Source organism: Agarivorans sp. (assembly GCF_050295395.1).
In the GTDB taxonomy this organism is placed as follows: domain Bacteria; phylum Pseudomonadota; class Gammaproteobacteria; order Enterobacterales; family Celerinatantimonadaceae; genus Agarivorans.
The window spans coordinates 1-57,671 of sequence record NZ_JBNKPP010000283.1 but is presented as its reverse complement, the minus strand read 5'-3'; the positions used below and the strand labels follow the sequence as shown (position 1 = coordinate 57,671).

General features: G+C 44.7%; 53 protein-coding genes (1 of these 53 running past the window's edge). 13 read left to right on the top strand and 40 right to left on the bottom strand.

Features of this window, described 5'->3' with window-relative positions; all coding sequences use genetic code 11:
- Positions 1–130, top strand: partial view of a GGDEF domain-containing protein gene (locus ACQY6Q_RS17000; RefSeq protein WP_427983290.1) — the final stretch only. Its footprint begins 1,166 nt before the window's first position; 130 of the gene's 1,296 nt are visible here — the last part of the coding sequence; the start codon falls outside the window, past its left edge; the stop codon is at positions 128–130.
- Here the strand turns inward: ACQY6Q_RS17000 and ung are convergent.
- Both ung and ppk2 read right to left on the bottom strand, forming a co-directional pair.
- The gene (ung, locus tag ACQY6Q_RS16995) at positions 127–786 is read right to left on the bottom strand and encodes a uracil-DNA glycosylase (protein WP_427983289.1); all 660 of its coding nucleotides are present in this window, start codon (positions 784–786) and stop codon (positions 127–129) included. The two genes, ACQY6Q_RS17000 and ung, sit on opposite strands and share 4 nt — an antisense overlap.
- Positions 787–841: 55 nt before the next feature.
- Complete coding sequence (gene ppk2 / locus ACQY6Q_RS16990; protein WP_427983288.1) at positions 842–1,621, bottom strand: polyphosphate kinase 2; 780 nt, start codon at positions 1,619–1,621, stop codon at positions 842–844.
- A gap of 251 nt (positions 1,622–1,872) precedes the next feature.
- Between ppk2 and gmk the strand changes: the two genes are divergently transcribed.
- The 4 genes from gmk (at position 1,873) to trmH (ending at position 5,799) form a co-directional block, all read left to right on the top strand.
- The gene (gene gmk / locus ACQY6Q_RS16985) at positions 1,873–2,499 is read left to right on the top strand and encodes a guanylate kinase (protein ID WP_427983286.1); all 627 of its coding nucleotides are present in this window, start codon (positions 1,873–1,875) and stop codon (positions 2,497–2,499) included.
- A gap of 73 nt (positions 2,500–2,572) precedes the next feature.
- Positions 2,573–2,848 (top strand): DNA-directed RNA polymerase subunit omega, encoded by a 276-nt coding sequence (rpoZ, locus tag ACQY6Q_RS16980; RefSeq protein ID WP_016400213.1) that lies wholly within the window; start codon positions 2,573–2,575, stop codon positions 2,846–2,848.
- Between the two features lie 110 nt (positions 2,849–2,958).
- Entirely contained in the window at positions 2,959–5,070 is a 2,112-nt protein-coding gene (gene spoT / locus ACQY6Q_RS16975; RefSeq protein ID WP_427983285.1) for a bifunctional GTP diphosphokinase/guanosine-3',5'-bis pyrophosphate 3'-pyrophosphohydrolase, read from the top strand.
- Between the two features lie 15 nt (positions 5,071–5,085).
- Positions 5,086–5,799 carry a tRNA (guanosine(18)-2'-O)-methyltransferase TrmH gene (trmH, locus tag ACQY6Q_RS16970; RefSeq protein WP_427983284.1) on the top strand — a complete coding sequence of 238 codons (714 nt, stop codon included), beginning with the start codon at positions 5,086–5,088 and terminating at the stop codon, positions 5,797–5,799.
- Between the two features lie 51 nt (positions 5,800–5,850).
- Here the strand turns inward: trmH and ACQY6Q_RS16965 are convergent, their stop codons facing one another.
- Both ACQY6Q_RS16965 and ACQY6Q_RS16960 read right to left on the bottom strand, forming a co-directional pair.
- On the bottom strand, positions 5,851–6,102 hold the full coding sequence (locus tag ACQY6Q_RS16965; RefSeq protein ID WP_427983283.1) for a hypothetical protein: 252 nt from the start codon (positions 6,100–6,102) through the stop codon (positions 5,851–5,853).
- Positions 6,103–6,136: 34 nt separating this feature from the next.
- Positions 6,137–6,568, bottom strand: a complete 432-nt coding sequence (locus ACQY6Q_RS16960; RefSeq protein ID WP_055733441.1) for an HIT domain-containing protein — start codon at positions 6,566–6,568, stop codon at positions 6,137–6,139.
- A gap of 168 nt (positions 6,569–6,736) precedes the next feature.
- Here ACQY6Q_RS16960 and ACQY6Q_RS16955 point away from each other — a divergent pair, with 168 nt between their 5' ends.
- Both ACQY6Q_RS16955 and ACQY6Q_RS16950 read left to right on the top strand, forming a co-directional pair.
- The gene (locus ACQY6Q_RS16955; protein ID WP_427983282.1) at positions 6,737–7,636 is read left to right on the top strand and encodes an acyltransferase; all 900 of its coding nucleotides are present in this window, start codon (positions 6,737–6,739) and stop codon (positions 7,634–7,636) included.
- Positions 7,637–7,714: 78 nt separating this feature from the next.
- A complete protein-coding gene (locus tag ACQY6Q_RS16950; RefSeq protein ID WP_427983281.1) occupies positions 7,715–8,569 on the top strand; it encodes a substrate-binding periplasmic protein in 855 nt (284 codons plus the stop codon).
- A 44-nt stretch (positions 8,570–8,613) separates the two neighbouring features.
- Here the strand turns inward: ACQY6Q_RS16950 and ACQY6Q_RS16945 are convergent, their stop codons facing one another.
- The 8 genes from ACQY6Q_RS16945 to ACQY6Q_RS16910 form a co-directional block, all read right to left on the bottom strand.
- Positions 8,614–9,219, bottom strand: coding sequence for a thiol:disulfide interchange protein DsbA/DsbL (locus ACQY6Q_RS16945; RefSeq protein ID WP_427983279.1), 606 nt, complete (start codon positions 9,217–9,219; stop codon positions 8,614–8,616).
- A 100-nt stretch (positions 9,220–9,319) separates the two neighbouring features.
- Positions 9,320–10,975: an AMP-binding protein gene (locus ACQY6Q_RS16940; RefSeq protein WP_427983278.1), complete on the bottom strand. Its 1,656-nt coding sequence runs from the start codon at positions 10,973–10,975 to the stop codon at positions 9,320–9,322.
- Positions 10,976–11,088: 113 nt separating this feature from the next.
- Positions 11,089–11,559, bottom strand: coding sequence for a CYTH domain-containing protein (locus ACQY6Q_RS16935; RefSeq protein WP_427983276.1), 471 nt, complete (start codon positions 11,557–11,559; stop codon positions 11,089–11,091).
- Position 11,560: 1 nt separating this feature from the next.
- On the bottom strand, positions 11,561–12,532 hold the full coding sequence (locus ACQY6Q_RS16930; RefSeq protein WP_427983275.1) for a serine/threonine protein kinase: 972 nt from the start codon (positions 12,530–12,532) through the stop codon (positions 11,561–11,563).
- A 100-nt stretch (positions 12,533–12,632) separates the two neighbouring features.
- On the bottom strand, positions 12,633–13,019 hold the full coding sequence (locus ACQY6Q_RS16925; RefSeq protein WP_427983304.1) for an MAPEG family protein: 387 nt from the start codon (positions 13,017–13,019) through the stop codon (positions 12,633–12,635).
- Positions 13,020–13,037: 18 nt separating this feature from the next.
- Positions 13,038–14,447, bottom strand: coding sequence for a cytochrome c oxidase accessory protein CcoG (gene ccoG / locus ACQY6Q_RS16920; protein ID WP_427983273.1), 1,410 nt, complete (start codon positions 14,445–14,447; stop codon positions 13,038–13,040).
- A gap of 75 nt (positions 14,448–14,522) precedes the next feature.
- Positions 14,523–14,792 (bottom strand): YihD family protein, encoded by a 270-nt coding sequence (locus tag ACQY6Q_RS16915; RefSeq protein WP_427983303.1) that lies wholly within the window; start codon positions 14,790–14,792, stop codon positions 14,523–14,525.
- 8 nt (positions 14,793–14,800) lie between these two features.
- Positions 14,801–15,946 carry a diguanylate cyclase gene (locus tag ACQY6Q_RS16910; protein ID WP_427983272.1) on the bottom strand — a complete coding sequence of 382 codons (1,146 nt, stop codon included), beginning with the start codon at positions 15,944–15,946 and terminating at the stop codon, positions 14,801–14,803.
- 292 nt (positions 15,947–16,238) lie between these two features.
- On the opposite strand from ACQY6Q_RS16910, the gene pgi reads away from it, so the two are divergent.
- Both pgi and ACQY6Q_RS16900 read left to right on the top strand, forming a co-directional pair.
- A complete protein-coding gene (gene pgi, locus ACQY6Q_RS16905; protein WP_427983270.1) occupies positions 16,239–17,891 on the top strand; it encodes a glucose-6-phosphate isomerase in 1,653 nt (550 codons plus the stop codon).
- A 228-nt stretch (positions 17,892–18,119) separates the two neighbouring features.
- Positions 18,120–18,935, top strand: coding sequence for a PEP-CTERM sorting domain-containing protein (locus ACQY6Q_RS16900; protein ID WP_427983268.1), 816 nt, complete (start codon positions 18,120–18,122; stop codon positions 18,933–18,935).
- A gap of 30 nt (positions 18,936–18,965) precedes the next feature.
- Here the strand turns inward: ACQY6Q_RS16900 and ACQY6Q_RS16895 are convergent, their stop codons facing one another.
- Entirely contained in the window at positions 18,966–19,583 is a 618-nt protein-coding gene (locus ACQY6Q_RS16895) for a sugar O-acetyltransferase (protein ID WP_427983267.1), read from the bottom strand.
- A gap of 187 nt (positions 19,584–19,770) precedes the next feature.
- Between ACQY6Q_RS16895 and ACQY6Q_RS16890 the strand changes: the two genes are divergently transcribed.
- A complete protein-coding gene (locus ACQY6Q_RS16890; RefSeq protein WP_427983266.1) occupies positions 19,771–22,119 on the top strand; it encodes a DNA polymerase II in 2,349 nt (782 codons plus the stop codon).
- 331 nt (positions 22,120–22,450) lie between these two features.
- Here ACQY6Q_RS16890 and glgX read toward each other — a convergent pair whose 3' ends face one another.
- The 3 genes from glgX to ACQY6Q_RS16875 form a co-directional block, all read right to left on the bottom strand.
- Entirely contained in the window at positions 22,451–24,529 is a 2,079-nt protein-coding gene (gene glgX / locus ACQY6Q_RS16885; protein ID WP_427983264.1) for a glycogen debranching protein GlgX, read from the bottom strand.
- A gap of 118 nt (positions 24,530–24,647) precedes the next feature.
- Positions 24,648–24,830, bottom strand: coding sequence for a hypothetical protein (locus ACQY6Q_RS16880; protein ID WP_427983263.1), 183 nt, complete (start codon positions 24,828–24,830; stop codon positions 24,648–24,650).
- 78 nt (positions 24,831–24,908) lie between these two features.
- Complete coding sequence (locus ACQY6Q_RS16875) at positions 24,909–26,030, bottom strand: 1-acyl-sn-glycerol-3-phosphate acyltransferase (protein WP_427983261.1); 1,122 nt, start codon at positions 26,028–26,030, stop codon at positions 24,909–24,911.
- Between the two features lie 169 nt (positions 26,031–26,199).
- Between ACQY6Q_RS16875 and ACQY6Q_RS16870 the strand changes: the two genes are divergently transcribed.
- On the top strand, positions 26,200–27,558 hold the full coding sequence (locus ACQY6Q_RS16870) for an MATE family efflux transporter (RefSeq protein ID WP_427983260.1): 1,359 nt from the start codon (positions 26,200–26,202) through the stop codon (positions 27,556–27,558).
- 1,898 nt (positions 27,559–29,456) lie between these two features.
- Here the strand turns inward: ACQY6Q_RS16870 and ACQY6Q_RS16865 are convergent.
- Together ACQY6Q_RS16865 and nadE are read right to left on the bottom strand one after the other, a co-directional pair.
- Positions 29,457–30,077 carry a trimeric intracellular cation channel family protein gene (locus ACQY6Q_RS16865; protein ID WP_427983258.1) on the bottom strand — a complete coding sequence of 207 codons (621 nt, stop codon included), beginning with the start codon at positions 30,075–30,077 and terminating at the stop codon, positions 29,457–29,459.
- A 118-nt stretch (positions 30,078–30,195) separates the two neighbouring features.
- A complete protein-coding gene (gene nadE / locus ACQY6Q_RS16860) occupies positions 30,196–31,026 on the bottom strand; it encodes an ammonia-dependent NAD(+) synthetase (protein ID WP_427983257.1) in 831 nt (276 codons plus the stop codon).
- Between the two features lie 146 nt (positions 31,027–31,172).
- On the opposite strand from nadE, the gene pyk reads away from it, so the two are divergent.
- Entirely contained in the window at positions 31,173–32,609 is a 1,437-nt protein-coding gene (gene pyk / locus ACQY6Q_RS16855) for a pyruvate kinase (protein ID WP_427983255.1), read from the top strand.
- 32 nt (positions 32,610–32,641) lie between these two features.
- Here the strand turns inward: pyk and ACQY6Q_RS16850 are convergent, their stop codons facing one another.
- Together ACQY6Q_RS16850 and ACQY6Q_RS16845 are read right to left on the bottom strand one after the other, a co-directional pair.
- Entirely contained in the window at positions 32,642–33,322 is a 681-nt protein-coding gene (locus ACQY6Q_RS16850; RefSeq protein ID WP_427983252.1) for a DUF2786 domain-containing protein, read from the bottom strand.
- A 133-nt stretch (positions 33,323–33,455) separates the two neighbouring features.
- Positions 33,456–35,150 carry a mechanosensitive ion channel family protein gene (locus ACQY6Q_RS16845; RefSeq protein WP_427983250.1) on the bottom strand — a complete coding sequence of 565 codons (1,695 nt, stop codon included), beginning with the start codon at positions 35,148–35,150 and terminating at the stop codon, positions 33,456–33,458.
- A 179-nt stretch (positions 35,151–35,329) separates the two neighbouring features.
- On the opposite strand from ACQY6Q_RS16845, the gene ACQY6Q_RS16840 reads away from it, so the two are divergent.
- Positions 35,330–36,157 (top strand): hypothetical protein, encoded by an 828-nt coding sequence (locus tag ACQY6Q_RS16840; RefSeq protein WP_427983248.1) that lies wholly within the window; start codon positions 35,330–35,332, stop codon positions 36,155–36,157.
- A 45-nt stretch (positions 36,158–36,202) separates the two neighbouring features.
- On the opposite strand, the gene trpB is transcribed toward ACQY6Q_RS16840, so the two are convergent.
- The 20 genes from trpB to ACQY6Q_RS16740 all read right to left on the bottom strand — a co-directional run bounded on the left by trpB (position 36,203) and on the right by ACQY6Q_RS16740 (position 57,648).
- Positions 36,203–37,426 carry a tryptophan synthase subunit beta gene (trpB, locus tag ACQY6Q_RS16835; RefSeq protein ID WP_427983246.1) on the bottom strand — a complete coding sequence of 408 codons (1,224 nt, stop codon included), beginning with the start codon at positions 37,424–37,426 and terminating at the stop codon, positions 36,203–36,205.
- A gap of 127 nt (positions 37,427–37,553) precedes the next feature.
- A complete protein-coding gene (gene glmU, locus ACQY6Q_RS16830; protein WP_427983244.1) occupies positions 37,554–38,915 on the bottom strand; it encodes a bifunctional UDP-N-acetylglucosamine diphosphorylase/glucosamine-1-phosphate N-acetyltransferase GlmU in 1,362 nt (453 codons plus the stop codon).
- 90 nt (positions 38,916–39,005) lie between these two features.
- Positions 39,006–40,445, bottom strand: coding sequence for an ATPase RavA stimulator ViaA (gene viaA / locus ACQY6Q_RS16825; protein ID WP_427983243.1), 1,440 nt, complete (start codon positions 40,443–40,445; stop codon positions 39,006–39,008).
- Positions 40,446–40,453: 8 nt separating this feature from the next.
- Entirely contained in the window at positions 40,454–42,103 is a 1,650-nt protein-coding gene (locus ACQY6Q_RS16820; protein WP_427983242.1) for an ATPase RavA domain-containing protein, read from the bottom strand.
- A gap of 187 nt (positions 42,104–42,290) precedes the next feature.
- Positions 42,291–42,716, bottom strand: coding sequence for a F0F1 ATP synthase subunit epsilon (locus tag ACQY6Q_RS16815; protein ID WP_427983241.1), 426 nt, complete (start codon positions 42,714–42,716; stop codon positions 42,291–42,293).
- Positions 42,717–42,747: 31 nt separating this feature from the next.
- Positions 42,748–44,124, bottom strand: coding sequence for a F0F1 ATP synthase subunit beta (gene atpD, locus ACQY6Q_RS16810; protein ID WP_427983239.1), 1,377 nt, complete (start codon positions 44,122–44,124; stop codon positions 42,748–42,750).
- Positions 44,125–44,160: 36 nt separating this feature from the next.
- Positions 44,161–45,024: a F0F1 ATP synthase subunit gamma gene (gene atpG / locus ACQY6Q_RS16805; RefSeq protein WP_427983238.1), complete on the bottom strand. Its 864-nt coding sequence runs from the start codon at positions 45,022–45,024 to the stop codon at positions 44,161–44,163.
- A gap of 28 nt (positions 45,025–45,052) precedes the next feature.
- Positions 45,053–46,594, bottom strand: coding sequence for a F0F1 ATP synthase subunit alpha (gene atpA, locus ACQY6Q_RS16800; protein WP_427983236.1), 1,542 nt, complete (start codon positions 46,592–46,594; stop codon positions 45,053–45,055).
- A gap of 14 nt (positions 46,595–46,608) precedes the next feature.
- A complete protein-coding gene (gene atpH / locus ACQY6Q_RS16795; RefSeq protein WP_427983234.1) occupies positions 46,609–47,139 on the bottom strand; it encodes a F0F1 ATP synthase subunit delta in 531 nt (176 codons plus the stop codon).
- A gap of 18 nt (positions 47,140–47,157) precedes the next feature.
- On the bottom strand, positions 47,158–47,631 hold the full coding sequence (gene atpF, locus ACQY6Q_RS16790; RefSeq protein ID WP_427983233.1) for a F0F1 ATP synthase subunit B: 474 nt from the start codon (positions 47,629–47,631) through the stop codon (positions 47,158–47,160).
- 36 nt (positions 47,632–47,667) lie between these two features.
- Positions 47,668–47,922 carry a F0F1 ATP synthase subunit C gene (gene atpE / locus ACQY6Q_RS16785; RefSeq protein WP_137673530.1) on the bottom strand — a complete coding sequence of 85 codons (255 nt, stop codon included), beginning with the start codon at positions 47,920–47,922 and terminating at the stop codon, positions 47,668–47,670.
- A 54-nt stretch (positions 47,923–47,976) separates the two neighbouring features.
- On the bottom strand, positions 47,977–48,789 hold the full coding sequence (atpB, locus tag ACQY6Q_RS16780; RefSeq protein WP_427983230.1) for a F0F1 ATP synthase subunit A: 813 nt from the start codon (positions 48,787–48,789) through the stop codon (positions 47,977–47,979).
- Positions 48,779–49,183 carry an ATP synthase subunit I gene (locus ACQY6Q_RS16775; RefSeq protein ID WP_055733477.1) on the bottom strand — a complete coding sequence of 135 codons (405 nt, stop codon included), beginning with the start codon at positions 49,181–49,183 and terminating at the stop codon, positions 48,779–48,781. The genes atpB and ACQY6Q_RS16775 overlap by 11 nt, the downstream gene beginning before the upstream one ends.
- A gap of 261 nt (positions 49,184–49,444) precedes the next feature.
- A complete protein-coding gene (locus ACQY6Q_RS16770) occupies positions 49,445–50,365 on the bottom strand; it encodes a ParB/RepB/Spo0J family partition protein (protein WP_427983227.1) in 921 nt (306 codons plus the stop codon).
- Positions 50,366–50,382: 17 nt separating this feature from the next.
- Entirely contained in the window at positions 50,383–51,174 is a 792-nt protein-coding gene (locus ACQY6Q_RS16765; RefSeq protein WP_427983225.1) for a ParA family protein, read from the bottom strand.
- 11 nt (positions 51,175–51,185) lie between these two features.
- Positions 51,186–51,812 (bottom strand): 16S rRNA (guanine(527)-N(7))-methyltransferase RsmG, encoded by a 627-nt coding sequence (gene rsmG / locus ACQY6Q_RS16760; protein WP_427983223.1) that lies wholly within the window; start codon positions 51,810–51,812, stop codon positions 51,186–51,188.
- Positions 51,813–51,821: 9 nt separating this feature from the next.
- A complete protein-coding gene (gene mnmG, locus ACQY6Q_RS16755) occupies positions 51,822–53,711 on the bottom strand; it encodes a tRNA uridine-5-carboxymethylaminomethyl(34) synthesis enzyme MnmG (RefSeq protein WP_427983221.1) in 1,890 nt (629 codons plus the stop codon).
- A 373-nt stretch (positions 53,712–54,084) separates the two neighbouring features.
- Entirely contained in the window at positions 54,085–54,522 is a 438-nt protein-coding gene (mioC, locus tag ACQY6Q_RS16750; RefSeq protein ID WP_427983219.1) for an FMN-binding protein MioC, read from the bottom strand.
- A 733-nt stretch (positions 54,523–55,255) separates the two neighbouring features.
- Complete coding sequence (locus ACQY6Q_RS16745) at positions 55,256–56,260, bottom strand: cytochrome d ubiquinol oxidase subunit II (protein ID WP_427983218.1); 1,005 nt, start codon at positions 56,258–56,260, stop codon at positions 55,256–55,258.
- A 2-nt stretch (positions 56,261–56,262) separates the two neighbouring features.
- A complete protein-coding gene (locus ACQY6Q_RS16740) occupies positions 56,263–57,648 on the bottom strand; it encodes a cytochrome ubiquinol oxidase subunit I (RefSeq protein WP_427983215.1) in 1,386 nt (461 codons plus the stop codon).
- Positions 57,649–57,671: the final 23 nt, after the last annotated feature.

Here is a 57,671-nt window from a genome sequence, read left to right as displayed (position 1 = left end):
ACTCAGTATGAGCATTGGTCTCACTTCAATAGCCAAGGGTGAAGACTTTACTACTGCACTTAATCGAGCCGATTTAGCGCTTTATCAGGCGAAGAATGCTGGTAGAAACCGCAGCCAATTGCAAAATTAGAGCTGCCAATTTATGGCTGATTTCCCTTGCGCTTGCAATAACTGGTTGGTTTTTGAAAAATGGCGGCAACCGAAAAAGCCCCGATGGGCCGACAAAGGCGAGGGGTGTACCGAACTCAGCAGATGATGTTTTTTCGATTCCACCAACTGCCCTTTCTTTTGTGCATGCGCGCCCCACAATAAAAAGACCACGCCTTCGCAGTGCTGGCTAATCGCTCTAATCACCGCATCAGTAAAGTTTTCCCAGCCCCACTTAGCATGCGAGTGCGCCTTGGCTTGCTCTACGGTGAGCACGCTGTTTAACAGTAATACCCCCTGCTCGGCCCAAGCGCTTAAATCACCATGGTCGGGAATAATAAAACCGTCGATATCGCTGGCAAGTTCCTTATAAATATTACGCAAGGATGGCGGGATTTTAATGCCCTTAGCAACACTGAAACTTAAACCATGTGCCTGGCCTTCACCGTGATAGGGATCTTGACCCAGAATCACCACCTTCACTTGCGCTAAAGGGCAAGCTTCAAAGGCAGCAAACACTTGCGGTTGTGGAGGAAAAATATGCTTGCCGGCAGCTCGCTCTGCCGCGATTCGCCCTTGTAATTGCTGGTAATAAGGCTGTTGCTGCTCGACTTCAAACAAAGCTTGCCAATGATTCACATGCGATTCCTGTTAATAATAAAAGATAACTATTATAACCAAGCACTTGAGTCAGCTAATAGCGTTCTGGCACGAAACTCTGTTCTTGCATCGGTACCCGCACATATGCTTGTTTATCAATCGGCGGCAACACCACTTCTGCTTGAGTGAGTTCTTGGTAGTCAATCAGTGACAGTAAATGGCTGATACAGTTTAACCGGGCACGCTTCTTATCATCTGAATTCACCACCCACCATGGCGAGTGCTTGGTATCGGTATGGGCGAACATTTCATCTTTGGCTTGAGAATAGGCCGCCCAACGAGAGCGCGACTCTAAATCCATAGGGCTAAATTTCCAGCGCTTCAGTGGATTATTAATCCGTTCTAAAAAACGCTGCTCTTGCTCTTCATCCGATACCGAAAACCAGTATTTTATTAATATAGTACCCGAGCGGATCAGCATCCGCTCAAATTCTGGGCAAGCTCGTAAAAAATCCTGATGTTGTTCTTCAGTGCAAAACCCCATCACCTTTTCAACACCGGCGCGGTTATACCAAGAGCGGTCAAAAAGCACGATTTCACCGGCGGCAGGCAAGTGAGCCACATAACGTTGAAAATACCATTGAGTTTTCTCGCGCTCATTCGGCGCTGGCAGTGCAGCAATACGGCATACTCGAGGATTCAGTTTTTCCGCAATTCGTTTAATCACTCCACCTTTACCAGCCGCGTCACGCCCCTCAAAAATCACCACCACCTTAAGCCCTTTGGCCACCACCCATTGCTGCAGTTTGACCAGCTCGGTTTGCAATTCTTCAAGATTTTTTTCGTAGCTTTTTTTATCGAGTTTATCCGCCATTAGCTAACTCACCATAATTGTTGATGCTTAATTTCAGGCGCCAAGCAACGCCCACTTACTTTTTCTAAAACAAAGGCTTAATGTTGATTCGGCTTATCATTAATAGGCCATTTAGTAGAATAAGATAATTTGAGTATAGGTAAATAGCCTAAAATCTTGCTTATCTAGGCCAATTTCAGCTTCGTCAGGCTTTAAAAATAACCATAAAATGGTAATCTTAGGCGCCTTTATACATTCGCTAAGAATTCAACATGGCAACTACTGGCACTTTATACATTGTTTCCGCTCCTAGTGGTGCAGGCAAATCAAGCATGATCAATGCTTATCTTTCGCGCCACCGCGCCTATCCTGCCCAAGTGTCTATTTCTCATACCACTCGGCCGGTTCGTCCCGGTGAAATCGACGGCAACCACTATCATTTTGTTAGCCATGATGAATTTAAACAGCTAATTGCTGAGCAAGCGTTTTTTGAGTATGCCGAAGTTTTCGGTAATTTTTACGGTACCTCTCGTCTCAGCATCGAACAGACTCTCGCAGACGGTATTGATGTGTTCTTAGACATTGACTGGCAAGGCGCTCGTCAAGTTAAACAAATGATGCCCGAGGCAGTATCGGTATTTATTTTGCCACCCAGCCGTGAAGAGCTAGAAAACCGTTTACATATGCGTGGCCAAGACAGCCCCGATGTAATTAAAAAGCGAATGGACGAGGCAGAAAGTGAAATGTCTCATTATAATGAGTACGATTACTTAATTATTAATAGTAATTTTGACGAAGCCCTGAGCGAGCTGACCGCCATTATTACTGGCCAAAGATTACGAACCCGTCAACAAGCCGCGCGACATCGCCATTTGTTAGACGAACTATTATCGAAATAATATCGTTAAGTCCTAGCAAATTATCACGAGATCGGCTAGGATCTTGCGTCATTTTTAGTCAACGGAGCTGTGCATGGCACGAGTAACAGTAGAAGATGCAGTAGAACAGGTCGGCAATCGCTTTGACCTTGTACTAATCGCCGCACGTCGTGCGCGTCAGATCGCAGTAGAAGGTAAAGACCCTCTAGTTGAGGAAGATAACGATAAACCTACCGTTATCGCTTTGCGAGAAATTGAAGAAGGCTTGATCACCACCGAAACCATGGATGCTCAAGACCGCCAAGAACGTCAGGAACGTGAGGCCGCCGAGTTGGCAGCCGTTGCCGCTATCGCCGATAAGCGCATCTAATTCGTCCCCGTCTATAAAATTACCGTGCTGGGTTTACTCTGCACGGTAAAACTCCCATAATTCAATTCAATCATATCTATGTTTAGCGCCCTCCGCTGATGAGGTAATGTTTGTACTTATTCGAAAGTTTGCGCGAAGTCGCCTCTAGTTACTTAAGTGAAGAGCATGTCGCTCAACTGCGTGATGCCTATATCCTAGGCAAAGATGCCCATGAAGGTCAGTTTCGCTCTAGCGGTGAACCCTATATTACCCATCCTTTGGCAGTGGCGCGGATCCTTGGAGAGTTAAGACTCGATCATCAAACACTGGTCGCTGCTGTACTACACGATACCATTGAAGATACCCCAGTCACTTACGAACAACTGCAACAGCAGTTTGGCACTGAAATCGCCGACTTAGTAGAAGGTGTCAGTAAACTGGATAAAATTAAGTTTCGTGACAAAAAAGAAGCCCAGGTCGAAAACTTTCGAAAAATGATGATGGCGATGGTGCAAGATATTCGCGTCATCCTAATCAAATTAGCCGACCGCACCCACAACATGCGCACTCTCGGTTCTTTACGTCCCGATAAACGCCGCCGCATAGCCCGCGAAACCTTAGAAATTTATGCACCAATTGCTAACCGTTTGGGTATTCATAGCATTAAAAACGAATTGGAAGAGCTCGGCTTTGAAGCGCTCTATCCGATGCGTTATCGCGTATTAAAAGTGTCGGTTAAAAACGCTCGCGGCAATCGCAAAGAATTAATCAACGGCATTCATCAAGAGTTGCAAGGGCGTATTGAAGAAGCAGGGATTCAGGCTACCGTTACCGGACGCGAGAAAAACCTCTACAGCATCTATAAAAAGATGGTTAACAAAGAGCTGCAATTTCATGAAGTGATGGATATCTACGCTTTTCGTATCATTGTAGACAGCCTAGACACCTGCTATCGAGTTCTCGGTATTAGCCACAGCCTTTATAAGCCTCGCCCCGGCCGTTTTAAAGACTATGTTGCCATTCCTAAAGCCAACGGTTACCAAAGCTTGCATACCTCTCTGGTTGGCCCTCATGGCGTGCCGGTGGAAGTGCAAATTAGAACCGAGCACATGGACCAGATGGCCGACAAAGGGGTAGCCGCTCACTGGTCTTACAAACAAGCTGGCGAAAACCCCGGCACCACAGCGCAAATTAGGGCGCAACGTTGGATGCAAAGCCTACTCGAACTGCAACAAAGCGCAGGCTCTTCATTCGAGTTTATCGAAAACGTTAAAACCGATTTATTCCCCGATGAAATTTATGTATTCACCCCGGAAGGGAAAATCATTGAACTCCCCGCCAGAGCCACTCCGGTAGACTTTGCTTACGCGGTGCATACCGACGTTGGCCATGCTTGTGTCGGCGCTAGGGTTAATCGCCACCCCTATCCCTTGAGCAAAGCGCTTAGCAACGGCCAAACGGTTGAAGTAATAACCGCGCCCGGAGCGCGACCCAATGCGGCGTGGTTAAACTTTGTGGTAACCGGTAAGGCTCGTGGGAAAATCCGTCAGTTGCTGAAAAACCAACGCCGCGAAGAATCAGTTAACCTTGGCCGCCGCCTGCTTAATCACGCCTTGGGCGGAGTGAAGCTAGACGACATAGCCCCTGAAGTGCTTAAGCAAGTACTACAAGACCTAAAAGCTGAAAACATCAACGACCTGTTAGCCGAGATTGGCTTAGGCAATGCCATGAGTATCGTGGTGGCCAACCGCTTGCTCGGGAGTAACGACGAGCTGGGTCAAACCAAAGGTAAAGGACAAATCGCCATTCAAGGCGCCGAAGGCTTGTTATTAACCTACGCCAACTGCTGTCGCCCCATTCCAGGCGACCCAGTAATTGCCCATATCAGCCAAGGTAAGGGCCTAGTGGTTCACTTAGAATCATGTAAAAACATTAGTGGTTACCAAAAAGAACCCGACCGTTATATTAACGTTGACTGGTCTAAAGATGCCGCTGAAACCGCAGAATACAAAACCGAAATGCGCATCGACATGGTGAACCATCAAGGTATATTAGCCAGCTTAACCAATGTGGTAGCGTCAACCGGTGCTAACATCGTTAATATTGTCACTGAAGAAAAAGAAGGCCGCGTCTACACCATTGATTTATTGGTGACCACCCATAGCCGTGTGCATCTGGCCAATATTATGCGCAAAATACGCGTCATGCCCGAAGTACTGCGGGTAGTGCGCTTAAGAAACTAGAACAACGAGAAAACCATGACTCCTGAACGCTATCAGCGCATTCGCGCCATGTTAGATGCCCGCCAAACCGATTTAACCATTTGCATGGAAAACGTGCATAAGCCGCACAATTTGTCGGCCATTGTACGTACCTGTGATGCAGTGGGTGTCGATCATGTACACGCGGTATGGGAAAACTATAAAGACGAGCTACGTCGCGGCACGGCCACAGGCAGCCAAAATTGGGTAAAAGTACATAACCACGAAAACATTCAAGATGCGGTGGCCGCGTTACGCAACAGTGGCATGCAAATCTTAGCCACCAATCTTTCAGATAGCGCCGTTGATTTTCGCCAAATTGACTATACCAAACCCACGGCTATTTTAATGGGCCAGGAAAAATATGGTATTTCCGATGAGGCGCTTGCCTTAGCCGACCAAGACATCATCATTCCCATGGTAGGCATGGTGCAATCTTTAAATGTTTCGGTCGCCAGTGCCTTAATTCTCTATGAAGCACAGCGCCAACGTGAATTGGCCGGTATGTATCAAGGGCCTTGTAAAGTCAGTCCTGAAGAACAAAACCGCATCATCTTTGAAGGCGGCCACCCCATCTTTGCTAAAGCCTGTAAACGTAAAGGTTTGCCAATACCACAGGTGGACGAGCAGGGGCAAATCATCGCCGATGACGAATGGTGGGCCAAAATGCAAATGAATAAAGAAGCTTGGGACCAATTAGATAACGATTAATTAAGCCCCAAAACGAATAAAGGCCACGCTAAAAGCTGGCCTTTATTGTTATTACTGCTCGCTGGCCTCTTCCTCTGTAGCAGAGAGCTTAAATTGGTAGTCATCGGCAAAAGGTGAGTTGTAACCCCACTCAAAAGGCTGGCCCACTTGCTTATCCATCCATAAAATTGGCGTTACCAAAAAGCGCGGGATTTCGAGGCGAATACCATTGTCTTCGGCCTTGTATAGCGAACTATTGGCATCACACCTAATTAGCAACATCAACAATATGATGATCACCAAACCACGCCAAAAACCGTCCATAGTTGTTCCTAATGTTAGTAAAAAGACTGGCTAACTATTCAGCCAGAGTTTGCCATTGACCTTGCAAGGCCTGTTGTAACGTAGCCAGTTGCTGCTGCTTTTGAGTTTCAGTATAAGGCTTAGCAGGCAACTTGCCCCATATGGGTTGCGGCCAAAGAGGGTCGCTTTTATAACGCACCACATGATGTACATGCAGTTGTGGCACCATGTTCCCCAAAGCCGCCAGATTCAGTTTATCGCCCTGATAAATATCCATTAAGGCTTCGCTAAGGCGCTTCGATTCTCGCCAAAATTGCGCTTGTTGGCAATTATCAAGTTGATAAATGTCGCTAATGCCATCTTGCATCGGCACCAATACCCACCAAGGAAACTGGCTATCGTTGATTAATAGCACTCGCGACAGCTCAAAATCTCCCGCCCATATTCCGTCTTTTTGTAACTGCGGGTGCAAACTAAATTGGTTCATTGTCTATTCCTAAATACCCCTGTATCACCATAATATGCCAAGCATGCTCAAGAGGTCAGCGTTTCGCTTATCAAAAAAAGTGCTAGAATGGCGCCAACCATAATTTAAGCTGATTGAAATCTCAATAACTACCAGCGTCAGGCTGCTTGAAGAGTTACTTGTATCACTATGTTACGTTTTTTCCCCGCTCCTTTACTGATGGTTATTTCCGCAAGTTTAGCCATTATTAATACCGCCATAATTGGCACCTTAGTGGCCATTTGTGGTGTATTTAAGTTGCTTGTGCCGAAGCAGCTTTATCCGCAACTTAGCCGCTTAACCAATTTTTTAATGTGGTGCTGGAGCGAAGTAAACAGAGCCATTTTCAAACTAGTGAACAAGACTGAATTTGTCATTGAAGACAATAGCCAGCTCAGTAAACAGCACTGGTATTTGTTGATATGTAATCATCAAAGCTGGGCCGACATCGTATTGTTATGCATGCTGTTTGGCTCACGTATTCCCATGCCAAAATTCTTTTTAAAACAACAATTATTGTATGTACCTTTCGTCGGCTTGGCCTGCTGGGCACTAGATATGCCCTTCATGCGCCGCTATTCACGCCAATATTTACTAAAACATCCGGAAAAACGCGGCAAAGATCTGGAGTCAACTAAGCGCTCGTGTGAGAAATTTAAAAACATGCCCACCACCGTGATTAACTTTGTGGAAGGCACCCGTTTTAATCAACAAAAACAGCAGCAGTCGCGTTCTTCTTATCAATACCTACTCCCGCCAAAGGCTTTGGGTATAGCTTACACCTTATCGGTATTAGGCGAGCAGTTCGACCAAATCATCAATGTGACTCTGGCCTATCCCAATACCAATCCAGGCCTCACTCCGTTTAAGGCTTTGCTCTCAGGAAAACTAGATAAAGTGGTGGTTAAAATTGACACCATTCCAATCGACCAACAGCTTCGCGGAGACTATTTACAAGACAAACACTTCAAGCGTCATTTCAAACTTTGGTTAGATCAAACTTGGCAAGCCAAAGATCAATATCTAAAAACAGTGCTGAATAAAGACTAAGTCAGCACTTAAACCATATAAAGCGCCATTTTACTGCTATTTTTAAAGAGCAATAAAATAAGGAGAAGCATCTTGTGGATGAACTCTTGGCAAGCTTGCTTAGCCTGCTATCAGGCTCAGTTCAAACAGCCTCAGCCAGCTAAGCGTAAGCAGGGTGTTTGCCACCACTTAGCGCAAACATTCTGCTCAACAGCGCAAGGGAAGCCCCTAAAGCTTTTACTTGCTCTGCTGTTGCTCATCGCCTCTACTCAAGCAAGCACCGCTAAATTGGTCATGAACTTCTTCATTGAGCCCCCCTTTGTAACCCACGGAGACGAAGACCTCACCGGTTTGCACATAGACATTTTTAAGCAACTACAGCAGCAACAAAGGAACCTTGCCATTAAGGTACAACTGCTACCGCTAAAACGGGCCTACCTATTAAGCGCCCAGCTCCCCAATAACTGCGTTTTCGGTATTGAGCGTACACCGGCAAGAGAAACCGATTTTGTCTGGGTTAGCCCCTTGTATACTAGTCGCTACGCTCTGTATCAGCGGCCGCAAAGTGACCAAGACCTAGCACAACTTAAACAACTGACCATTGGCAGCTACTTAGGTAGCGGTGTAGCAGAGTATTTAGAAAGTTCTGGTTACAAGGTCGATTTAGCAAAAACCAATCTAAACAGTGCTAAAAAACTGCAACGCAAACGAATTCAAGCCTGGGCTAGCGATGTATTATCTGCTGCTTATATTTTTCAGCACTATTCACTCAACATAAACCCCAAAGGTCAGCCTTTTTACAGCACTAAGCGAGCCATAGCCTGTAATAAAAACACCACCTTAACCAGCTTGTTAAGTTTGCATCAAGGCTTAGACCAACTACAACAAAATGGCATAATAGAAACTATTCTAAATCGCTATGAGCAGCAATATCGGGTCGACTTAGACCAATAAAAAAGCAGTCCGAAGACTGCTTTTACTACACTAGGTCTGAAGTTCTAGCCTTGCAGGTTAACCAAGTACAATACCAACTCGTTTAGCTCTTCTTCTGATTTCACCGAGTTGGTAATTACAAGATATTTACCATTCACCACCAAGGCTGGTACACCGCGAATTTGGTAGTTAATGGTGTTTTTCTCCATTTGCGCGACCATGCCATTCACTACAAAGCTTTCAGCCGCACTATCAAATTTACTGGCTTCTACGCCATGAGCCACAAACACTTTGCGAATATCATCACGGCTAGCGAAGTGTTGGCGTTTCTTATGAATAGAATCGAAAATCGCTGCGCTAACTTCGTCATCCACGCCTAGCATATCTGCCACAGCATAAGCACGAACCATTTCTTCACCCATTTTTCCGCCGATGAAGCTAACATGGCTCTTTTTAAAGGCTACGCCAGCAGGTAAAGATTGTTTAATTTGTTTAGCTAGAGGCTCAAACTTAAAACAATGTGGACAGTAGTAAGAGAAAAATTCGAGAACCTCTGGTTTGGCGGTTGCCGTTTGCTTAATTACTTTGTAATGGGTACCTTCTTCGAAGTTTGCCGCCATTACCATTGGCAAAGCTAACATTGCCATCAAACCAATCAGTAGCTTTTTCATCACTCGGTATTTCCTTACAGTGAACCTTATTAAAAAACCGAGCATAATGATAAGCATTCGCTCGGTCAATCATTGCTGTCTAAGTTGACATTGATTTACCTTACCAAGAGCCCGCCTCAAAGGCTACTTTACTAGTAAATTGTTGATGAATTAGCTCACTATAATGCTGTTCTATTTGATTGCGCCTAATTTTAAGTGTTGGGGTTAACAGGGCGTTATCCACGTTCCAATCCTGCTTCACCACCAGTATATGAGACAACTTAGCGTGGCTCTCCAAGTGCTGATTTACCTTGTCTAAGGTTCTACCCAAGCTAGCCTCTATCTGCGTTTGAGAGTGTTGTTTCATTTCACCGGCTAATACCACCAAGGCACAGGGCTGAGCCAAGGCACTGCCCACCACACAAACCTGTTCCACCATGGAGTTTTCCGCGAGTTTTTGCTCGATAGGCACAGGTGCCACATATTTGCCTTTGGCGGTCTTAAAACTCTCTTTTAAACGACCAATAATTTTTACATAACCATCGGCATCTATGCTGCCCTTATCACCAGTATGCAACCAGCCATCCACAATGGTCTGCTCATTTAACTCGGGGTGTTTGTAGTAGCCGCTCATCATGCCTTGGCCCTTAGCCAGTATTTCACCTTGCTCGGAAATTTTAATTTCTACGCCGGGGCCAGCCTTACCAATAGTGCCTATTTTGTCACTGCGAAAAGGTAAATTAAGCGTGCCATAGGCTAAGTTTTCGGTCATACCCCAAGCTTCTGAGATATTCAAACCGATACTTTGATACCAGCGTAATAACGAGGGCGCAATCGGCGCACTGCCACAGCCCAAGATACGCGCTTTACTTAGCCCCAAGGCTTTTTTGATCTTGGCTTTAATCAAGCCAGAAACCAAAGGAATGGCCAGCAATAACTTGAGTTTCTTCGGTGGTAGTTTTTCAAATACGCCTTGTTGAAAACGCGCCCACAAGCGTGGTACTGAAACGAATAGAGTAGGCTGAACACTGCGTAAATTGTCGGCAAAGGTGTCTAAGGACTCCACAAAAGACACGCTGAACTGACCACTAAAAATACTGGTGCCTTGAATGTAAACGCGCTCGGTAATATGGGCTAATGGCAGATAAGACATAACTCGGTCTTCGCTGCCGGCTTGCAGCACTTCAATCAATTGCTCACAGGCATAACGATAGGCAGCAAAGCTAATTTCGGCACCTTTAGGGTCGCCAGTGCTACCCGAAGTGTAAATGATGGTCATAGTGTCTTGCTCATGCCATAAATGGTGCTTGTCGATCACCGCTTGCTTAGCTAACCAATCGCTCCATTGAATATGACAAGGCATGGTGGGATAGGGCATGGCTACGGTTTTCAGCCCCACAGGCACCCCCGCAGCCTGTTTATTCCATTCATCCAACTTACCAACAAACAATAACTTGCTTTCGCTGTGTTTAAGAATGAAAGACACCGTATCGGCGCTAGCGGTGGAATAAATCGGAATGCTGATGCAACCGGCCATCATGATCGCCAAATCAGCAATAAACCACTCGGCACTATTTTTCGCTAAAATGGCGACCTTATCGCCCGGTTCAAGACCAAGAGAGCGAATACCTTGGGCTATTTGCCCGGCTTCGCGCGCCACCACTGCCCAGGTTTTTTCATGATATACGCCATCAATAGGCTGGCGTAAATAGACCCGCTGCGGATGCTGTTTTTGCCAATGCATTAATGCATTAACGGGGGTGACAAAATTAGCCATTTACAACCTCGTTACAAATTATTCACCTTTTAGATCAATCCTATATGGCTTACGGCAGGATGCCAGTGCAAATTGATACTAAGCGAAGGCTTTGTGAACGAAGCCGCTGTTTATCACCAATTAGTGTAAGGATGTTGACTCAACATCGAGTTGTAATAGCAGTTTTGGCCCGTCACTTCTTCGCCCAACCAAGCAGGTTTGGTAAAAGCTTCCTGCTCACTTTGCAACTCCACCTCGGCCACTATCAAACCTTGGTTAGCGCCGGCAAATACATCCACTTCAAACATATGTTGGCCCACCGGCACTAAGTAACGCACTTTATCTATCGCGCCGGGTTCGCACAGCGCCAACAACTGCTCGGCTTCACTGAGGCTAATCGGCTTCTCCCACTCATAGCGGCTTAAACCCGACTCACTGCTCTGGCCTTTAATGGTAAGAAAACCCTGTTGGCCACGGATCCGCACTCGTACTGTGCGTCGTTTATCGCTATTTAAATAGCCTTGTACGATGCGGGTTTGCTCCACCGCCTGCTGTTTAAAGGCATCACTTTTCACTAAAAATTTTCGCTCGATTTCAAGGCTCATTTTAATATCCCGGAGTCAAAGAAAGCGGAGCTTGCTGCAAGGCGGCCAGCTGCTCTTTCAAGGCTAAAATTTGCTCTTCCCAATAACGCTGCGAATTAAACCAAGGAAAAGCACGCTGAAACGCAGCATCTTGCCAGCGTCGTGCTAACCAGCCCATGTAATGAATCATGCGCATCGCACGCAAGGGTTCAATTAACACGAGTTCTCGGCTATCAAACTCACAAAAGGCCTCGTAGCCTTCCAACAAGACTTCCAACTGCAAGCGGCGCTCATTGTCATCGCCAGCCAGCATCATCCATAGATCCTGCACCGCCGGACCATTACGCGCGTCGTCGAGGTCCACCAGCATCGGGCCATCGCGCCATAAAATATTGCTGGGGTGACAATCACCATGTAAGCGAATAATAGAGTGGGGTTGATACGCTGCCTTAGCGGCCTCGGCGACTTGCTCGGCCACGGTAAAAAAGGGCACAGCCAAACCCTCAGGCAACCAATCTCGCAATAGGATTAAGGGCTGATCGAGCATTTCTTCGGTATTAATCGACAAGCGATGCTGAAACAGTTTGCTGCCCACCTTTTGATGCATTCTGCCAAGGTACTGACCCACCCGTTCCAGTTGATCGAGGTTATCCACCTCAAAACTACGCCCACCCACACTAGGGAAAATGGCAAAGCGCCAGCCTTGATACTCAAACAAGCTTTGGCCCTGAATCACTAAAGGTGCCACCACTGGCACATCCACCTCGGCCATAGACAAGCTAAACAGGTGTTCTTCTTCTATTTGCTGATTAGTCCAACGCTCCGGGCGATAAAACTTCACCACATAGCGCAGCCCATCATCGGCTTGAAATTGGTATACCCGATTCTCATAAGAGTTTAAGGCCAATAAACCACTACTGGGAAAAATGCCTTGAGATTCAATGGCATCAAGAATGATATCGGGATTTAAATTGGCAAATAGAAAGGCGCTCATGATTTGGCCGCTTCACAACAGATTATCGGCGCAGTGTAGCAGTAAAGCCAAGGTACTCGCCAGCCGCGCCACAGCAATAGCCACAAAAGTTAAATCGGAGTTAGGCTGGTAACGCCAAGAAACCACAAGCAACGATATAAATACAGCATAACCACGCCACCAGCATTAGCGCAGAACGTAGACTTGCCCAACCATAAACATAGGCCAGCGGGTGGAGTAATCTGCTGGCGATAAACACAATACTGGCATTCTTCAGCGAGGCTAAATCAAGCCCCGCTAAGTGGGCCAGTAGCACAGAGCCACTGAACAGTAGCAGCGCTTCCCAAGCATTTTGCTGGGCAGCGTAAAGACGCTGCCCACGGCTATCTAACTGCAGTACTTGTTGCCGAGGGTCATGGTTATCAATCCGCCCTAATTGACGCTTACGGGTATAAGAGCCCAAAGCCGCCAACAGGTTAGGTAGTAACAGCAACAAAGCTAAACACAGCAGTAGCGTTTTCAGCGCTTAGTCTCCACTAATAAAGCGACTAGCCTGGCTAATTTGTTGCTCACCGGCTTGCAATACAAACTCGATATCAGTAACGGAGCTAGGCAACAGATAAGGGTCACTGGCTAGGGAAATAGGCAAGCTATAGACTTCACCGGCATTCACGGTAACCTCTTGCTGGCCTATCCATTCCACCTCTTCTAACCCCCGCACGCTTAGGCTAAATTGGCGCGCCTCAGACGACTTATTAATCACCTTCAAGGTATACGTATTTTCAACTAAGCCTTCAGTGGTTTCGGTATATAACGAAGCGCGATCGCGTATCACGTCCAGTTGCATTGGCTTCACATTCAGTAAGGTGAACACAAAGGCCACCAACATAATACTTAATACCACTCCATAACCAATTAACTTAGGCCGCAGCACATCGGTTTTTTGCCCCGCCAAATTATGTTCGGTGGTATAGCGAATCAGGCCTTTGGGGTAATTCATTCGCTCCATGGTTTGGTCACAAGCATCGATACAGGCGCCACAGTTAATACACTCGTATTGCAGCCCATCACGAATATCGATACCCGCCGGACAAACCTGTACACATAAATCACAGTCAACACAGTCACCTAGGCCCATGGCTTTATGGTCGACATTACGCTTACGCGGCCCGCGGCTTTCACCACGTTGGCTATCGTAACCCACGATAAAGGTATCTTTATCAAACATAGCCGATTGGAAACGCGCATAGGGACACATGTGAGTACACACGATGGTACGCATCCAACCCGCATTAGCGTAGGTAGCCACGGTGAAGAAAATCACCGAGAAATTCACCGCACCACTGGCGTTAAGTGTGAAGAAGTCCCACCACAACTGTTTTACGGGTACAAAATAGGCGGCAAAAGACAAGGCTGTAAATACCGATACCGCTAACCACGCCGCGTGCTTAGCGGTTTTTCGCCAAATTTTATTGAAGTTCCAGGGAGCCTTGTCTAACTTCTTACGCTTATTGGCACTACCTTCAATTTTTTCTTCAAACCAAATGAAAATAAAGGTCCATACGGTTTGTGGACACAGGTAACCACACCATACTCGACCCAAAAAGGTCGTCACAAAAAACAGCGCAAAAGCGGCAATAATAAAGAACCACGCCAGCAGCAATAGATCTTGCGGCCACAGGGTTAAACCAAAGAAGTGGTATTGACGCGCCGCAATATCCAACAGAATAGCCTGACGCTCTCCGTAGGGAATAAAAGGCACAATCACAAAGGCGGCAATAAACAACCAGCCCATGTACTTACGCAAGCGTTGGAAAAACCCTTTTTGCTCACGCACATAAATCTGTTCTTGGGGGTTATAACGATCGACCGGGGCACGCTTTTTTGCGGCTCTTGGTTTTGGGCTCAGGTCTTTTACAGGAATACGATCACTCATCTCTCAGTCCTTTAGAGGGGAGGCTTCGATATACGAAGCCCTTTAGCATTAGGGTCAACTTAATGGCCACTTTGGCTAATCTACTTTGATACCACGGGCTTTTAATAAAGCGCTTTTAAAGTCATCCTCACAATCTTTGGCAATGCCAGGAATCATCTCGTCTTTACCAATACTTAGCATCTTTAGTTGATAAATAAGTACATCGTCGGTGAGTTCGCTCATCGGCTTAGCAAAGCCAGCTTGGTCGGCAATTTGAGCGATTATTTCAACAAGATTCAGTTCCGGCTGCTGTTTCCAAACCGGGGTGAGCAATTCAATTAGCTCTTCAATACGATGCAGTTGCATACTCATTTTTATACTTCTCCACGGGCGGCCACTACAGCTTGGTTTCTACCCAACTGCTTGGCTCTATATAGGGCCTTATCGGCCTTGTCTACGATCTCTTTGCTACTTTGTTGAGCGCTGGGGATCAGGCAACAAATGCCTATGCTCACGGTAACATAACTGGCTGCGGCAGAGTACTCATGCCGCAGCTTTGCCTTAGCCAATAGTGTTCTAATTCTTGTAGCTACTTGCAATGCCCCTTTGGTATCAGTATTGGGCAAAACAATCACAAACTCCTCTCCACCATAGCGGGCAACCATGTCATCTTCTCGCTGCAAAGCCTGATTAAACAAACTCGCCACTAGGCTTAAGCATTGATCACCGGCGAGATGGCCGTAATGGTCATTATAGGGTTTGAAGAAATCAACATCGATCAACAACAGGCTTAAGACGGTATTGGCACGGCTAGATAAACGCCAGTGCTGCTGCAAATGACGCTCAAACATGGCGCGATTGTATAAGCCAGTGAGCCCATCGCGTTCGCTTTGTTGACGCATCGAAGCATGGCTATCGGCCAGCTCGATGGCGCGGGCACGATTCCGCACCCCTTCAGAGAAATTGCTTTTTACCAAGGTTTCGGCGCGGCGCAATACCACATTGAGCAGGGCGCAACTTAATAACAGCACCAAATAAGCAGCCCACTCATTACTATCTCGCCCCAGCATATTCACCAGCAAAGCCACCAACATTGGCAAGGCGAAGCCATTAAAACTGCGAATACTGAGTAGATTGGGCACCACCACCAACGATAATAAGGCGCCCACCAATAACATTAATAATAAACGCTGGGCTTCGGCCAGTTGTGGCATAAACAGTAGTATTCCCACTGCCCACAGCACGCCACAGGCCGAGGTAAGCGAGAAATAGCCGTTTAATAAACCCACTGGCAATTCACCCGTTTGTCTTTGACTATAGCGGCGGGTATAGAGATAAAACAGCAGTGATAGGGCCAACATGCTAGCCAACCAAAAAGCATGGCCACTAAACTGGTCACTAGGGCTAAATAAACACCACCAAATCACACTAAAAGCAGCGCTCATTAATGCAACTAAACGGCCATTATTGACTAAATAACGGGCATTTTCAGCATTCACTTGTCGCTGCAAATTTGACAAAAATATAAAACCTTAGAGAAACGATGACGAATAAATTTTGTGCATTGTAGCAATAAGCCCAAGTACTCGCCCAGCAAAAAAAACGGCACTTTTAAGGCTAAAAATCCACAAACAAAAGCTGATTCGTAACAAACTAGACAATTTTAGCTAAAATAAGTCGCAAGCTTTGGCACATTATTGATCTGATTGCTTGCGTCCATTTTCCCAGAAAGGGTAAAGTGCTACACCGCAAGTGTTGGTCAATAAACTTGCCACTCGGTCATTTAGGTAAAGTATCTAAGGAACAAGGTCTATGCTGGACAATATCAACCCAACAACTACTCAGGCTTGGAAAGCACTACAAGCACATTTCGAAGCACAAAAAGAGGTTCAACTTAGCGAGCTATTCGCCGCTGACGCTGACCGTTTCAATCGTTTCTCTGTTGAGTTTAACGAGCAAATCTTACTGGATTACTCGAAAAACCTGATCACTGAAGAAACCATGCAGCATTTGCTTGCACTAGCCAAAGAAACCAAGCTAGACAACGCCATCAAAGCCATGTTCTCTGGTGAGAAAATCAACCAAACAGAAGGCCGCTCGGTACTGCATACTGCTTTACGTAATCGCAGCAATACTCCAGTAATGGTCGACGGCGAAGACGTGATGCCAGCGGTAAACGCCGTGCTAGAAAAAATGCAAGGCTTCTGCGAGAAAATCCATTCTGGTGAATGGAAAGGCTACACCGGTAAAGCAATTGAAAGCATTGTAAACATTGGTATTGGTGGTTCAGATCTTGGTCCGGTAATGATTACCGAAGCCCTAGGCGCTTACAAAGTAGAGCACATTAACACCTACTTCGTATCGAACGTAGACGGTACTCACATTGCCGAAACCTTGAAGCAAGTAGACCCAGAAACCACTCTTTTCTTGGTGGCGTCTAAAACCTTCACTACCCAAGAAACCATGACTAACGCGCACAGTGCCCGTGATTGGTTCCTAGCCGCTGCTGGCGATCAAGCTCACGTAGCTAAGCACTTTGCGGCTCTATCTACCAATGGTAGCGCCGTAGCTGAGTTTGGTATTGATACCGAGAACATGTTTGAATTCTGGGATTGGGTAGGCGGTCGTTACTCTTCTTGGTCAGCGATTGGCTTATCGATTGCACTAACGGTTGGCTACGACAACTTCATCGAGTTACTCGATGGCGCTCACGCCATGGACCAACACTTTGCCAGCGCAGAGCTAGAACAAAACCTACCGGTTATTCTTGCCTTGCTAGGTATTTGGTACAACAACTTCTACGGCGCAGAAAGCGTTTCAATTTTACCTTACGACCAATACATGCACCGTTTTGCGGCTTACTTCCAACAAGGTGACATGGAATCTAACGGTAAAAACGTTGACCGTAACGGCAACCCTGTGAATTATCAAACAGGCCCAATTATTTGGGGCGAACCAGGCACTAACGGCCAACACGCCTTCTACCAATTAATTCACCAAGGCACTAAGCTGATCCCTTGTGACTTCATTGCGCCAGCTAATAGCCACAATCCTTTATCAGATCATCACGCTAAATTAATGTCTAACTTCTTCGCACAAACCGAAGCCTTAGCCTTTGGTAAGTCTCGTGAAACAGTAGAAGCTGAATTAGTGGCAGCGGGTAAGTCGGCTGACGAAATTGCCAAACTAGCACCGTTTAAAGTGTTCACTGGTAACAAACCTACCAACTCTATCTTAGTGAAGAAAATCACCCCTTACAGCTTGGGTGCCATGGTAGCCATGTACGAACACAAAATCTTTGTACAAGGCATTATCTGGAACATCTTCAGCTTCGATCAATGGGGCGTAGAACTAGGTAAACAACTGGCTAACCAAATCTTGCCTGAACTTAAAGATAAAAATGCAGTGAGCAGCCACGACAGCTCAACCAATGGCTTAATCAATACCTTTAAAGCCTGGAGCTAAGTACTACACTTCGCTTAATTTGCAAAAAGCTGGCCTAGGCCAGCTTTTTTACAGTTAAACGTCCAGCCAAACTATTCGCCGCTTAGCCAAGCTAAATAACACTGATATTACAATAAGTTCCTGCTCACAATTTAAACAAGTAAAACTGGAACTGTGAGAGATCTCGCGTTATTGTCAGCGCGCTAACAAACTAATAAAAAATAAATCAAACCATCAGCAGGGAAAGTGATGAAAAAAATCTTATGCAGCTTAGCACTGCTGCACTTTGGTGTTCAGGCAACACCATTTAGCGATAATGTGCTAAACGACATTTACAATGGGCAGCCCAATGGCATTCCTACCGCCAACGATCATAATGATGGCGTGCCAGACCTATTTGACGCAGCCAACTTATTGCTAGGAACCAGCTATACCAGCAATGCCGATTTAGACGCACGTTTTGTGGCAGAAGACCAAGTTTTTGTTGGTCAAGGCCAACATAACATTGCCTTAATTGGTTTAACCGCGGGCAATTACAATACCTTAGGCGTGTACACCGACTTGGGCCAAGGGCAGAACAAACAAGTATTATTGCCCTCCGATCCACAGTTTGGTTTTACTGGTGATGGTTCGGCGGCGAATCCCTTCAAAGGCGCGGCCTTCGATATCGTCGGTGAATTTGCTTGGTATTTAGAACAGGGCGGCCCCTACAACCACACCACCTTCTATTCGGAAAACCAGCTCAATGACGGTTGGGATCATATGATGACCTTTGCCATGCCGGAATTAAACGGTCAAAACACCTTCCTCGATATCGATAATCAAGTGGTGGATTACCAATTTACCAATGCCTTTTTAATTGGTTGGGAAGACCTTCCCTACGGCTATCAAAACCCGGGTATTTTAGGTGACGATGACTACGATGACATGCTCTACCTAGTTGATTTTAGACCCACTAGCCTACCTAGTAGCATTCCCGAGCCAGCCAGCGCTTGGTTATTGGCCGCAGGTTTAGTGGGCTTGGGCCTACGCCGACGTAAAAAGCAAGGCCGGTTCAAGGCCTAAACCAATATACAGCAGGCTTAGGCCTGCTGCTTACTCATGGCGCGCTTGGCGCACCGTTTCACCAGGCTTAATCGCACGAATCACCTTGGCAGGGTTACCCGCCACCAATACCCCTGGAGGCACGTCTTTACTAACAATCGCTCCAGCTGCCACCACCGAACCAGCACCTATAGTGACACCCGCTAATACCACCGCATGTCCGCCAATCCAGACATCATCACCAATGGTAATGGGGGCGGGGTAATCAATCACCTCACGCTCTCCCTGAGCATTGAGATAGGTTTTGCGCAGCTCAGGGTCTAGGGCATGATTAATCGAAAACAAACTCACATTGGGGGCAATCATCACCCGATGGCCAATGCTGATTTTGCCTGAGTTAACCAAGGTAAAGTTGGTATTAATGAAGACATCGTCGCCAATAAACACGGTATCGCCATAATCCACGGTGAGTGGTGGACAAATTTCAATGTTGTTGCCCACTTCAGCAAACAACTCTTTGGCTAACTGTTCTCGCTCACTAAACTGCTCGGGTAGGGTTTGATTAAAGCGATGGGTAATTTGCCGCGTTCGCAGTCGCCGCTCAGATAAATCGTGATCCCAGCGATTAAAACTTAAGCCGGCCATCATTCGTTCAAAATGCTCGCTCATTTGTTTCTCTTAGTCATGCGTTTTCAGCACTGTGCCGCGAAATTTGCCGGCGATCTAGCTGCTAGCTGGCATAAACCACAAATCACAAACCCAGAAGTAAACAAAGTAAATCAAAGCACAGCGCAATAGCGCTAAACGCTCGCTTTGTGCTAAGTTTCCAGCCACTCATCGGTAAAGAGAGCAATATGTGATTCAGCACTTGCAACAGGGCCAAGGTTTTTTGCTTAACGCCACCAGCTATGATCGGCAGGGGCGAGCACATATCCAACTCTACTTAGCCAGTGAACAAGGTCCGTTACGTTTAGACATCAGTGACCAGCAACCGCTGTTTTTTGTGCTGAGTAGTGAGCTACCCGCAGCACTGCAAGCGCTAACTAAGCCACCCGTTCGCTATCAAGACTTGCCTTTAAAAACCTTTCAGCAGCAAGCCGTAAGCGCGCTTTACTTCACCACTATAGAGCAACACCAACAAGCCGCTAAACGCTTACAACAAAGCGGTTTTAGCTGCTTTGAACACGATATAAAGCTACATGAGCGCTTTCTCACCGAGCGCTTTTGTTACGGCAGTCTCTCTTACCAGGGCCAACTTAAACCGCACAGCCATTTTCCTTGCCTGCAACAGGTAAAAATTAAAGCCTGTCAGTACGCCCCCTCATTGTCGGTCTTGTCCTTAGACATCGAGTGTAGTGAGCAAGGCCAACTGTATTCGATTGGTTTAGCTACAAAAGACTACCAACGGGTATTGATGATAGGCCAAGAGCAAGCTGCCAGCACCCCAATTAGCTGGGTAAGCAATGAATACGCCCTGCTCAAGCTGCTAGAACAAGAATTTGCAAAACTCGATCCGGACATCATAATTGGTTGGAATGTGATCAATTTCGATTTTCGGCTACTCGCCAAACGCGCCGCTTTACATGGTATTAAGCTTCTACTGGGGCGGGAACAAAGTCAGCTACGCTGGCGGGAACGTAGTGATAACCCGCAAAACGGCTTTGTCAGTCTTCCAGGGCGGGTGGTGGTTGATGGAATAGATGCGCTAAAATCCGCGACCTACCAATTTGACAGTTTTAGCCTAGAGCATGTGGCCCAGCAGCTTTTACAACGCGGCAAGTTAGTCGATGAAGTAAGCGATAGAATGGCTGAAATCACTCACAACTTTAACCATGATAAGCCACAGTTAGCCGCCTATAATCTTGAAGACTGTCAATTGGTGCTGGATATTTTCCAGCATACGCAAATTCTCGACTACCTGTGTTTACGCAGCCAACTTACCGGACTGATGCTAGATAGAAGCGGCGGCTCGGTGGCCGCCTTTACCAATGTCTATTTACCCAAGTTGCACCGCGCCGGTTACATAGCGCCTAACCTAAGCAGAGATTTTATTGCCGATAGCCCTGGCGGTTACGTGATGAGTTCCAAGCCAGGCTTATATCACAACGTATTGGTGCTAGATTTTAAAAGCCTTTACCCTTCGATCATTCGCACCTTTAAAGTGGACCCGCTCGGATTGGTGGAAGGCTTGGCAGAGCCAGAACAAGCCATTGAAGGCTTTCGTGGAGGAAAATTTAGCCGCAACAAACACTTTCTACCCGACATTATTGAACAGCTCTGGCAGCAACGCGATCAAGCCAAGGCCAACCACGACAAGGCGCGTTCTCAGGCGATAAAGATCTTAATGAACAGCTTTTATGGGGTATTGGGCTCCACCGGTTGTCGCTTTCACGATCCACGCCTTGCCAGTTCTATCACCATGCGCGGCCACCAGCTAATGCAACAAACAGCAGAATGGATCCGCCAACAGGGCCACGAGGTTATTTATGGTGATACCGACTCCACCTTTGTTTGGCTTAACCAACAACTTAGCGCTGACCAAGCACAACAAATAGGCCAACAGCTGGCCGCTGGTATTAATCGATATTGGCGAGAGAAGCTGGCGACTGAAATGCAACTAGAGAGTTACTTAGAAATTGAGTTTGAAACCCATTTTTCACGCTTCTTAATGCCCACTATTCGCGGCTCGGAAACCGGTAGTAAAAAGCGCTATGCCGGTTTGGATTCCCACAACAAACTGATAATTAAAGGCTTAGAAACGGTGCGCTCAGATTGGACCGAATTAGCCAAACGCTTTCAAACCGGCTTATTAGAGCGGGTCTTTAGCGACCAAAATCCACGCGCCTTTGTGCTGGAAACCATTGCTAAGTTATTAGAGGGAGAGTACGACTCACAACTGGTTTACCGTAAACGCTTACGACGCAATCTAGCCGACTACGTAAAAAATGTGCCACCGCAAGTGAAGGCCGCGCGATTGGCCGACCAGCAAAACCAAGCACTAGGTAAAACTCTGCAGTACCAGAACAAAGGCACGATTGACTACCTAATCACCTTAAATGGTCCAGAACCGCTTGCCTACCAACATAGCCACATCGATTATCAACATTATTTAGATAAACAACTGCGCCCCATTGCCGATGCCATTCTGCCTTTTGTGAATTTAGACTTCGAACAAATCAGCTCAGCCCAACTCGGATTGTTTTAAGCAAGAAAGTTAAATTTTGCTCAAGCCATGGCTATTTATATGGCGGTTTCAGCACAAAAACCCAACATAAGTCACTTTTATCAAATAAATATCCTTTTCCTATTAGAACTAGGGTAATTAATGTGGATACTAAAAATAATCAACAAACATAGTAATAATCAAATCTACTAAAAAGAAGGGCGAGAAGGGGATAATAATGGCTTTTATATCAATTGGAGCACGAATATTATTGCTGGTATTAATGCTGGGTAGCGTATTTAGCTTCTCACACACTACCCAATCATCATTAGCGCAATCTTGCTCAAGTTTAACCAGCGATAAACCTGCTTAATTAGTTACAACGGCTTTCCAACAATGGATTAGCAACAAATAACATCACCGAGCGAGCCGCGACGGTTACCGTTGCAGTGTCTAGTGGAGGAGCGGTTTTAAAGTCAAAAATATCGGCAGGTGGTTTCGCCGCTGTATCGACCAGCTTAAACCAGTGACCTTCAATTACTGGCACTTCAAATTCCAAGTCTTCCCAATAAGCGTTAAACACCATGTACATTCTATCCTTAGAATAAGGGTCGAGTAGGGTTAAAGCTATCGAATGACTGTCTTCAGACCAATCTGCTTGTCCTGGTTTCACCCCATGCCACTCAATATTGGCGTCATGAATTACATCGGACAGACTGAGGTGAATTTTTTCTTCCAATACATCGTCAAAACGACGTAACTTAATCAGTTCTCTAACAAAACGCAGCAAGTCTTGGTTTTTATCCACCAAATTCCAGTCAAACCAAGATATTTCGTTGTCTTGGCAATAGGCGTTGTTATTACCCTGTTGAGTGCGTTTCACCTCGTCACCCATGGTAATCATTGGCGTACCTAAAGATAACAGCAAAGTAGCAAAGAAATTCTTCATTTGCTGCTCACGCAATTCATTCACTTTAGGGTTTAAGGTTGGCCCTTCAACACCGTGGTTATAACTGATGTTGTGGTTATCCCCGTCACGGTTATTTTCACCGTTATCTAGATTGTGTTTGTCGTTATAGCTGACTAAATCATTCAGGGTAAAACCATCGTGGGCGGTAACTAAGTTAATAGAGCGCTGTGGCGAATGGTTATCTTTGTAATACAGATCGGGGCTGCCCAATAGGCGTGAACCAAATCTGCCAGTAACGCCATTGTCACCGCGGAAGAAAGAGCGTACATCATCACGGAATTTACCATTCCATTCATTCCAGCGGTCACCCACAAAATCGCCAACCTGGTAAAGACCAGCGGCATCCCAAGCCTCGGCTATGATTTTAGTACCCGCCAAAGCAGGATCGGAATCGATGGACCAAAGCAATGGTGGATCTTTCATAACATTGCCTTGCGAGTCTCGCGCCAATACCGATGCAAGATCAAAGCGGAAGCCGTCAACATGCATTTCATTAGCCCAAAAGCGCAATGAATCGCGGATCATCTTACGCATTACCGAATGATTGGCATTACAGGTATTGCCACAGCCCGAGTAATTGCTATACCAACGTTTTTCGTTTTCTAGAGTGTAGTAGGCATCGTTTTGCAGACCCTTCATGCTTAAAGTTGGGCCATCGTGTCCACCTTCAGCGGTATGATTAAATACCACATCCAGAATCACTTCTATGCCCGCTTTATGTAGCTCACGCACCATCACCCTAAACTCGTTATAGGCACCACACACGCTTTTATCGGAGCTATAGGCAGTATGCGGAGAGAAGAAGTTTACCGGACTATAACCCCAGTAATTTTGCTTACCCAGAGGAGCATCTTGAATATCAAATTGCTGCACCGGCATTAACTCAATGGCGGTAACACCAAGTTCTTTCAAGTAAGGAATTTTTTCTATCACCCCCGCGTAAGTGCCGCGTTTATGTTCTGGCACTCCCGATGAAGGATGTTTAGTGAAACCGGCCACATGCATTTCATAAATCACGGTATCTTGCAGAGAACGCTTGATAGGGCGAGTGCCTTGCCAATCAAAACCACGCAAATCCACTACCGCGCCTTTAACACATTGATCGATATTGACATGACCGTGTCGAGCCGCCACTTGACGTAGATAATTATCGGGAAAATGCGTCATCTTGGCATAAGGGTCTAACAATACCTTGCTGGGATCGAAACGTAAGCCACGTTCAGGTTGCCACGGGCCATCTACCTGAAAACCGTACAAAGTACCTACTTCTAAGTCTTCGACAAAGATATGCCAATAATGATCGGTACGATTGAACTGAGAATGAAATGGAATTTGTGCGAAAGGTTTACGCGAGTTAACTTCTTTAAATAAGAGCAGCGTAACTGCTGTAGCGTTTTTTGAGAAAATACTAAAGTTGACGCCCGAACCTTGATAGGTTGCGCCAAGTGGAAAGGCGCTACCCGCTTGAGTTTTAATGGTCATATACTGTGCTGTCTTTATAAATGCTGAATGTTGAGATATGAGCCTATTACTTGGCTCTTTTCGCTACAGTCTATCAGTAATAAAGCTTGGCACAGTATATTTATTTATGCTTTAAGATTTAAAATTTAACCGAAATTGAATGGGAACGTCCGCTAACTTGGCGTTTACGTCGACAATGTTGTGCCCCTAATTGGTCTAGCTCTGTCACCTCATCAGGTAGCATCAATGATAATAATTGTTGCAGTTTATCTTGGTCAGATAATACGTTGGCAATGGTTTGGCTAGTCTTTGAACGGAACATATCATACCCCTAATATTAATACCTATTAAGGGGTATGCAGCTACAGTGCCAACCCGACAAAAAACTAATTTTTCTTTATTATTCAGCCAGTTGTTTTCTTGCTTTAATCGGATTGGCATACATGGCAAGCAATTGAGATCGGACCTCTGCACTAATATCGCCAGTTTTCGCCTCAAAATAGCGCTTGGCTTGAGCAATATCTTTATCCGTTAGGTCTTCTGGAAGCTCATTGCCCAAGGCTATCCAATTGGTTGGCATTAATTGATAGTTACCAATAATGGCTTTATCTAAGGCTTCAGCGACTTCTTTGGCATTCTCAAATGAGGCATTTAAGGGCTTCGCAAAATGTACGTGGACTCGCCCTTTTTGACCAACAATGCCACGAGAAATACTGTAAATGTCTTCGTGCTCTTGCTTTAGGTACTCTCCATGCTGATTTTGCGCCACCAATTCATTGGCCTTAGCCACATCACAGGGGTCAAACTCATAAGAAATAGACACAGGCACGATGTTGAGCTGGTTAATGTAATCAGCAAAGCTCTGTTCTTTACTTCTATTTAAAGCCAACATCGAAATCAGTGCGGCATTAGTTTGGTCTAAGCCATCCTTAGCGCGCCCCTCTCGCTGAGCAATCCAAATATGATCGCCAGTTTGCTTAAGAGTATGCTGAATATAAGCCGACAGCTCTTTTGAATTAGCCAGCTTTTCTCGTTTAGCGCTAGCCGAGCGCTTAACAATGAAGCTACGGTTAAGACGCATTAAATCCGATACCCACGGCTTAGTTAATAGGTTATCACCAATGGCGATTTGCACCGTGTCTTGACCATTAATATGCAGCAAGTAGTTCACAAACGCCGGGTCTAAAGCAATATCGCGGTGATTAGAAATAAATAAATGCGGTGTCGATAGATCGAGCGCGTCTAAACCACTAGAGCTTAATTGTGAAGTGGTGGTTTTAATCATATGCGCCATGTAGCGTTCAACTATTAGTTGAAAATCGTACACGCTATTAACCTTTCTCACCTTAAAACGAAGCACACTACGCAGTAGCATGGATAACAGCGACAAAGCCAAGCCTGACACCCGTGGATAACGAAAACGGATTAAGGTAGTGATAAATTCAGAGTCATTGATTAAACGTTGTAAGGTAGGTTTTACTTCAGAGTCTTGATAAGGGCGAATACTGTCGAACTGAGACATAACTTCTCTCGCTATTAAGGAAGCCGCAATTTACCGTTTTATTAAGTTAAAGACAATCATAATGGTTAGTTTTTGAACAAACATTGTGAAGTTTAGCTAGGCCGCTTGGTTCTTTCGCAAAGGCCTGCATCCACGTATACTGAAATTCCGTTTGCTCACGCCAAGATGCATGGAACAACAACGCCGCCAATTACTTGATGCCCCCATCACGCCACTGATCATCCGTAAAGCAAGTCCAAGCTTAGTCGGCATTTTTTCGATCATCTTTTTTAATTTGGTAGACACTTTTTTTGTTGCCATGTTAGGCACTGATGCACTGGCTGGTGTCTCGTTTACTTTCCCTATTACTTTTGCGATTACCAGTATTGCCATGGGTTTGGGGGTTGGCCTTTCTTCACACGTTGGACGCTTATTGGGGGCTCAGCAACAGCAACAAGCCGCGCGCTTAACCAGCCACAGTTTATTATTCAGCTTGTTGTTGATTATCGGCATCGCCAGCCTAGGCTATTTCAGTATTTTCCCTCTATTTAGTTACTTGGGTGCAGAGCTACCGGTCATGCCATATATCGAACAATACATGCAAATCTGGTATCTGTCGGTTCCCTTGTTGGTGATTCCCATGGTCGGCAATAGTGCAATTAGAGCCAGTGGAGACACTAAAACTCCCAGCATAGTTATGCTGGTGGCTGGCATGGTCAACGGCATTCTCGATCCGCTACTTATTTTTGGCTTAGGCCCTTTTCCTGCCATGGGTGTACAAGGCGCGGCATTAGCCACCGCCATCGCTTGGTTATTAACCTTCTTGATAGCCTTGTATATGCTTAAGTTTAAGCTTGGCTTATTACGCCTAGAGTGCTGCTCCTTAGTGCAATTATTACGCTCTTGGCAAAAACTGCTGAGCATTGCTATTCCAGCGGTGTTCTCGCAACTGCTCACGCCTATTGCTACAGCGCTCACCTTTGTTATTTTGGCTAAAGCAGGCACAGCTACGGTGGCCGCCTATGGTTTTGCCACCCGCGTTGAAGCTTTGTTATTTATAGGGGTGATGGCGATTAACTCGGTGATCCCCATGTTGGTGGGGCAAAATGTAGGCGCAGGCCAAGCACAACGCGCCCAACAAGTGGTGCATCATGGGATCCGTCTAGCCGTTATTTGGCAACTGATATTAGCTCTGGTCATGTATTTATTAGCACCACTGATCAGCCACAGCTTAAACCACGATGCCGAAGTCGCAGAACTTAGTCAGTATTACCTGCAATTGGTGCCGTTTTGTTATGGAATGATGGCTGTGCCTTTACTATTAGCACAGACGCTAAATGCCTTGGCCAAGCCTATGCATGCCATGGTAATTAATCTAGTGCGTCTATTTGGTTTTATGCTGCCCGCCATTTTCTTAGGGGCATTATCCGGAAGCAGTAAGGTAATCTTCCTCGCCATTATTATTGCGCATACCTTAGCCGGATTAGCGAGCTTAGTTTTGCTGGCCTACCTAATGAGGCAGCAGTTATGGTGGCGTCATCAACAGTAAAAAGGGCGACACCTAAGTGTCGCCCTTTTGTACGTCATCAAGCTCAGTCCTTAAACTTTAGTTGCTCCTTGCAATCCTTATGACTGTGCACACCGTCCTTAGCGTTTCCTCTTCCCATTTCCTTTGGGCTATCCTTTAGCCTTCTATGGCATAAGTGTTCTTCCTAAACACTTGCTCTCTCCATCCTGGAGGTATCCCTTTACTTCTTCCTGAAGCTGTTAGGTAATTGCTTAGCGCTGCTTGCGCTGAGTTCCTAAGCTCATCAACCTTGATAAGCTTGTTCGTCCTAAACAGTGCGTCCTATACCCCGGCATCTTGCCTAACTCATCCTGAGCATTGGCTCGTCCTTATGTAATTAACTATAACGCGACTAGCAAAACTTCCCAGAGGGACTCAACAATCAATAATTAGCCATTCTCTAAAAACAACCAACAAAAACAAATAAACGTTTGATATTTAATGGTTATATTTAAATTAATAAAAGCTGTTACTGAAATAATCGCTAACAAATAAGGGCGATCTCTCACAAGAACACTGGCAAATCAAGAAATACAAAAAAGCCAAGCAGCAAGATAAAAAGTTATAAAAACAAAACTTACTTATATAAAAAATCAAGAGGGTGGTAAAAAAGCTTACTTAACACAATAAATGCCTAATAATTTCCAGCTTCGGCTAGCGCACCTAGGCCACTGGCCATCATAACCAATGTTCACTGAGCATTAAGTGTTTGTGCTTAAAAAAGAAAAGGGTGACACCTAAGTGTCACCCTTCGAATAGTCATATCGCTCATATCCGTGAACGTTAGTTGCTCCCTGCAATCCTTTTGACTCTATACACTATTCCTTAGTGTGTCCTCTTCCCAATTCCTTTGAGCTGTCCTTTAGCCTTCTGTGGCATAAGTGTTCTTCCTAAACACTTGCTCTCTCCATCCTGGAGGTATCCCTTTACTTCTTCCTGAAGCCGCTCGGTAATCGCTTTAGCACTCCTGTGCCAACATCCTCAACTTATCTACCCTGATAAGCCTGCTCATCCTGAGCTTTGCGTCCTAATTACCCTAGCATCCTAGCTAGCAATTCTTCCTGAATCTCGCTTCGTCCTGATGAGAAATACTTTACGCTTAAACACCAAGGATCCTAGTAGATAGAAACAAAATAAAATTAGGTAACATCAAATGAAAAATCTTAAAAAGCAGTAACCCTTTGATTTTATTTGTTTAAATATTTATTCAACGAGAATTAAAACAGGTTTATCTGCTCAATAGAATGGTCGATCTCTTACAAAACGCTGGGCGAAGAAGGAAGATAAGCGTCTAGCCTATTCAATAAATTCTATACAAAATATCGTAGAAAGGCTGGATACAACATGGAATGTGCGGGTTTAAGCCAAATAAAAGCCTAGCTAATGTTGCTAGGCTTAGAAAAAGGTCGGGGCGACACTTACGTGTCGCCCCTAGTAGTCATATCGCTCAATTCCGTGAACGGGTAGTTGCTCCCTGCAATCCTTTTTGACTGTGTTACTACGTCCTGTAGTTATCCTTTTCTCAAATCCTTTGAGCTGTCCTTTAGCCTTCTATGGCATAACCGGTCTTCCATACCAGTTGCACGTCTCCTTCCTGGGAGGTGTCCTTTACTACATCCTGTAGTTATCCTTTCAGCTCCTGCTACGTTTGTCATCCTGATAAACGTCAGTGCCTCCGTGCACAAACAACTATACGGAAACTAAATTTGATAAAAAGCTGTGAAAACAAAAAAGTTTCATTATTTTTAGAGAAAAAACAGAAAAAAAACATAAATAAATGAAATATAAGAAAATATTATAAAAACAACTGCACTGGATGGTGCTTTTTACTCACAAGCTTGTAAGAGATATCTCACAAAGCATCGCGACATTTGTAGCGATCAGCGATTTTTAGACAACTTGGGCAACGATAGGTGATAACGAATTGCCACCAAACGAATCAGCAAGGCAGTAATAATACAGGCGCTACTGGCAAAACTAGCAGATGGTATTAAATACAGCGCCGCCACCCACACCAGACCACCGGCAATACAGGCTGTCGCATAGACTTCTCGTTGTAATACCAAGGGCACTTGATTAGCTAATACGTCGCGGATCATCCCTCCGCCACAAGCGGTAACTACTCCCATGACCACCGCCACGATCATTGGTGCGCCAAAAGCTAAGGCTTTTTCAGCACCAATAGCCATGAATACCGCCATACCTATGGCATCAGCCACCGGCAGTAGCCAGCGTGGCGGGCTAGGGAAATTATTCAGTAATAAAATCGAAAGCAAACTGGTAGTGACAATAAGCCAGATATAAAGGCTGTTTTCGACCCAAAATACTGGGCTGGCACCTAAGGCCATATCGCGAATAGTGCCGCCACCAATAGCGGTTACACAGGCCAGAACTAAGGCACCAAATAAGTCCATTCTACGTCGGCTGGCCACCAGCACACCAGAAATGGCAAATACGGCGGTACCAAACAAATCCAGACTATAAATAATGGTGTTAGCCAAAGTGCACTCCTCAAAAAAATAGGCGGCAATTAGACACCATCAACCAGCAATATGATAGAGGAATAAATCAAAAAAAAGCCGAAGCCTAAAGCTTCGGCTTAGTGAAAAATCAGGATGATTAATCGTAAATGGTAGGAATGGCTTGGCGCTTATGCTGAGTACGCTGATAAATACCAATCAGTTTTTGCTCAACCTCGGCAGCCACTGGTTTACCTTCCAAGAAATCATCAATTTGATCGTAACTCACACCCAAGGCCACTTCATCTGGCAGCTGTGGACGATCTTCTTCCAAATCGGCGGTGGGAGCCTTACCAATTAGCTTCTCTGGTGCACCTAAATAAGCCGCTACTTGACGAACCTGACGTTTATTCAAACCAAAAATAGGCACTAAATCACAAGCACCGTCACCATGTTTAGTATAAAAACCAGTGAGGTTTTCTGCAGAGTGGTCGGTACCTATCACTAGGCCCCCGGTTAAACCGGCAATTTCATATTGAGCAATCATTCGCATTCGAGCTTTAACATTACCTTTGGCAAAATCCACCGCAGCCTGCTCGGGTAGATTTAAACCCGCATCTTGTAGGCTTTGGCAGGCACTACTATGTAAGCCTTCGGTACCATCTTTAATATTGGTCGTTACAATATGTGAGGGTTTAATAAAACCTAAGGCCAGCTGCGCATCTTCTTCGTCTTTTTGCTCACCAAAGGGTAAACGCATGGCAATAAAGCGATAGTCATTACTATTGGTTTCACTATTCAGCTGCTCTACCGCTAACTGGGCCAAACGGCCAGTCGTAGTCGAGTCAACTCCACCACTAATGCCTAAGATTAATGTTTTCAATCCTGCTTGTTGTAAGCGTGTCTTAATAAACGCTATTCGACGTGTTACTTCAAATTCTGGATCAATTTCTGGCAAAACCTTCATTTCGGCCAAGATTGCCTGTTTCATTCTGTCCCCCCAACACAAATAATATTCCCTACAACGCAATGTACTTGAGAGACAAAAAAAAACCAAGGGACAAGCCGATTTACATATACTTAAATCTGCAACAGCGGAAATCACCAACAACTCACCAAGAGTAAAGGACCAGCAACATGTTAAGACGTACCAAAATTGTCACCACCTTAGGCCCCGCCACCGACAAAGACGATATATTAGAGCAACTCATTTTGAGTGGGGCCAATATGGTGCGACTCAACTTCTCTCACGGCAGCGCCGCCGACCATATCGCCCGTGCCGAAAAAGTTCGGCAACTAGCAGCCAAACATCGGTTACACGTAGCCATACTCGGCGATTTACAAGGCCCTAAAATTCGTGTTTCCACCTTTAAAGATGGCAAAGTCGAACTCAAAATTGGTGAACGTTTCATTCTAGACGGCGACCTAGCCAAAGGAATGGGCGATCAACAACAAGTAGGTTTGGACTACAAACACCTGCCCAACGATGTAGCGCCAGGCGATACCCTGTTGCTTGATGATGGCCGCATTCAATTAATAGTGACCGAAGTGCAGGGAAGTAAAGTCATCACCGAGGTGAGTGTAGGCGGGATTTTATCCAATAATAAGGGCATTAATAAATTGGGTGGCGGCTTATCCGCTGCGGCCTTAACCGACAAAGATAAAGCCGACATTCTCACAGCAGCAGAAATTAAAGTCGATTATTTAGCGGTCTCTTTCCCTAATAGCGGCGAAGACATGCACTACGCTCGCCGCCTTACTCAACAGGCTGGCCTCGCTACCAAACTGGTTGCCAAAGTAGAACGTGCCGAAACGGTTTCCAGCGAAGCTGCAATGATAGACATAATTGAAGCCTCCGATGCCGTAATGGTGGCTCGCGGAGATTTAGGGGTGGAAATTGGCGACGCTGAGCTGGTGGGCGTACAAAAAACCCTGATTAGGCTCACCCGCAAACATAACCGTGCGGTAATTACCGCCACCCAAATGATGGAATCGATGATTAGCGCACCCATGCCAACTCGCGCCGAAGTGATGGATGTGGCCAACGCAGTATTAGATGGCACCGATGCGGTGATGCTATCGGGTGAGACCGCCGCTGGCCAATATCCGGTAGAAACCGTAAAAGCCATGGCCAGCGTCTGTTTAGGTGCCGAGAAGCAACGTAGTATTAATGTCTCGAAATACCGAATTGATGAAACCTTTGAAAGTATTTCGGAAACGGTCGCCATGAGCACCATGTTTGCCGCCAACCACATGCGCGGAATGAAGGCGATAATAGCCTTAACAGAATCAGGCAGTACTCCTTTATTGATGTCGCGTTTAAGTAGTGGCTTGCCGATTTTCTCCTTATCTCGTCATGCCAGTACCCTGAGTCGCTGCGCCCTATATCGTGGTGTCTATCCGATCCATTTTGAAGAAGGTGGCGACAACATCATTCAAGTGTCGCAAAGCGCCATCGACCTATTAAAACAACAGGGTTATTTGAGTAAAGGGGATTTGGTGATTCTGACTCATGGCGATGTGTTTGATCAGACCGGTCACACCAATACCAGCAAAATCTTAAAGGTAAACTAATACTGCTTCAGGCAAGCAACAGCTTGCCTGAATTAACGCAACAGGTGGGGGGCGCGAGCGCCTTCTACTGGGCGGTTTACCGACAACTTTCGACCTTTTTTCATGCCGGTTTGAAAGTCCGGAGTTAGTTGTCCCATCGAAGCCTTAATTTTAGCCTTAAAGGTTTCTCTATCGAGCTTTTCAAACATTTCATCTAAATAGTCATCCATGTGCTCGTTTCGCCCATTAGTGGTTAAATCTGGCAATTTTTCTAAAGCGCCTTCTAACCAACCAGCGGTAAAGGAAGATACTCGACGAGCGACGGTAACGTTATCGGTGCCTGAACCGGCAAAGCTATTTCTAAAAGAGCCCACTTGCTGGTTCATTTCACGGTAAATAATGTCAAAAGCAAAGGCGGCAAACACCGCGCGCTCGGCTAAACCAACAAACTCAACCCGCTTTAAGCCTTTGTGATTAACCAGTACCGCTTCCACACCAAAACGACCGTTAATACCACGAATAATACGTAAGATATTTTCATTAACATTGGCTGGTAATAGCGTTTGACTAGAGGTTTTACCCATTTGGATAAGCTCAATATCTGCTTGCTCCAAACCATGCTTTAGCATCAAACGATGAGCCATGCGAATAGCTTGGGCGGCCTCATGTACATTTGAGGAGTTACCCAATTCTAAACACTTAGCTATTTTTTCTAAGGCACGTTGACGACTCACTACTACACCAAGCTCTGCTCAAAAATGAAGCGCTATTTTACTTATTTTAGGCAAATTTTCCAGCTATTACTCAAGTCAGCAAACGAGCAAGCGACGACCAATAAGCCGCCGCTTCCAAGTAGCAAAGCACCAACTACTTAGCCATTTGTGAGGCTTCCGGCGTAACAGGATAAAAGTGCACATCGCGCTGTGGGAAAGGAATCGAAATACCGTCTTTATCGAAGCGCATTTTCACTTCTCGGGTAATATCCCAGTAAACATCCCAGTAATCATCGGTTTTAACCCAAGGCCGCACGATGAAATCCACTGATGATTCATTTAGTACATGTAACTTCACGATGGACTCAGGTTTAGATAATACTTTGGGATGCTTATCTAATAACTCTTGTAACACCGCCTCGGTTTTTTCAATATCGTCGGAATAGCTCACCCCGAACACTAAATCCACCCGACGAATTCTTTGCGCGGTCACGTTTTTAATCACATCGCCCCAAATTTTACTATTAGGGATCACCAACGTTTGGTTATCGAAGGTAAGAATGGTGGTTGAAACAAGGTTCATACTTTTAACCTTACCAAACACCCCACCAGCTACTTCAACTATGTCTCCCACATCATAGGGGCGATAAACCAAGATCATCATACCTGCGGCGAAGTTACCCAAGGTATCTTGTAGAGCAAAACCGATGATGAAACCAGCCACACCCAAACCAGCAAGGATAGGTGCCAGTGAGATCCCCAGCTGAGCGAGGGCAACCAGTAGACCCACGATGATAACCACGCGTGCAACCGAGGAAATAATCATTTCCTTCATTAACGAAGAGAGATTTAACTTAGAAGAATCTAAACTCTTGGTCATTACCTTACGAACCAAACGCGACAGCGAACGGAACACGTAGTAAATACCCACCAATAGCACCAATTTAAATATCCACTCTCCACCATTGTTAATGAAATACTCAGTCATACGGGATGCCCAACGCTGAATAATGCCCCCTAACACATCCACGTCTAGCACGTCGGTGGTAATTTGCCCACCTAACTTGAGCAATGTTTGTTGATAAAATGCCGCATCAAAACCAAGTTTCTCAAGTAAAGTTACGGTCAGCTTAAAACTCTCGCCAGCCACTCCTAACTGTTCGGTAATGGTGGCTAATTGATCCTTCAAACTTTGGTCGCTTGGACTAATTTTAATTAGGCGAGCCAATTCTTCGCGCTTGTTGCCAACTAAACCCACCATTCCAGAGAAGACTTCTGCACGAGCATACAGACGGTCAAGCAATTGCTGCTTATCCTGTTCAACCGCAAAACCAAGGGCTTGTTGATTAATAACCTGTTGCACCATGGCCGAATAAATTAAATCTAGATTAGTTAAGTGCTCTACATACAGCTGAAAGGCTTGAATACTGTCTTGCTCTTGTTCGGCATAGGCCTTATTAAACTGTTGCTGCCTTTTGTCTAAAGCTTGAACCAAAGCCTGAGTATTTTTATTTATAATTTGCTCAATCTGATTCAGCATTGATGGGTCTTCAATGCCTTTGGCTTGTTGCGCGATGAGGTAGTGAGCTAACTGGTCAATGGTTTCAAAAGCATGCAGATGGCGCTCTAATAAGCGGTGGGAAATAGCCTGCTGCTCTACACTGGGAAGCTCATCTAAACTGGCCTGAATTTTCTCAATGCGTGCTTGCTGACGCTGATATTTATCTAAGAGTAATTGGCCCTGATTGCTAGTATTCGCTTCAACTGTTGTCGCTGAGGCCAAGGATGATAGCGATAACATAAACGCCAGCAACAGTGTGTTTATAGCTATTTTTAGTCCCTTTAACATCCCTTCCTCCGCCAATTTTGTGAGTAATTTGTTACTTTAACAAATAACAGTTTACTAGATACAACTCTAGATTTTCACTGCCTAAATACGTTAATTTAACGACATATTTTACTAACGAAGAGATCTCAACAGCGATTCACTGAAGTGGGTAAAATAGAATCAATAACTAAGGACAGTTTATGAAAGGTAAGTACTGGCTTAGCCTTACGCTAATCCTCAGCTTAAGTAGCTCATTTTGCCAAGCGGGAGAGGGGCAGATAAGGTTAGGCGGGTTTTGGTCTCATACCGACTCTTCAATCAAAACCAAGGGACTTAATAATAGGGATTTCACCTTAGATTTCGAAGACACGCTGAAACTCGAAGAAAATCAATACCTGCCTTTTTTTGAGATAGGCTACAAGTTTAAAGACCGACATTATGTTTATGCCGACTGGCGCAGTTTGCATCGTGAAGCCAGCATTATCTCCAATTACTCCTATACTTTGCCGAATAATCCAGACAAAGGTATTACCGCTGGCGCTAGAGTCAACTCTCGATTAAATATCGATATTCTGCGCACTGGCTATGCTTATTCGTTTTATCAAACAGCAAATACAGAGCTAGGCGCGTCTATTGGTTTACATATTATGTTTATTGAAACTGGCTTTAGTGGCGAAATTTCAGCTTGCTTTGAAGATAACGGCAACATCAGCTGTGAAGGATTAGCTCTTGATGGTGAATTGGTCAGTGAATCCACTACCGCGCCCTTACCCGATATAGGGATATGGCTAAAACATAACTTCAACCAGCACTGGGGAATCAGCGCAGCAAGCCAATTGTTCTACCTATCTATCGAGGGCAACGATGGTTATTTAGCGGATGTGAATGCTTTTGTAAATTACAGTATCAATAACAACTGGAATGTAGAATTGGGTTACAACTACTACCTAGTGGAAGCTAATTGGAAACAGACCACGCTTAAATATCACTATCGCGGCCCCATGTTAAACCTCGCCTATACATTTTAGCGTTTTAAGGCCACGAAGCTTACTTCGTGGCCTTTAGTTAAGCTCTTATAACAAGGAAGCAATACCGTATTGCTTGCCGTAGTTTTCTACAACAAAATCAATATCTTTATCACCACGCCCAGACAAGTTAATTAAAATAGAACCGCGGGTGCCTTGCTTGGCAAGATTGATAGCATGAGCAACCGCATGGGCTGACTCAATGGCAGGAATGATACCTTCAAGGCGAGACAGCTCGAAAAAGGCAGCAATCGCTTCTTCATCACTCACCACGCCATATTTCACTCGACCCAAATCTTTAAGATAAGCGTGCTGAGGCCCCACCGACGGATAATCTAGACCACTGGCCACTGAATATACTTCCTGCGGCTCACCTTGCTCATCTTTTAACATGTAAGAATGGAAACCATGCATGGTTCCAGGTACGCCCTTACTCAGGGTAGCTGCGTGCTCCCCTGCTTGCTCTAAGCCGCGTCCAGCCGGCTCACAGCCATGCATGGCTACACTGTCATCTTCTAGAAATGCACTAAATAAGCCCATGGCATTTGAACCACCGCCAACACAAGCCACTAGGTTGTCGGGTAACTGACCGGTCATCGCTTGAAACTGCTCACGCGCCTCTATACCAATGATGGATTGGAAGTCTCGAACCATCATCGGGAAGGGGTGTGGACCCACTACCGAGCCAATGGCATATAACTGAGTGTGCGGATCAGCTAAGTAGGCTTCAAAGGCGCTATCTACGGCTTCTTTTAGGGTTTTTCGACCATGGGTAGCGGCTATCACATTGGCGCCTAAGATACGCATTCTCACCACATTGGGATGTTCTTTAGCAATATCTACTTCGCCCATGTGAATATCGCACTCTAAACCCAGCAAAGCCGCCGCCGTAGCTAAGGCCACACCATGCTGGCCTGCTCCAGTCTCAGCAATCACCTTGGTTTTACCCATTTTTTTAGCCAGTAAAACTTCACCCAAACAATGGTTAATTTTATGGGCGCCAGTGTGGTTAAGATCTTCACGCTTAAGGTAAATATCACAACCGTATTTTTCAGAAAGATGTTGCGCATGGAAAATGGGGCTAGGACGTCCCACATAATGCTGGTACAAACGAGTGAGCTCGGCAACAAAACTAGGATCCTGACGAATATCCTGGTAAGCCTGATTAATATCATCCATTACCGCTTGTAGTTCCGGTGGAATAAAGCTTCCACCGTATTCACCAAAGTAGCCTTCACTATTGGGTAGTGGATGCTCAAACTGTTTAATCATGGTTAATCCTATCCATCGTGCAAAACCTTAGTTATACCGAATAACAATAGATAATTATGTGCGCTATCTAATCCTTCAAACTATTTAGGTGATAAAAAAGCGGCTAAAGCCGCTATTTATTAGGTACTTAAGATTTTTTCACCGGACGCTGCCAAGTGCTAATACTGCGTTGCCGAGTTCGAGAAATCGCCAATACCTCCGGCTCAACATTACTGGTAATAGTAGAACCCGCGCCCACGGTGGCATTTTTCCCAACAGTAACCGGAGCCACTAACTGAGTATCACTACCAATAAAGGCACCATCCTCGATGATGGTTTGGAATTTATTCACCCCATCGTAATTACAGGTAATCGTTCCCGCACCAATGTTGACGTACTCGCCCACTGTGGTATCCCCTAAATAAGTAAGATGACCGGCTTTAGAGCCCTTACCCAAAGTGGATTTTTTCATTTCTACAAAGTTACCCACGTGGGCATCTTGTTCTAATTTAGCCCCCGGGCGTAAGCGGGCAAAAGGCCCAGCAGAGGCATCTTTGGCTAAACTAGCTTGTTCTACAATGCTATTGGCTTTAATCGTAACGTTATCGGCAATATCACAATCAATCAAAATAACGTTGGCTTCAATAGTCACATTGTTACCAAGGGTAACTTTACCTTTAATTAAGACGTTGATGTCGATAAAACAGTCGCTACCTACACTTAACTCGCCACGTAAATCGAAGCGGTTGGCATCGGCCAAACTCACCCCTTGGCGCAATAGTTCTTCGGCTTGGCCTTTTTGGTAGGCACGCTCTAAGCCATTAAGTTGTACTCGGTCATTCACTCCCTGTACTTCAACGATAGAATCCGGTTGTACCGCTGTCACTAAGTTACCTTCTTGCACTGCCATTTCGATAATGTCGGTAACATAGTATTCACCTTGAGCGTTGTCATTGGTGAGCTGAGCCAACCAGCGATTTAAATCATCACTATTAGCCACCAATACACCGGTATTCACTTCACGAATCGCTAGCTGCTCTTCGGTAGCATCTTTATGTTCAACAATCGCAGTAACACTGCCATTTTCCCGAACAATTCGTCCATAGCCAGTGGGGTCATCTTGGTTAACCGTTAACAGTGCAATGCCCTTTTCTGGTAGCGCTTCTAATAGGCGTTGAATGGTTTGCTGACTAATTAAGGGGGTATCACCATATAACATCACTACTGGTTGATTGGCGGCAAAATGCGGCGCAGCCTGCTGCATGGCATGACCGGTACCGAGTTGTTCGGCTTGTTCCACCCAGTTTAAGCTTGGGTCTTGGATTTGCTGCTGGATTAACTCGCCACCATGACCATAAATCAAATGAATCGCTTCAGGCTGTAATTTTTTCGCGGTATCTATTACGTGCTGTACCATCGGCTTATCTGCCAATTTATGCAAAACCTTAGGTAAAGCAGAACGCATTCGGGTTCCTTTACCGGCGGCCAAAATAACGACACTGAAATTCATTTGGATTCCTTATTGTGGGACTAACCATCCCGTTAACACTGATTATTCAATAATGGATTTAAGTCTAAGCGAAATGCCTTAGCTTTGGAATTAACGTTTAAATAAACGCTGGATGGGCGAGCGGGTGTAATCCCATAAATAGTCAAAAATACTCATTAATTGGGGATTACCGTAAGTCGACAAGTTCACCGCATGAAAACGGTTTTTTTGTTGTTTTAACTGCTCGATTTGCGCCAGCAAACTTTCCGGGGGAGCAGGGGCAATAAAATCCGATAGAACCAATAGGTCGGCATTTTTATATTGCTCCTTGTGCATCTGCTTAATCGCTTCGCTTAAGGCCGACGGCATATCAGTGCCACCATGAAAGCTATAAGAAAGAAAATTAAGCACTTCACGCAAGCCATCTTTTTTGGTGAGTTGGTAAGTAATTAACTCAGTGGAAAACATAATCACATAGCAATCTCGCTGTTCGGCCAAAGCAATTTGCATTAAACCGTAGGCGAGGGCCTTAGCGCATTTTTCAGGAAAGCCCTGCATCGAGCCAGAGCTATCAATGGCTAAAATAAATGGCCCTTTGTCGAGTAAGGCTTGCTCAGCAGCCTTCTTGTAAGTTTTAACCTTGCGTAATTTACGCTGCTTACCCTGCATTTGGTAATTCATTAATTGATGATCGAGCAAGTGTTTATAGAAAATCACCTCTAGCTCAGGATAGGCCAAAAATAACGTTTCGCTGGGCAGCAATTTGGCTAAGTCGTCACCCTCATGTACCCCAACAATATCATCGGTTACTTGGTCTAATTGCTCTTCAACCAATTGAGGTTCTTCTACTGGCGCATTACTACTATTAGGGTCACTTACTTGGTCGGCCATTCGCCCCAGTTTTTCAGCAATATCTTGCAAGCCCTTATGCGACTTAAGAAAAGCAGAAAATTGTTTTAATATATTGAGCTCGGTCTTAGTTAACTTGGCTGCGGCCATATCCCACAACCGCCCCATTTTATTAGGATTACCCGCCTCGGTCATCTCGGGCATGGCTTCTAAGGTCTCCACTCGCTGATAGAGATCTGCCAATAGCTGTTGCTTATGTTGCTTTACTTCATCGGCTTGAGCCTGCTTGAGCTGCTGAGCGATGCTATCAAACCATTGATTGCAGAAATAGCTTTGAAACATCGGGCTATAGCGGTGGTGGGGGTGGGCAACTAACTCACTGGCTTGAGAATAAAACTCCGAACACACACTTAACTGCAGCAGTAATTCATCGATGCCTTGAGTAAAAGCGTGACTGTCTAATTCAATGCTTTGCTGGTAGAGGGCGATTTCTTCAGCGAACTTTTGTTCAATAGTGACTTTGCTGAGCTTAGCGCGAATTTGGTTTTTCCACTTATGTAGCTGGTTATTCATGGAACTTTGAATACCGGGACTAGACTCGGCAATCATCATTAATTGCGGGCGCAACATCACTTCTCGAACGGCTTCTTCAAGCACCCCCGATTCAGCTAGCATTAAACCAAACTGAAGGCTATCTAACATGCCTAAACCTAATCAAAAAAGTCACCAATGTTACGCATTCGATAAGCTTGCTTATCGAGTAATTCGCTCACTTGTTTCACCATCTGCTCAACCTCGATTAAGCTCGCTTCTATCGCCTCTGGCAGCTGATTAGCGATGAAGTTATGGGGCAGTGCGCCGTGAAATTGTGCACGACTGCGTTTCAACTGAAACTCTGCTTGTTTAATCGTAGCCAAAACCTCGTCAATTTGCTGCTGCCAGTTGGCAAATTGCTGCGGCGGCAATGCATGCTGCTGACATAAAGCCACTGCCAGTGGTCGATTAGCGATATCTTTTATCACCAGCTGGTGATTAATATCAATTTCAAATAACAAGCGGCATAACTCGCTGCCCTGATTGATTCGGCCCAGCATCTCACAGCGGCCAGATTTAATTTTTTTAATAAATTCATTAGCATCAACATAAACCCAGCGGGTTTCGCCTTTGTCTTTTTCACTCACCGACAAATTGCTTTGTAGTACTACCAGCTTAAATAACTGGCCGCCGTGGGGATTGGCATAAGACTTAGCCACGCTAAAGTCATACTTGTATTGCTCTTTACGTAAGCCTGAATCATGCTCAAACTGCATTTTTAGCTGCTGGCATATATCATCAGCCACCGCTTGATAATGGCGCTCTGCACGCTCTGCCAGCTCTTTAAGCTGCACCTGGTCAAAGGCATGATTAAGCGCATAATCGCGAATACAGCCTCTAACAAACTCACGATCATCAAGGTTGTGCCAGAGACAATCTTGTAACAGCAATAAATCTAAGGGATTTACCTCTGAGCGGCCGTTAAAGAAGGCGCTCGCTTGCAATAAGTGAATTGATTTTTTCCAGCGCCGATCTGATACATACAAGCTTTGATAATCACTGTCGGCTTGACCTAAAGGCTGTTCATTTTCCACCAGCGTTTTAATGGTAAAGAGCTTTTCAAATACCTCATCACTCATCGTCACTAAATCAATTTGGCGTTGCCATTGCTGATATTCTTGATCGCCAATTAACAGCGCAGAAGGAATAGTCGGTAAGCTTTGGTTGCCTAAGATGAGCGCTTTAAAATTGTCTTTTTGTTGAATTCGATTAACAAACACCCGCACTAACATTCGGTCATATAAGGCCTCTAATCCGCTGTCCTCTTCAGGTAATTCATTGGATGCCGAAATCAGCAAGCGCATCGGTACGGCTAGATTTTCAGAACCATTTCTAAAGGTTCGTTCGTTCACTACCGTAAGTAGGGTATTCAGAATGGCTGGCCCTGCTTTCCATATTTCATCAAGAAAAACGATGTGGGCAGCAGGTAAATAGCCCTCGGTTAAACGAATATATTTACCGTTATCTTTTAATTCTTGAATCGATAAGGGGCCAAACACCTCTTCAGGGGTAGAAAAGCGAGTCATTAAATAGTCAAAAAAATTCTGACTTTCAAAGGCCTGAGCTAAGCGTTTGGCGATCATGCTTTTTGCTATACCGGGAGGCCCGAGTAAAAATACACTTTCACCAGCCAAGGCCGCCAATAAGCATAACTTAAAGCTCTCTTCACGCTCGTATATACCTGAAGATAAGGCTGTTAATAGCTTCTTAATACGCTCTGATAGTAAGGCCTGACTAGCCTGATTGAATGGCGAAATACTTGCCATAACCGCCCCTTTCTTATGCATAATGAAAATATAGAAGACTAAGTTCAGCCTTAAAGGCATTAGTTAGCCATAGTCTTAGTTAAGGCTGCAATAAGCTTAACTGGGTATCAGCTTTTGTTGATACCAAGGTCACTTTTTACAGACAAAAAAGGCGCTCTGTGAGCGCCTTTTGCTTATCAAACTAAACTTAACGAACATTTTTTCCGAGGATTTCAATAACACGAAGCTGTGCCATCGCTTTCGCGAGTTCAACTTGAGCTTTTGCAAAATCCACATCACTGTTGGGATTGCGAATGCGATCCTCAGCAGCTTGTTTAGCTTGTTTGGCCTTGGCTTTATCGAGTTCTTCGCCTCGAATCGCGGTATCAGCCAACACAGTTACATTTCCTGGTTGTACTTCCAAGAAACCACCCGAGATATAAATTACCTCTTCGTGACCATGCTGCTTAACCATGCGAACCATACCAGGCTTAATTGGAGTCAGTAATGGGGCGTGTCCATATAACACACCCAACTCACCCTCTTCACCGGTTACTCGTAAGTGCTCAACGCGGCCAGAGAAAATTTTCTCTTCAGCGCTCACCACATCCAAGTGAACTGTCATCGCTGCCATTTCAGCCTCCTGTTACGCCAATGGGCGAAGCTTACATATTTTTGGCGCGCTCAAGCACGTCATCAATATCGCCTGCATACAAGAACGCTTGCTCAGGAATATCATCGTAATCACCAGCCAATAGGCCTTTGAAACTACGAATGGTATCTTTAAGCGGAATCAGTTTACCAGGGTTACCGGTGAACACTTCTGCTACGTGATAATCTTGAGTTAAGAATTTCTCAATCTTACGCGCACGAGCTACGGTTTGTTTGTCTTCTTCAGACAATTCATCCATACCTAGAATCGCAATAATATCTTTCAATTCTTTATAGCGTTGTAGTACGCCCTGCACACCACGAGCCACGTCATAGTGCTCTTGACCAACAATTAGAGGATCTAACTGACGAGAGTTTGAATCCAATGGGTCAATTGCTGGGTATAAACCCATGGCTGCAATGCTACGGTTTAGCGTAACGGTTGCATCTAAGTGAGCGAAGGTAGTCGCTGGAGATGGGTCAGTTAAGTCATCCGCAGGTACATATACCGCTTGAATAGAGGTAATAGAGCCCGTCTTAGTTGAAGTAATACGCTCTTGCAGTACGCCCATTTCTTCAGCCAATGTAGGCTGATAACCTACCGCTGATGGCATACGGCCAAGTAGTGCTGATACTTCGGTACCGGCCAAGGTGTAACGGTAAATGTTGTCGATGAACAACAATACGTCTTTACCTTCATCACGGAATTTTTCCGCCATGGTCAAGCCAGTTAGGGCAACCCGTAGACGGTTTCCTGGTGGCTCGTTCATCTGACCGTAAACCATGGCTACTTTATCAAGTACCCCGGCTTCTTCCATCTCGTAGTAGAAGTCATTACCTTCACGAGTACGCTCACCAACACCAGCAAACACAGACAAACCTGAGTGAGCTTTAGCGATGTTGTTGATTAACTCCATCATGTTTACGGTTTTACCTACACCGGCACCACCGAATAGACCAATTTTACCACCCTTAGCGAATGGACAAATCAAGTCAATAACTTTTACGCCTGTTTCTAGCAATTCGCTAGTATTTGACTGCTCTTCATAAGTAGGAGCAGCACGGTGAATTTTATAACGCTCTTCCGTTTCAATTTCACCTTTGTGGTCAATAGTATGACCAAGAACGTTCATAATGCGCCCAAGGGTAGCTTCACCCACAGGAACTTTAATCGCGTCACCCGTATCAACCACTTCTAGGCCGCGGCGTAAGCCTTCTGATGCACCCATACAGATACAACGAACTACACCACCACCAATTTGCTGTTGAACTTCAAGAACTAAGTCTTCGCCTTGAACTTCTAGAGCATTGTATACCTTGGGTACACTGTCATGTGGAAATTCAACGTCCACAACAGCGCCAATTACTTGGACGATGTTACCGTTACTCATGTTGATTCCTCTAAATATATTGCTTAGTGCCTTGCCTTAAACGGCAGCAGCTCCCGCAGAAATTTCGCTCAATTCTTGAGTAATCGCAGCTTGACGTTCTTTGTTGTATACCAACTGAAGTTCGTCAATTAGACTACCCGCATTATCGGTTGCCGCTTTCATTGCAACCATTCGTGCAGCTTGTTCACAGGCAAGGTTTTCCACCACGCCCTGATAAACTTGGGATTCGATATAACGAAATAGTAATCCGTCGAGTATCTCTTCGGCACTTGGCTCGTATAAGTAATCCCAGCTGCGAGACGCAATTTCTGGATCATCTGCTTTAGGCAGCGGCAATAATTGGTCAATCTTTGGTTCTTGTACCATGGTGTTTACAAACTTGTTGTAGACAACATAAATGCGATCTAGCTTGCCTTCATCGTAGGCTTCTAACATCACTTTCACGGTACCAATAAGCTCTTCAACGGTTGGGTTATCACCTAAACCAGAGTTTTGAGCTACAACATTTCCACCGTGGTTATCGAAAAAGGCGGTTGCTTTGCTGCCAATAACAGCTAAATCTACTTCTGCCCCTTTATTTCTCCACTGTTGCATGTCGGTGACGGCTTTCTTAAACAAGTTAATGTTTAAACCACCACACAAACCACGGTCAGTAGAGACCACGATATAACCTACACGCTTGGCTTCTCGCTCAACTGCATAAGGATGCTTATACTCGAGTTTGCCTAGCGCGATATGACCAATTACTTTGCGCATCGCGACGGCATAGGGACGACTGCTTTCCATGCGATCTTGAGAACGTCGCATCTTACTTGCAGCCACCATTTGCATCGCATTGGTAATTTTTTGAGTGTTTTGAACACTGCCAATCTTACCTTTAATCTCTTTAGCGCCGGCCATATCTATTGCTCCTATTCGTCAGGTTTGATTACCAAGATTGAGTCGATTTAAAGCTTTCTAACAAGCCTTTAATTGCAGCATCAATCTCGTCGCTGTAATCGCCTTTTTCGTTAATAGTGGCTAATAGATCGGCATATTCGTTGTTAGCGTAAGCTAGCAACGCTGTTTCAAAATCAACAACTTTATCGATTTCTACGTCAGCTAAAAAACCTTTCTCAGCGGCATATAGACCCAAGGCTTGCTCAGCAACAGATAATGGGCTGAATTGCTTCTGCTTCATTAGCTCAGTTACTTTTTGGCCGTGGTCTAACTGTTTACGGGTTGCATCATCTAAGTCAGAAGCAAACTGCGAGAAGGCTGCTAGTTCACGATACTGTGCCAATGCGGTACGGATACCACCAGACAGTTTCTTAATGATCTTAGTTTGTGCTGCACCACCTACCCGAGATACCGAGATACCTGGGTCTACCGCAGGACGAGTACCAGAGTTAAATAACTGACCAGTCAAGAAGATCTGACCATCGGTAATTGAAATTACGTTGGTAGGTACGAAGGCTGATACGTCACCGGCTTGAGTTTCAATAATCGGCAATGCAGTTAATGAACCTGATTTACCTTTTACTTCACCTTTGGTGAACTCTTCTACGTATTTTTCGTTAACTTGAGACGCACGTTCTAGCAAACGAGAGTGAAGGTAGAATACGTCACCAGGGTAGGCTTCACGGCCTGGAGGACGACGTAGTAGCAATGAAATTTGGCGGTAAGCAACTGCTTGTTTAGATAAGTCATCATAAATGATAAGCGCATCTTCACCACGGTCACGGAAGTATTCACCCATAGTACAACCTGCATAAGGAGCAAGGTATTGTAGTGCGGCTGAATCTGATGCCGAAGCTGCAACAATGGTGGTGTACGCCATTGCGCCATATTCTTCAAGCTTACGTACTACGCTAGCAATGGTAGAGGCTTTTTGGCCAATTGCTACGTAAATACACTTAATGCCAGAATTTTTTTGGTTAATGATGGTATCAACAGCGATCGCAGTTTTACCGATCTGACGGTCACCAATGATCAACTCACGCTGACCACGACCAATTGGAATCATGGAGTCGATGGCTTTAATCCCTGTTTGCACAGGTTTATCTACCGATTTACGTTCCATAACACCAGGGGCAATCACTTCGATAGGCGAGAAGCCTTCGTGTTCTACTGCACCTTTACCGTCAATAGGTTCACCCAGTGTATTCAGTACCCGTCCTAGTAGGCCACGACCTACAGGTACTTCCAAAATACGACCAGAACTTTTAACTTTATCGCCTTCTGCTAAGTCAGCATAAGGGCCCATAACTACCGCACCTACAGAATCACGCTCTAGGTTTAATGCGATAGCATAACGGCTACCAGGAAGCTCAATCATTTCGCCTTGCATTACATCAGCAAGACCATTAATGCGAAGAATACCGTCACTTACAGAAACAATAGTACCTTCGTTACGAGCTTCACTGACAACTTCAAACTGCTCAATACGTTTTTTGATCAGTTCGCTTATTTCAGTGGAATTCAGTTGCATGCTCTATTCCCCAATTACGCTTGCAGTGTTTCAGAAAGTTTTGCCAATTGCCCTTTAACAGAGCTATCAATCACTAAGTCACCGGCTTGAATAATCACCCCGGCCATTAATGAGGCATCAACACTACAGTTAAGCTTCACTTTGCGTGCTAAACGCTGTTCTAAGGAAGCACTAATTTGCGCTTGCTGCGCGGCATCTAACTCGGTAGCAGAAACAACGTTAGCGGTTATTTCCTTGGCCAATTCGGCCTTATACTCCAAGAACAGTGCTAACACAGCAGGCAACGCGTTCAAACGTCCGTTTTCAGCCATTAATTTAATTAAATTAAGACCGTTTTCGTTAAGCTGTTCTGCACATACATTGGTGAATAAATTCACTAAGGTAGTGGCAGATTCCCTTCTCAGCAAAACCGCAATTTTTTCGTTTGTCGCCACTTCGGCAACAAAACTTAACATTTCGGTCCACTGTTCTAAGGCTTTTTGCTCAACAGCAAAATCAAACGCAGCTTTAGCGTAGGGACGAGCAATGGTGGTTAATTCAGCCATAAGCTCTACCTTTTACCCCTATTTCAGCTCAGCGACTAGCTTATCAACAATGTGCTTGTTGGCTTCTTTGTCGATTGAATGCTCGAGAATTTTCTCAGCGCCAGCGATGGCTAAAGCAGCAACTTGTGCACGCAACTCTTCACGAGCGCGATTCCGTTCTGCTTCAACTTCAGCATTACCTTGAGCGATGATTTTTTCACGCTCAATGTTAGCCAACTCTTTTGCTTCGTCGATAATTTGATTTTTGCGTTTGTTTGCTTGCTCAATAATAACAGCAGCTTCGGACTTAGCTTCTTTCATTTGCTCAGAGGCTTTTGCTTGAGCCAATTGAAGATCTTTTCCGGCACGTTCAGCATCAGCCAAACCATCCGCAATTTTCTTTTGACGAGCTTCTATCGCGTCGATTAGTGGAGGCCAAACGTATTTAACGCAGAACCAACAAAAAATCGCAAACGATATAGCCTGTCCTAACATGGTTGCATTGATATTCACAACGACACCTCCCTATTAGTCAAGGAATCGATGAATTTAGCCCAATAAAGCAACGAAGGGGTTAGCGAATACGAAGAATAACGCAATACCCACGGCAATCATTGAGATCGCATCTAGAAGACCGGCAATAATAAACATTTTAGTTTGTAGTGCAGGGGCTAGCTCAGGCTGACGGGCTGATGCTTCTAACAACTTACCACCAAGCAGTGCGAAACCGATAGCAGTACCAAGAGCGGCCATGCTCAGCATGATTGCAACAGCGATAATAGTAAAACCAACAACAGTTTCCATGATTTTCTCCAAATAGTATTTATTAGGTTAAAGCAGTTTTTTTATTAAACTTAATTAGTGATCTTCATGGGCTAAAGCTAGATAAACTATCGTTAGCATCATGAAAATAAACGCCTGAAGCACAATGACCAAAATATGGAAAATTGCCCATGGAACAGATAAAGCCCATTGAGCCCATAAAGGAACAAGTGCAGCAATAAGAATAAATATCAATTCACCTGCATACAGGTTACCGAACAGACGCAAAGCGAGTGAGAAAGGTTTGGCCAATAAAGTGACCGACTCCAACAAGAAGTTGAAGGGTATCATTAACCAATGATTGAAAGGATTGAGCGTAAGCTCTTTTGTGAAGCCTTTCAGTCCCTTTACTTTAATACTGTAGAAAATGATTAAACCAAACACGGCGATAGACATCCCCAGAGTTATGTTTAAATCAGTAGTAGGTACAATCTTAAAGTACTCAGCGCCCATAAGTCCGGCGACGTGGGGTACAAAGTCAACAGGGATTAAATCCATCAAGTTCATGAGGAAAACCCACACGAAAATGGTTAATCCAATTGGTGCAATGACACGGTCGGTGCGATGGAAGGCATCACGTACCGCCCCATCAACAAACTCAACCATCATTTCAACGAAACACTGAAATTTGCCAGGTACACCAGTTGTTGCTTTTTGCCCTGCCTTATAAAAAATAAATAAGAACAAAGCTCCCAAGCCAACTGAAAACAGGAGTGAATCAATGTGCCAAGTCCAGAACCCTGCATCATGACAAGCGTGATTAAATGCCAAGCCACCATCGGCCATACACATTTGCGCGTTTGTCAGGTGGTGCTGGATATAGCCTGAAACGTTACCTTCAGCAGCCATTTATCATCCTATTTTTGTTACTAAGAAAAATAGAGGCAGTCCATTGCGTTAGGGTACTGAGTATAAAACCAAGCAAGAGTGCCAAAGGCTCTACATCAAGCAAGACAAATACCAGTATAAACATGATGGCTGTTAGAGAAAGTTTAACGACCTCTCCCAGATAGAAACTTAGTACTACATATTTTCGATGCCTAGCGCCCACAAACATAAATGCCATAAGGGTAAACAGCGTATTAGGTAGTAGAAAGATAATCCCTCCGAGCAACACGGAAATGGCAATATCTCTGTCAAAAAACAAGCCACTTTTTAGTGTTAGCAGTGCGACAAACCCTGTCTGAAAAATAACAAAATACAACGCCTTAAGACGAACTTCTGTTGTTAAAGACCCAGACATTCTCGACCTCTACTAGTTTTTACATTTAACCCATTACTCAGAAAGAGTAAAAGGGCTCGCGAAAAAGCAATTTGATTATACGTCTAAAGTGCATTTTTGCAATCAGAAGCACGGCGGAAGTCACCAATTTGTAACAGCTTATATAAAGAAATAGCGCTTATTGTTAAATGTTTTGTTACAAACTGGCATTTTTGGTCATTTGAAAGTGAAAGGTGAGTAACCAAGATCAAGGAAATGTAATTAATATCAAGTTATAAACAACTAAAGCGTGTCGTCAGAATTAATGAACAGCGCCAATATTGCGTCTAACTCGTCTAAATTTGCATAGTCAATCACTAACTTACCTTGACCTTTTTTGTTTTGCTGAATCTTTACCCCAGCGCCTAAGCGTTCACTGATTTTTTGCTCTAAACGGCTAATATCAGGGTCTACTTTTGCAGGCTTTTTCGGCTCTTTTGGATTAAGTACTGATTTAACTAATTTTTCAGTATCTCGAACAGTTAATCCTTTAGCCGCAACGTTACGTGCAGTTTCAGCTTGAACATCACCACTAAGAGCCAATAAAGCGCGCGCATGACCCATTTCGATGTCGCCATGCTCTAAAAGAATTTTAACATCCTCATTAAGCCCATTCAGGCGCAGTAAATTACTCACAGTAGTACGAGATTTACCCACCGCCTCAGCCACTTGCTGATGGGTGAGCTCAAATTCGGTCATTAAACGGTCTAACGCCACCGCTTCTTCCATGGCGTTAAGGTCTTCACGTTGAATGTTTTCGATTAAGGCAATGGCCACTGCATTTTCGTCACTGACGTTTTTGATTAAACAAGGCACATCATGCAAATTAATTTGTTGAGAAGCACGCCAACGGCGCTCACCAGCGATAATTTCAAAGCTATTATCACCAATTTCACGCACCACAATAGGTTGAATAACACCTTGTGATTCAATTGAGCGTGCTAGCTCTTCCAAGGCCTCAGCCGACATATCTTTACGTGGCTGGTACTTTCCAGGATGCAACCATTCGATCGGCAATTTACGTAACTCGCCACGATTTTGCTCCACAACCTGCTGATGAGAATCGGCCCTAGTATCTTGTTCAACCTGACGTTGTCGAGCATTATTACTGGTACTGAGTAATAAATCTAAACCTTTGCCTAATCCACGTTTTCTCGCTGACATGTGCTTATCCGTATCCATTAATCAACAGCCACTGCTTGGTTTTCTTCTTCGTGTCGACGAATAATTTCGCCGGCTAAAGCCAAGTAAGCTTTAGAGCCATTAGAGGTTTTATCATAATACATGGCTGGTTTACCAAAACTAGGGGCTTCAGCTAAACGCACATTACGAGGAATCACAGTTCGGTACACTTTTTTGCCAAAGTGCTGCTTAAGTTGATCGCTAACATCGGAGGCTAAGCGATTACGTGGATCAAACATTGTGCGTAAAATACCTTCAACTTTTAGTTCTGGATTCACCACCGAAGCCAGCTTGCTAATGGTATCAACTAAGGCGGTTAAGCCTTCTAAAGCATAATATTCACACTGCATTGGCACTAACACACTATCGGCTGCGGCCATTGCATTCACGGTCAACATGTTTAACGAAGGGGGACAATCGATGAAAATGTAATCGTAATAATCTCTTACCGGAGCAAGGGCATTGCGCAGACGAACTTCCCGCGCAAAAAATTCCATTAATTTAATTTCTGCTGCTGTAACGTCGGAATTAGCCGCGATGAGATCGAAGAAACCACTGGTGTCTTTCACCGTCACTTTATCGATCGGTTCTTCATCAATCAACAATTCATAGGCTGTTTTGGGGACATCATATTTATCTACACCACTGCCCATAGTGGCATTACCCTGTGGGTCAAGGTCTATTAACAAAACTTTGCGTTTAGTGGCAGCCATGGATGCCGCTAAATTTACGCTAGTTGTCGTTTTTCCTACACCACCTTTCTGGTTAGCAACCGCTATTACTCTGCCCACAATATATTCGCCTAAGGGTTATTTTTATCAATAATAACTAGATGACGCTGACCTTCAAGCTCGGGAACCACTAAACTCTCGATACGCTCTAATTTAAGCCCTTTGGCCAGGTTTTCTAGTTCTTGCTCAGGCACTAAGCCTTTTAAGGCATAGAATTTACCATTATTTGCAGGCAGGTGATAACACCAGTTAAGCATATCTTGTAAAGAAGCAAAGGCTCTGCTTATTACGCCATCAAATAGTTGCTCAGGTTGATACTTTTCTACGCGGCTTTGCACCGCAGTAACATTGGTTAGTTTGAGTAAATGGCAAACTTGGCGAATAAAGGTAATCCGCTTACCCAAACTGTCTAACAATACAAACTGTTTATCTGGATTAATAATCGCCAACGGTAGCCCCGGTAAACCGGGTCCAGTTCCCACATCAATAAAACGCTGACCTTGTAAGTAAGGACTTACTACTAAGCTATCGAGAATGTGTTTTACCAGCATCTCCATAGGATCTCTTACCGAAGTGAGGTTATAAGCCTTGTTCCATTTATCCAGTTGCTCAACCAATGTGACTAATTGAGAAATTTGCAGCTCGGTGAGCTGCAGAGATGTTTGCGCTAATAAGCTTTGTAAACGTGATTTTAACACCCGATCATCCTAAGCCGACTTACGTGCTAAGTCGTGTTTTTTTAAGTACACCAATAGCAATGATACCGCAGCAGGGGTAATGCCTGAAATGCGTGCGGCTTTACCAATGGTTTCCGGTCTAGCGCTGGTTAACTTAGCCACTACTTCGTTAGACAAGCCACTAATTTTAGAATAATCAAGATCGATTGGCAGCAGCGTGTTCTCATGTTTTTGAGTTTTCTTGATTTCTTCCAATTGACGTTTGATATAACCGTCGTACTTAATTTGGATCTCAACTTGCTCTGCCGCTGCGGGTAAAGCTAAACCGGGCCCAAAACCTTCAATTTGCATTAATTGTTGGTAGCTAAGCTCAGGTCGACGGATCAATTCTTCTAAAGAATGCTCGCGAGTGATGGGCGTTTTTAATAAGGGATTTAATTCGCTTAATTGGGTAGATCCAGTATGAACCCAAGTCTCTTTTAAGCGCTGACGTTCTAGCTCAACCGCTTCCATTTTTTGGTTGAATAACTGCCAACGTTGCTCATCCACCAAACCTAGTTGGTGACCTTGTTCGGTTAAGCGTACATCGGCGTTGTCTTCACGCAATAATAAGCGATATTCGGCACGGCTAGTGAACATACGGTAGGGTTCTTTGGTACCTAGTGTGGCTAAATCATCAATTAATACGCCCATGTACGCTTGATCGCGACGTGGTGACCAAGCTTCTTTGCCTTGAGCATACAAGGCTGCATTAGCGCCAGCGATTAAGCCCTGAGCTCCCGCTTCTTCATAACCGGTAGTACCGTTAATTTGTCCTGCAAAGAACAAACCTTTTAAATATTTGTTTTCAAGGCTTTGTTTTAAGTCTCTAGGATCAAAGAAGTCATATTCAATGGCATAACCGGGACGGGTTATATGGGCGTTCTCTAAACCTTTCATCGAGTGCACTAAGGCGACCTGGACATCAAAAGGTAAACTGGTTGAAATCCCGTTTGGATACACTTCGTGAGTAGTTAAGCCCTCAGGTTCAATAAAGATTTGATGCGAGTTTTTGTCGGCAAAGCGAGTGACTTTATCTTCAATTGATGGGCAGTAACGAGGGCCTGTACCTTCGATCACTCCGGTAAACATCGGGCTACGATCTAAGCCACCGCGAATGATGTCATGGGTATTCTCATTGGTATGAGTGATATAACAAGGGATCTGTTGTGGATGATCACTCACTTTTCCTAAGAAAGAAAATACTGGAGTAGGTGTATCACCCGGTTGCGCTTGCATTTGGCTGAAATCAATACTGCGGGCATCAATACGTGGTGGTGTACCGGTCTTTAATCGGTCTACACGTAGTGGTAATTCACGTAACCGTTGAGCCAATGCAATTGACGGTGGATCGCCGGCACGTCCTCCAGAATGATGGTTTAAACCTATGTGGATCATTCCACCTAAAAACGTGCCTACGGTAAGCACTACGCTACGCGCACGTAGTTGTAAGCCCATTTGAGTAACCACACCAACCACTTGATCATTTTCAACGATCAGGTCATCACAGGCTTGTTGAAAGATAGTTAAGTTTTGTTGGTTTTCTAAACGGGTTCGAATTGCTGCACGGTATAATACGCGATCGGCTTGAGCACGGGTTGCACGTACTGCAGGGCCTTTAGAAGAATTAAGAGTTCTAAATTGGATCCCTGCTAAGTCGGCCGCTTGGGCCATTAAACCACCTAAAGCGTCAATTTCTTTAACTAAATGACCCTTACCAATACCACCAATAGCAGGGTTACAAGACATTTGTCCCAATGTTTCTATGTTATGCGTAAGCAGCAAGGTATTTTGACCCATGCGCGCTGCAGCTGCAGCTGCTTCTGTCCCTGCATGACCACCACCGATCACTATTACGTCATATTGTTGTTTATAGAACATTTGCAAATACCTCAAACCAGCTAGATCCCAAAAGGGTGCGACATTTTACTGGTTAAAATGGCATAAGGGAATGCTTAGATCAGAATAAGATCTAGGGTAGATCTCTTATAAATATATATAAGATCTTTTTTTAAAGATCTTTTATTAGATCTACTATTAGTAACTCGATGATCTGTAGATAAGTCGTTTTTTAACTTAATGATCATTCACTTAAAGTGGATCAGATCATGTTAACGAAGGGCGATCTAAACGGGGGAAAAGCTGGGATCTAAATTGCTAGTTATCCACAAGCTAAGCCGGGTATGTTTTTATCCATAGGAATAACTATGGTTAATTAATAGCTATTCCTTATGGTTATCCACAGTGTTTAAGTTTAATTTAGTTCGTTTTTCCAGCTTTCTAGCCATGCCACAGCGGGTTCTTCAGGCACAGGTTCAAGATCAACATCAATTTCTAAGCGTGGTTTTAGCCGAGTTGCGGCTAAGCTTTCCAATAATCGGTCAAGCTCTTTTCCTGCGCCACAGAAGGTATCGTAACTGCTACTGCCAATGGCAATAACCGTATAACTTATTGCCGAAAGATCGGGTTGTTGCTGCAACAAATACTGGTAAAAGGGCTGTAAATTGTCTGGTACATCTCCAGCGCCATGAGTTGAGCTGCAAATTAACCAAAGTGCTTGCTGATTGAGTTCTGAGAATTCAGCATCGAGATGAATTTTCACCTGATGCTGTTCTTTTAATAGGGCTTCTAGTTCATCGGCAACATATTCTGCAGAACCAAGGGTAGAGCCCACTATTATTTCTATATCCACAAACGATCCTGTTGGTTGTTAAAAGCCTGTTTATTGTAACGTGATCTTGGGGGATATAACTAGTTGCGTATTAGTTGTGGGTGAACTGTTGATAGTTTCACGTGAAACTTAGCTGAATTTGCTATTGGGGTAATAAATAAAGCAATGATCCAATATTTGGCTGTGAGTAAGATCTATTCACAATTTAAACATAAACCATCCTGTTGCTGATTAAAGTCTGTATTGCTTCGTCTTACAGAACGCTTCTGTGTTGGGCGCTTTGTCCATTGTTTTGATAAACCAAGATTAGACAGATCTTCGACAGCTGAACTCTTGCTCATCACTTTTGTACTTGTTCAAGCTGTTGTTGATAGATATAGAGCAGGCTGGGACTACTAAGCAGCTGGTTACGCTTACAAACCATAGAAGTGTTTTGTGTGCAAACTCATCACGCTGACTTTTACAGTAAGGCAAGAAACTGTGTGGATAGCGTATTTACTCGCTTTAAAAGACGCTAATAGAGAGACCGTAACCTTAAAACTAAACAGTTAGAAATGGGATTAATCCATACCTATTTAGCTTGTTATTAGCTCTATTCTTGAATGTATTCAGAAAATGTGGATAGCGGCGCTTATGACTTAGCTTATGCTGAAAGATGCTAGCCTGATTAAACTGGGCCTTAGCATGAAGTGTTAATGAAAAAGAGCGCCAATTGGCGCTCTTTTGCTAGTTAACTAATGCTGCTTAACTGAGTTTAATGATAGTTAAGAGAACTCGCCTTACCTCTAAATACCCAGTAAGAAAAAGCGGTATAAGCCAAAATAACCGGTACTACCACCAGCGCACCGATTAATATCACAGTGAGAGATTCAGGCGCGGAGGCCGCTTGCCAAATGGTCATTTGTCCGGGAACCACATCAGGAAAGAAGCTAAAAGCCAAGGCGCTAAAACATAGAACAAAAATAGCTACAACCAATAAAAATGGTAGCCAACAGTGGCGATCATTTGTTTTGGGTAAACGTTTCAGCAGCAGATCGTTAAACAAAAAGGCGGCAAAACACAAAGCTGGTATCAGCAATACAAACATCACTAGCGGAAAATCAAACCAGCGATCAAATACCCCAGGGTTGACTAATGGGTTAACGATACACACCGCTAATACTCCGATAAAACAGAGTCTCCCGCTGAGTTTTGCCCAAGTCACTGCTCGTTTTTGCAGCTCACCTTCTGTTTTCATGATCAACCAAGCCGCGCCAATATAGCTATAGGCAAGGGTCACTCCTAAACCACTTAACAAAGCAAACAAATGAGCGCTGAGGCTGCCCTCAAAACCCATTACATATAGGCCTAACATGTAGCCTTGTGCCAAGGTGGTAAGCAGGGAGCCTGCTTTAAAGGTTCTATCCCAAGCAAGTTTATGATCAACCGCCGCTTTGGCTCGAAAGTCAAAGGCCACGCCACGCATAATAAGTCCGATCAGCATAATAGCTACCGGTATATATAGGTGAAAGAGCACCACGCTATGGGCAGCAGGAAAGGCGATTAACATAATGCCTACTGCCAATACTAACCAAGTTTCGTTGGCATCCCAGAATGGCCCAATTGAGGCAATCATCGTGTCGCGTTGAGCTTCGTCGGCTTCAGCCATGGGCAGCAAAATACCCACCCCTAAGTCATAACCATCGAGAATGGCGTAAACCAGAACGGAAAGTCCCATTAAGCCGATAAAAATAATTGCCAACCAGTAAGCATCGCTCATCTTTAGTGACTCCCCTCGTGAGTGGTTTGTGGATTAGAAACATGGCTTAGGTTGCCATCGGCCTGTGGTTCTAGGGTTTCAAATTCTTCTACTTTAATCGCCTTACGCGCCATTAAAAATACCGTGCGAATATAGGCATAAAGTAAAAAGGCGTACACGATAAGATAAAGGGTTAATGAGAAACCCACTTTAGATGGGGGCAAGCTAGTTACCGCATCTTGGGTTTTTAATATGCCGGTGACTAACCAAGGTTGACGGCCAATTTCAGTCACATACCAACCCGCTAGCGTGGCTAGCCAACCAGAGAAGGTAGTGGCCACAAATACTTTCAGTAACCAGGCTGGTAGAGCCTTACGGCGGTAAAAGTGGTAACAAGCAAACCAACTTAGTCCAAGCATCAATAAGCCTAAACCCACCATTACTCGGAAACTCCAAAATACTGGGGCTACTGGTGGGTGCTCGCCTTCAAACTCATTTAAGCCTTTTAGTTCACCATCCAGCTTATGAGTAAGAATCAAACTGGCAAGATTAGGTATGCCTATTTCATAGTGATTGGTTTTATTTTGCTGATCGGGCAGCGCAAATAATAATAATGGAGCGCCTCGCTCGGTGTGCCAGATCCCTTCAATGGCAGCAATTTTTGCCGGTTGATGTTCGAGAGTATTTAAACCATGAAAATCACCTACCAAGGCTTGAGTGGGGGCCAAAATAGCGGCCACAATTAACGCTACTTTTAAGCTTAAACGCGGCGCTTTTTTAGTATCGCCTTTTAGTATGCGGTAGGCTGAGATCCCGGCAATGAAGAACGATGCCGTTAAGCCCGAGGCTAATAACATATGGGTTAAGCGATAAGGAAAAGAAGGGTTAAATACAATGGCAAACCAGTCGGTTGGGTAGGCTACACCATCACGCATTTCAAAGCCGGCCGGAGTTTGCATCCAAGAATCCAGCGCCAGGATCCAAAACGCCGATAAGCTGGTGCCGATAGCCACCAAAATGGTCGCAAAAGTATGCACCTTGTTGGGCACACGTTTTATACCAAATAGCATAATGCCAAGGAAAGTGGCTTCTAAGAAAAAGGCGGTAAGCACTTCATAGCCTAGCAATGGCCCGGCGATATTACCCACCGTTTCCATAAAGCCTGGCCAGTTAGTACCAAACTGAAAAGACATAGTAATGCCACTGACTACACCTAAGGCAAAAGAAAGGGCAAATACTTTTACCCAAAAGCGATAGGCGCGCATCCAAACTGGATTGCCAGTCATATCATGGCGGATTTTAAAGAAAACCAAGAACCAGCACATGGCAATGGTGATGGTTGGAAACAGAATGTGGAAGCTGATATTCGCAGCAAACTGTATCCTTGAAAGGATTAAGGCATCAAGCATGATTAACTCTCATTAAGGTGAAT

What these genes read in the sequence shown, in the direction of transcription:
- atpE (WP_137673530.1), bottom strand. Translation starts at nt 47,922, where the DNA reads ATGGAAACTGTTGTTGGTTTTACTATTATCGCTGTTGCAATCATGCTG.
- atpA (WP_427983236.1), bottom strand. Translation starts at nt 46,594, where the DNA reads ATGCAACTGAATTCCACTGAAATAAGCGAACTGATCAAAAAACGTATT.
- rpoZ (WP_016400213.1), top strand. Translation starts at nt 2,573, where the DNA reads ATGGCACGAGTAACAGTAGAAGATGCAGTAGAACAGGTCGGCAATCGC.
- ACQY6Q_RS16745 (WP_427983218.1), bottom strand. Translation starts at nt 56,260, where the DNA reads ATGAGCGATGCTTACTGGTTGGCAATTATTTTTATCGGCTTAATGGGA.
- ACQY6Q_RS16815 (WP_427983241.1), bottom strand. Translation starts at nt 42,716, where the DNA reads ATGGCAGCGATGACAGTTCACTTGGATGTGGTGAGCGCTGAAGAGAAA.
- ppk2 (WP_427983288.1), bottom strand. Translation starts at nt 1,621, where the DNA reads ATGGCGGATAAACTCGATAAAAAAAGCTACGAAAAAAATCTTGAAGAA.
- gmk (WP_427983286.1), top strand. Translation starts at nt 1,873, where the DNA reads ATGGCAACTACTGGCACTTTATACATTGTTTCCGCTCCTAGTGGTGCA.
- ACQY6Q_RS16955 (WP_427983282.1), top strand. Translation starts at nt 6,737, where the DNA reads ATGTTACGTTTTTTCCCCGCTCCTTTACTGATGGTTATTTCCGCAAGT.
- ACQY6Q_RS16915 (WP_427983303.1), bottom strand. Translation starts at nt 14,792, where the DNA reads ATGCAACTGCATCGTATTGAAGAGCTAATTGAATTGCTCACCCCGGTT.
- ACQY6Q_RS16960 (WP_055733441.1), bottom strand. Translation starts at nt 6,568, where the DNA reads ATGAACCAATTTAGTTTGCACCCGCAGTTACAAAAAGACGGAATATGG.
- ACQY6Q_RS16840 (WP_427983248.1), top strand. Translation starts at nt 35,330, where the DNA reads ATGAAAGGTAAGTACTGGCTTAGCCTTACGCTAATCCTCAGCTTAAGT.
- ACQY6Q_RS16965 (WP_427983283.1), bottom strand. Translation starts at nt 6,102, where the DNA reads ATGGACGGTTTTTGGCGTGGTTTGGTGATCATCATATTGTTGATGTTG.
- glmU (WP_427983244.1), bottom strand. Translation starts at nt 38,915, where the DNA reads ATGAATTTCAGTGTCGTTATTTTGGCCGCCGGTAAAGGAACCCGAATG.
- atpH (WP_427983234.1), bottom strand. Translation starts at nt 47,139, where the DNA reads ATGGCTGAATTAACCACCATTGCTCGTCCCTACGCTAAAGCTGCGTTT.
- atpG (WP_427983238.1), bottom strand. Translation starts at nt 45,024, where the DNA reads ATGGCCGGCGCTAAAGAGATTAAAGGTAAGATTGGCAGTGTTCAAAAC.
- ACQY6Q_RS16770 (WP_427983227.1), bottom strand. Translation starts at nt 50,365, where the DNA reads ATGTCAGCGAGAAAACGTGGATTAGGCAAAGGTTTAGATTTATTACTC.
- ACQY6Q_RS16775 (WP_055733477.1), bottom strand. Translation starts at nt 49,183, where the DNA reads ATGTCTGGGTCTTTAACAACAGAAGTTCGTCTTAAGGCGTTGTATTTT.
- ACQY6Q_RS16740 (WP_427983215.1), bottom strand. Translation starts at nt 57,648, where the DNA reads ATGCTTGATGCCTTAATCCTTTCAAGGATACAGTTTGCTGCGAATATC.
- ACQY6Q_RS16940 (WP_427983278.1), bottom strand. Translation starts at nt 10,975, where the DNA reads ATGGCTAATTTTGTCACCCCCGTTAATGCATTAATGCATTGGCAAAAA.
- mnmG (WP_427983221.1), bottom strand. Translation starts at nt 53,711, where the DNA reads ATGTTCTATAAACAACAATATGACGTAATAGTGATCGGTGGTGGTCAT.
- ACQY6Q_RS16820 (WP_427983242.1), bottom strand. Translation starts at nt 42,103, where the DNA reads ATGGCAAGTATTTCGCCATTCAATCAGGCTAGTCAGGCCTTACTATCA.
- ACQY6Q_RS16845 (WP_427983250.1), bottom strand. Translation starts at nt 35,150, where the DNA reads ATGTTAAAGGGACTAAAAATAGCTATAAACACACTGTTGCTGGCGTTT.
- ACQY6Q_RS16900 (WP_427983268.1), top strand. Translation starts at nt 18,120, where the DNA reads ATGAAAAAAATCTTATGCAGCTTAGCACTGCTGCACTTTGGTGTTCAG.
- glgX (WP_427983264.1), bottom strand. Translation starts at nt 24,529, where the DNA reads ATGACCATTAAAACTCAAGCGGGTAGCGCCTTTCCACTTGGCGCAACC.
- atpD (WP_427983239.1), bottom strand. Translation starts at nt 44,124, where the DNA reads ATGAGTAACGGTAACATCGTCCAAGTAATTGGCGCTGTTGTGGACGTT.
- ACQY6Q_RS16945 (WP_427983279.1), bottom strand. Translation starts at nt 9,219, where the DNA reads ATGAAAAAGCTACTGATTGGTTTGATGGCAATGTTAGCTTTGCCAATG.
- ACQY6Q_RS16950 (WP_427983281.1), top strand. Translation starts at nt 7,715, where the DNA reads ATGAACTCTTGGCAAGCTTGCTTAGCCTGCTATCAGGCTCAGTTCAAA.
- nadE (WP_427983257.1), bottom strand. Translation starts at nt 31,026, where the DNA reads ATGAAACAGGCAATCTTGGCCGAAATGAAGGTTTTGCCAGAAATTGAT.
- ACQY6Q_RS16930 (WP_427983275.1), bottom strand. Translation starts at nt 12,532, where the DNA reads ATGAGCGCCTTTCTATTTGCCAATTTAAATCCCGATATCATTCTTGAT.
- atpB (WP_427983230.1), bottom strand. Translation starts at nt 48,789, where the DNA reads ATGGCTGCTGAAGGTAACGTTTCAGGCTATATCCAGCACCACCTGACA.
- viaA (WP_427983243.1), bottom strand. Translation starts at nt 40,445, where the DNA reads ATGTTAGATAGCCTTCAGTTTGGTTTAATGCTAGCTGAATCGGGGGTG.
- ACQY6Q_RS16935 (WP_427983276.1), bottom strand. Translation starts at nt 11,559, where the DNA reads ATGAGCCTTGAAATCGAGCGAAAATTTTTAGTGAAAAGTGATGCCTTT.
- trpB (WP_427983246.1), bottom strand. Translation starts at nt 37,426, where the DNA reads ATGATTAAACAGTTTGAGCATCCACTACCCAATAGTGAAGGCTACTTT.
- pgi (WP_427983270.1), top strand. Translation starts at nt 16,239, where the DNA reads ATGCTGGACAATATCAACCCAACAACTACTCAGGCTTGGAAAGCACTA.
- ACQY6Q_RS16895 (WP_427983267.1), bottom strand. Translation starts at nt 19,583, where the DNA reads ATGAGCGAGCATTTTGAACGAATGATGGCCGGCTTAAGTTTTAATCGC.
- ACQY6Q_RS16880 (WP_427983263.1), bottom strand. Translation starts at nt 24,830, where the DNA reads ATGTTCCGTTCAAAGACTAGCCAAACCATTGCCAACGTATTATCTGAC.
- trmH (WP_427983284.1), top strand. Translation starts at nt 5,086, where the DNA reads ATGACTCCTGAACGCTATCAGCGCATTCGCGCCATGTTAGATGCCCGC.
- pyk (WP_427983255.1), top strand. Translation starts at nt 31,173, where the DNA reads ATGTTAAGACGTACCAAAATTGTCACCACCTTAGGCCCCGCCACCGAC.
- ACQY6Q_RS16870 (WP_427983260.1), top strand. Translation starts at nt 26,200, where the DNA reads ATGGAACAACAACGCCGCCAATTACTTGATGCCCCCATCACGCCACTG.
- ccoG (WP_427983273.1), bottom strand. Translation starts at nt 14,447, where the DNA reads ATGAGTGATCGTATTCCTGTAAAAGACCTGAGCCCAAAACCAAGAGCC.
- ACQY6Q_RS16875 (WP_427983261.1), bottom strand. Translation starts at nt 26,030, where the DNA reads ATGTCTCAGTTCGACAGTATTCGCCCTTATCAAGACTCTGAAGTAAAA.